This is a genomic window from Shewanella sp. 10N.286.51.B7 (assembly GCF_002873615.1).
Taxonomy (GTDB): domain Bacteria; phylum Pseudomonadota; class Gammaproteobacteria; order Enterobacterales; family Shewanellaceae; genus Shewanella; species Shewanella electrodiphila.
In genome coordinates this window covers 36,909-82,521 of record NZ_MCUF01000034.1, presented here as the reverse complement: position 1 = coordinate 82,521, position 45,613 = coordinate 36,909, and the positions used below count along the sequence as shown (strand labels likewise).

The window sequence follows — 45,613 nt, the reverse complement described above, 5'->3', positions numbered from 1 at the left end:
TAATTATACTGTTGTTTTTATTAGTTAATATTGTTTTTAGGTTTTGTTAGGTCTGAGGCGTTTTATGATGTGATCTAGCTCAACAAATCATTGGTTTTTATCTTTAAACTTAGTCTTGCTCAAATTAATTATATCGCTAGCTGAACTGCCAGGTTCGACTGCAACATATAAAATAATGATGATTAGGAGTGGGACAATGAAACAGGCTAAATACAAGATAGCAGCACTAAGTGTGCTAGTTTGTCTTGGCATTGTTGGCAATGCAACAGCTGCTGGTGGCAAGTATAATAGTTTTCCAGAAATGGGTAAGACAGCACAGAAAGTTATTTCAAATCCAAATGGAGATGAAGAATCAAAAGGCGTTAAAACGCTACAAGATTATATTGTTCAAGAAAAAGAACTTTTTGATTATTTATTCCAGAACCATCCAGTATTTAAATACCATGAAGAAGGTAACTTAGTGGGTGATTACCACATTAGTGATCGTGGTGAAGAGTATTTAGATACAGGTAATAGCCCTAAATATAGCAAACGTGTGGGTCGTCCAAGCGCTGTTCAATATCGTTTAGGTGCTAAATCAATTCTTGACTACCCAAACAAGTTTGTTGGACCTGAAAAATGTGGTGAATGTCATGCTGTTCAATACGAAGCATGGAATCGTTCTCGTCACTCTAAAACAATTCGTTTCCCTGGTGAACATCCAGAAGTGGATAACGATTTGAACAAGACCATGTATAACACCAAAGATACCTCTATTTTGGCTGATGGTATTACGCCTGACATGATCTACGCAACTGTGGGTACACCACGTACTAAATACGGCTTCATTGATGCATGGTTAGTCCGTGGTACTTACCATATTCGTGACGGCTTATTGAGAGATGGCAGCGGTAAAATGGTCGCTGGTGGTAATCAATTCTCACGTGGTTGGGCTGAATGGTTAACACCTGAAATGGCTGCCAAAATTAACGCAGTTATCCCAGAATTTCCTGAAACTAACGATGGTAAAGCATTTGGTCTAAGTGGTTCTCACCAAGTGGGCATGAGCTCATACGGTGCGAAGTATGAAAAAGAAATGTTGTTCCAACCTGCAAGCTCTTACTGTGAAGTGTGTCATAGCTTCAAGTTCGACTTCGAAACTAAAGATGAATACTTAGCTGCTTTAGGTGACCCTAAAAAACTACAAGAACATACCATTTCTAAAGGTATTGCTTGTGAAGAATGTCACGGAGCTGGTGGTCATCTCGATGGCGGTAATGGCGGCGGAATGCCTTCGAATTGTGAACGTTGTCACCAACGTTTTAACTTCGTTGATGAGCTAGCTGATACTGAAGAAGGCCAAGATAAACTTGAGTATGCTTTTGGTGTGAAAATGAAGTCTGCATGTCCATCATGTGGTACTGAAGGTTCGCAAATGTTCGCTTCTATGCATTATGAAAAAGGCATGCGTTGTGCGACTTGTCATGATCCACATGAAGTTACAAGCAACGATTGGAAGTCTGGTTATACCAAACCGAAAATGAAGAAAGAGTGTTCTGACTGTCACGCAGCGCAAGCTGAAATCGCAGCAAACACTAAGACTCATAGCGACCAAAGCTGTACAAGTTGTCACATGCCTAACATGGGCAGTTGTGAAAACTTCACCGCAATGCAGTTCCCTGATCAAGCTGGTTTCGACGCGGTTCGTAAGTCGCACATGTGGAAGATTGAAATCGACCCAACTCAGAAGACATTGAACCCACCAGAAGGCAAACCTCGTGAATCTACTGTGAAAGGTTGGACTGTTGCGAAGAATGCTAATGGTAATAACTACTTAGATTTAATGTGGTCTTGTGCTCGTACTGCTATCTCTGATGATAATGTCGTTAATGGTAAAGGTTGTCACAGTCAGTTCCAATCAGAACTTGACCCAAGCCTACATTACGAAGATCAACAAGAGATCTACGGCGAAGTGATGAAGTTCCAAACGCCTATCAAAGAAACTTACGCTCAAGTTGTCGGCGCTCTTGACACTATCGACCAATTATTAGAAGTGACTAAGTTATCTGTTGAAGATAAATCACAAGTTCTTCTATTGGCTGATAAAGCACAAGATGCAGTGACGCTGCTTGAAAAAGATGGTTCTTGGGGTGTCCATGGTGCGCGTTATACCCATAAACGTATTGATGCAGCACTCACTTACGTGACTCAAGCTCAAGCCATTATTAATGGTAAAAAAATGTAAAACCCTAATGGCTACTCACGTATGTGAGTAGCCATTTTTTAATAACTCGGCGTCAGCCGATGCCGAGATATTTTGAGAGAAAACCATGAAAAAACTACTTAGCAAGATTTTGATTTCAGTATCGTTGTTCGTCGCAGTGCAAGCACAAGTGTTTGCTGGTGCGGGTGGGGATCTCATTCCAATTCCTATTAATGACATTCAGCTTAATCCGATTTCAATGCGTGAAGCTGAGTCGTTAGTGGGCAATGAAGATGTTTATTTTTTTGATGTAAACACATTGGAGTTATGGGCTGAAGGGTTTATCCCTGGTGCGGTGTACTTCAACGTGAAGAACTGGAAAAAGTTACTTCCAAAAAATAAGGATGCGGTGATGGTGTTCTACTGTGCTAACACTTTATGTACTTCAAGTGCGATGGCTGCACGAGAAACAGTAAAACTAGGTTACACAGGGGTTAGACATATGGCCGATGGAATTTACGGCTGGCGATTGTCAGGAAGAGTAACAGAATTACCTTAACCATTTTATTACCTATTTAAGACCTGATGATGTGTTGTCGCTGGGTCAATCTATTTTCCAAGAGAGAGTGCCAAATGAAATTATTAAAGAAAAGTACCTTAGCCATTGCAACGTGTATGACATTGGTTTTATCAGTAGGCAGTTTTGCTGCTCAAAATGTAGAAAGCGATGTTGAAAAACAGTCTTACAGCATGGGCGCTTCTATTGGTAATTACCTATCAAGCCAAATTTATAACCAAACAGAGCTTGGCGCTCAAATTAATGTTCAATTGGTGATTGATGGTGTGATTGATGCGCTTAAGAATGAACAAAAAATGTCTGATGAAGATGTGCTGACTTACTTAAACGATCGAAGTGAACTACTTAATTTATTGAGTAGCCAAAAAATGCAACAAATTGCCCTTGAAAGTAAAAAAGCCAGTGATGCTTTCTTAGTTGAAAACAAAGCGAAAGATGGCGTTAAGGTGACGGGTTCTGGCTTGCAGTATGAAGTGATAAAAATGGGTGAAGGCAAAAAACCTAACCCTGAAGATGTGGTAACGGTGAAGTACAAAGGCACATTAGTTGATGGGACTGTATTTGATGAAATGACAGATCCAGTTCGTTTTGCATTACTGACAGCCATTGCTGGTTGGGAAGAGGGTTTACGCTTGATGCCTGAAGGCTCAACCTTTCGTTTTGCCATTCCATCTGAGCTAGCGTATGGCAAAGACGGTGCTGGTGATATTCCTGGTGATACCGCATTAATTTTTGAAGTGGAATTAGTTAAATCTGAAGCGCCGAGTGAAAACGCAAAAGGTATGGGCCTAACAGGTATGGGCATGAACGGCATGATGGGCTCTCACTAAGCTTTTACTAACAACAAGTTGTCATTGAACGTTTGGTGATAACTCATTAATTAAATTCAAGAAAGAAGAGACACTTATGAATATTCTGGCCTTAGGTATAGCAGTATGTCTGAGTATATTTATCGGACTCTTCTGGATTCATCACAGTGTATATAACCGTAATTTGAGCAGCACTGTGATGAAACAAGCCAATAAAGTGGCTGACGGTAACAATGGCGAGCATTGCCTTAAATATGATGAATTTAAGCTTGCTGGTTCTTATCAAAGTCCATTATGGATGTCAGTCGCTGTATTGATTTTTTCGTTATCTATATATGCCAGTGGAGGACATTTCCAAGGTTGGGATAAAGGTCAGGTAGATGAATCGGTGGATTACTTGATTGCAGCCAGTATTACTAAAGGGCGAGATCAAGTTCAGCAACAACCACAAAATGAATTAGCGCTTATTTCGTTAGCACAATCATATGCAGAAGGCGGTTTATATGCTGACTCTGTGACGACGCTAGATCAGTTAATTGAGCTAGTGGGTGCTGATGCTGAGTTATTAGGCATAAAAGCGACATCAATGTATTACCGAGATAGTCGTCAGTTTTTACCTGAGACCAAAATGGTCATTGATACAGCGTTGAGTTTTCAACGTGATGAGCTTAATACCAGATTGCTACTCGCAACAGATGCTTACCTTAAGGGTGAATATGTTGACGCGATAGATCACTGGCGCATCTTACTGACCAATCAAACTCAATCTTTTAATAGACAATCTATTAATAACGCAATTATGAAAGCCGAATTTAAATTAGATGAATTGAGTCGATGATTCGTCATTTGAATTTGCAGCGAACCAATAAATACCAGTCAGCGATAGCTGCACTAGGGAGGATGTTGTGAGTGAAAATATAGAAAGACGGAGGTTTCTAAAAGGTATTGGAGCTGCTTCTTTAATTCTGGGCCCTATGGGCTGTACTTCAGTTAAAGATGACAACGAAGATGCTAACAAACCTCATTACGTTATGGTGTTTGATCAAAATAAATGTGTCGGTTGTGGTGAGTGTAAAGAGGCATGTAATGTCGCGAATAACTTACCTGACGGCAAATCAAGAATGTTGATGGAACATCAATCTGGCGGTGTTGAAGGGCAAGCATGTCCACATTGTGGCAAAGAAGAGTGTAACTGCGAACGTAAGTTTGTACGTGTTTCTTGTCAGCAATGTAAAAACGCGCCATGTGTCAGTGTATGTCCTACAGGTGCGGCACATAAAGATCCTAAAACAGGGATCGTCACCATGGACGCAAGTAAATGTGCAGGTTGTAAATACTGTATTGGCGCCTGCCCATACAATGCACGTTTTATTAATGAAGAAACTGATGTGGCTGATAATTGCGATTTCTGTTTAAACAGCAAATTATCAAAAGGTGAGTTACCAGCTTGTGTACAACAGTGTAAATATGATGCGTTGATCTTTGGTGATGCAAACGATCCAACCTCATACGTTAATAAATTATTAGCGGTGAAAGACTCTGTGCGTATGAAGCCTCAATTTGGTACTGAACCAAGCCTTCGTTACATTCCAGTTGTTAAGTTGGGGGTATAAGATGGACGGTTCAATGGAGTTTACCATGGGGCTATCTGAAGGGGTTGCATGGCCTTGGCCAATTGCTGTTTACCTTTTCTTAGCCGGTATTTCAGGTGGTTCTTTAGTGGTTGCTTTAGCAATTCGCTTTTTTAAAGGCCAAACTGAAACTACCCCACTGTATAAAGCTGCCAGCTTAATCTCGTTTGTGACGATTGCACTGGGTATGTTATGTCTGGTTTTAGACTTAACCAACCCATTGTTCTTCTGGCGTATCTTGGTGTTCTACAACTTCACATCTGTGATGTCAGTAGGGGTTATCGCTTTATGTGTGTACATCCCACTTACGGCAGTGTTGTGTCTTTATGCCTTTGAAGATGAAATCAAATCGATTCCAGCATTAAGTTTCTTGCTACCTATTATTAATATGCTTAAACCAGTTCGCAAACCTTGTGAAGTGACTGTATTAATTTTAGCGGCATCTGTATGTGCTTATACCGGTTTCTTGATTTCAGCGTTGATCCGCTTCCCACTGATTAATACTGCAGTTTTACCAGCGCTATTTATAGCGTCAGGTGTCTCAGCAGGTGCGGCAGCATCAAAAATGTTGTCGGTATTCTTGTTCAAAGAAGACATGCACAGCAGTGAACTTAAAATCCTTCATGGGGCTGAATGGCCAATCATGATTGCTGAAATTTTGTTTATCTGCATGATCGCAATGTCGCTTGCAACGGGTAATGCTGGTGCGCAATCAGCTTTTGAAGCATTTACCGCTGGTGTATGGGCAAATCTATTCTGGATTGGTGTTGTAGGTGTTGGGTTCTTAGGGCCTATCTTGCTTAACTTCGCCACAGGTAAAACCTTTAGCCATTCAGCTAAAGCATTTTACTTATCAGGATTTTGTGCCATTAGCGGCATGATGTGTTTACGCATGTTTATCCTGTATGCAGGACAAACATACGCAATTTAGTGTTGCCAGAATCACCCTTAAGCGCATATGTCTTCCCTTAGTCATTTTTAAGGGTGATTCTTTTTACTTTGTAGAGCTCGTGTTGAGTTGGAAATTTAAATGAAAAAAATCCTATCGTTATTACTACTAGTGCCATTGTTATTTGCCTGTACTCCAGACAAGGTTGGCGCAGAGGCGAGTGGTCACAGCCATGCCATACATGAGCATGATCGTTGTCATATGTGCGGCATGATGATCACAAAGTACCCTGGTCCTAAGGGGCAATTGAGCTTAAAAAACGTTGAAGTAAACCCTTCTTTTTGTTCGACACGCGATCTGTTCAGCTTTTTATTACAACCAGAAAATACCCGTCAGGTGAACCAAGTTTGGGTGCATGATATGGCTAAAACAGACTGGGATAATCCCAAAGATGAATTCTTTATTGACGGTAAAACTGCGACATATGTTTATGGCACCAGTCGACAGGCGGTGATGGGCCCGGCTGTAGCCTCATTTAGTACTAAACAAGCAGCGCAAGATTTTGCCCGTGAGTTTGGTGGGGCTGTATTGAAGTTTGACGACATTACCATTGAATTATTAGGCGAGAATATGAGCCATCATTAAGCCTATAAAAACAAAGGTGTTAGCTTGGTAAAGTATTAATGTTTTTAATTTACTGAAAGTCATTAGCTAAGCAAATTCAGATAATTGGTTAGATGAAAGTGAGAAACTCCATGGGTAAATTTGTATTGATTTGGTGGTGGATTATTGGTGTATTTACTGCACCTATTACGCTTGCTGATTCAATGGAAATAGATGTTAATCCACTAGTCAAATCTGTTTTATTGCAAGAGATTATTGACGAAGCAAGTGCCCATGACAGCATTACTTTGAGTAATAAAACTTATCTTGGTAATGCGATTATTAATAAGCCCCTCACATTAATCGGTCATCCCAGGTCAATTATTGATGCTCAAGGTCAAGGTAGCGCCATCACGATTGCCAGTAATGACGTCAATATTAAGCAATTAAATATTCTCAACTGGGGAGACGATCAATATGAACTGAATGCAGGCATATTGATTAATGATGGCATGACTAACATTGTCATCACAGACAATGTACTCACAGGCGATGGTTTTGGCATACGCGCCGATAATACTCAGCATATTGAAATTTCTCACAACCTGATTAGCGGCGATGCTGAACGCTTTGTATTGGATAGAGGCGATGGTATTTATCTAAAACGTGTGGATCATGCTGTTATCAATGGCAATGTTATTAAAGATGTAAGAGATGGCGTGTATCTAGAATCAGGTAAACACAGTTTAGTCACCAATAATCAATTTTCTAAGCAGCAATACGGTATTCATTACATGTATACCGAAGATGACGAAGCCTTTAATAATGCAGCCACAAAAGTCGATGGTGGTTACGCATTAATGAACTCTAAGCGGATTAATCTACATCATAATCAAGTTAATGGTGCTGCGATATTTGGTGTGTTGCTAAACATGACCAATGACTCAGACGTTCATGCCAATCATGTGAATAATATCGTTAATGCAAACCCTAAAATGCCAACGGGCGATGAAGGTAAAAGCATGTTCATTTATGGCGCCCGTGATAACCGTGTTTATAACAATGAATTTGCTAATAGCGAAATTGGTATTTATATGGCGATGGGCGGCGAAGGCAATCAAATATATCGTAACCAGTTTATTAATAATCAAGCTCATGTGAAGTATGTCGGCGATACGATTGTTGAATGGAGTCATAAAGAACAAGGTAATTATTGGAGCGGTTTTATCGGTTGGGATCGAACAGGTGATGGGTTTAGCGAGCAAGCTTATCAGCCAAGCGATCATTTAGATCGTTTGTATTGGCTTTATCCTGAAGCGCATTTTTTATTGAAAAGTCCTGTGGCTTCTTTGCTGCGCTGGACTCAGCAGCAATTTCAAATTATGCCGGAAGCAGGTGTGATGGATAGTTTTCCAATGATGAGTCCGACTGCAAATTCCAGTATTGGTTATGCCGCTGAACTAGCAGATTATCCATATGTAAATTCAAAAATAGTTTCAACAACTCAGCCTTCTGAGCATTCGTTAAATAAGTAGGTTTTTATGCCAAGAAATTCAGTTATTCAGGTTCAGAACCTCATTAAACAGTACGGTGAATTTACTGCCGTCGATAAGATCAGTTTACAGGTACATGCGGGGGAAACGTTAGCATTGCTAGGGCACAATGGTGCAGGTAAATCTAGCCTGATAAAAATGCTGTTAGGCATAGTAAAACCCACATCGGGCCAAATTACCATGATGGGTAAAACGGTGACTCATGAGAAAGATCGCCGTCAGATCAATCTAGGTTACCTACCTGAAAATATCAGTTTATATGAAAAGCTCACCGGCAAAGAGGTGTTGAATTATTTTGCCGCGTTAAAGCGGATTGATAAATCAAAAGTTCTACAAGTACTGGAAGAGTTTGGCCTTGAGCATGCGCAAGATAATCCGGTTAAAAGCTATTCAAAAGGCATGAAGCAGCGTCTAGGTTTTGCCCAAGCAATATTGTCATCTCCTGATATTTTATTACTTGATGAACCTACAGTTGGACTTGATCCACAGGCCTCACTGTTTATGTATCAAAAGATTGATGAACTCAAACGCCAAGGTTGCGCCATTGTAGTGTGTACCCATGAGTTGGCAGTTGTTGAAGATAATATTGATCGTGCTTTTATTATGGCTAACGGCATGGAATTAGCCTCTGGCTGTGTAGAGACGTTGCGCCAATTAACAGACTTAAAAGTGTTGTTTAAAGGAGAGGAAATTAATCAAGCGATAGCAGAGGATGAGTTTTTAAATACATTGGCTGTGAATAATCAATTATTGATTCATCAGGTAGATAAGCCAAGAGTCATGCAGTATCTCACGCAGCATTGTGGCGTTTATAACTTCTCTATTGAAGAACCAGGTTTAAGTGATATTTATCATCACTGCATGAATAACCGTCAGCAAAACGTTGCTTGAGGAATTAAGATGTTTACACCTATTTTAACCATCGCCAGTAAAGAAATTAAAGACAACTTTCGTAATCGTTGGGTGGTGTTTATCGGTCTGATATTAACTAGTTTATCCTTAATAATTTCATTTTCAGGTTCAGTTGTCACGGGTGAGTTAGCTGTTCCAGAGCTGCCAATGTTAATGGCCAGTCTAAGTTCCATTGGAGTATTTATTTTACCATTAACGGCTATTTTGTTGAGTTATGACAGTTTTATTGGTGAAGAAGAGTCTGGTACCTTGCTGTTGCTATTGTCATACCCTTTAAGCCGCAGTCAGATATTATTAGGTAAGTTTGTTGGCCATATCACTGTGCTAGCTTGCACTATTGTATTTTCTTTTGGATTAACAGCTGCACTTATTCATGTGTTTACTGGCACTGAATTGTCATTATTGTTGCCGTTGTTCTGTCATTTAGTGTTTAGCAGTATTTTACTGAGTATGTGCTTTGTATTAGTGGGTTATGTGGTGAGTTTGCAGGTGGCTGAAAAAGCTAAAGCCATTGCTATTTTATTGTTTATTTGGGTAGCGGTTGTATTGGTTTACGACCTTATTTTACTCACACTTATGGTAGCGGAAACTGTGGAGCTTTCTAGTCAACTTTTACAGGTAATGATACTGCTTAATCCAAGTGACATTTTCCGCGCTCTGATGTTAGTTGCTGCCCCTCAACAAGATACTAGCAGTAGTTTATCGTCGTTAGTTCAATTTCCTCTGTCTAACTTGTATATCGCATTAACAATATGGGTTGGGGTAATGATGTTGATTTCACAAAGTTTATTTCATCGAAAAATATTTTAACTGCAATGCTTAATTTTAGAGAATGAAATGGTTATTCATTCACAATATTAATAGCAGTAATTAACAAAAATATATTTTGAGCTATGTCTATATAAGTGTTTGTATTATCTGATTTTAAAATATTTTAAGACTGAGTCGGCAATCACATATTTTTGATAAGATATGAATTATGATTCATGTGATTTCAATTGACTCAATAGTAAAACTTTAGGTGCAGGCAGTGCTAAAAATTACTTCATATTTAACACTCGATACTTCAGCCAAGCAGCTGATTAATCATCTTAATGATGAGAAAACCAGTCTGACTTTTTCTGAAAATGCAGTATTAATTAAACTATTAGATAATAGCGAAGAAATCTGGACAAAAGAGCACCTATTGGCGGAAGGATGGCCTGATAGGGTGGTTGCGCCTACCTCATTAACTCAATGTATTAGTACATTACGCCGTAAATTAGAGCCTTTTTCTGAAATTCATTTAAAAGCTGTCGCAAGACGTGGCTACCAGCTTCATATTGATGAACGCAGTCATGTGAAAATGGTTTCTTTAACTGACTCCGGTACGATTAGAGCTGCTTTTTTAGATGTCAGCGTGATGGTCAAAATTGCTGGAGCGTTATTTGTTATTGGATTAATCATTCTTGCTTGGTATCAATGTGAGTACCATAAAGTCCTAAAAAATACCGCATTTTGGAGCAGCGGCAAGCAAGTCGAACTCAATATTGGTGGTGTAAAAGAAAGCGCAACCTTATTATATAAAGATGATACAGATCAGTTGCATGAGTCGAAATGGCAAAAACATATTGCGCCTGAAAGTAATGTTGTGCTTGGACTCAAGGGCTTTAGCGCTTTCGCATTGACCAATGGAAACAATTACTCATTTGCTGCTTGTCCTGGTTATGCATTAGATGATTGTAATGGCGTTGGGATTATCAATATCAATGCGCTATCTCCAGAGCCTGCTGGCTTGAATATGCGTGAATTTGTACCGTTAACTAAAAAAATGGAAGAACGTATTCGATTTAATCGAGTGCTGATCCCAAAAGATAGCGTTGGCAATATTATCGAGCATCATTACCATGCTGACGTGTATTTTCCCGCAGCAGGTGAGAAGCTTATCCGTGGTGATTTTAGTCTCTCACTTGTCTATGACGGTGAAAAGAGTGGCCAAATCTATACTACGACCTGCATCACTGACGAAGATTGCAGCACGACGCCAATTAAATGGAAAACCCGTGGTACGTTTAATCAATATGAACAAACCATTGGCGATTATGAGGTTGACGTTTTCTATAGCAAAATAGCTCAAAAAGAGTTTATTAAGCCAGACTTCGTTACCCCGTCAGCAATGCGCTTTTACCGTGAAATCCGTCGAATGGATATTCAAGAAACCGAATTGATTTTCTTTAGAGTGCATTCCACTGAGAATACCGCTGTATGGATATTCCCTTTTATGGATGGACTTGTAGCTTGGTCTAAATATGAGAAAGTACAATTCTAGCCATTAGTTTAGCGTACTGAATAATTGAGTTTTAGTGCGAAGAAATAATGGGGGTAAACAAAAAGCCGACTAAAATAGTCGGCTTTTTAATGGGTAAATCAATTAGGCTTATTTGATAAATGCGAAGGCATCACCATAAAGGTGAGCTTCATCAACGCCCATTTCACGAAAGACTTCACGTGCTGCACCAACCATATCAAAACGGCCTGCAATGTAGATGTCGTAACCCACTAAGCTGACATAGTCTTGCTTAATTTGCTCAAGCAAATTGGCTTGTTTGCCATTCCAGTTAGCAGGTGCTTCTTCGACAACAGGCACAAACTCTAACCAGTTGTGATCAGCATGCCATTGACGGGCAATCGCTTGATAGTACATTGCATCTTCAGTGCGGCAGCCCCAATAGAATTGAGTTGCTACTGTTTGACCTAACGCGATTTGATTTTCAATGATGCTTTTGATGTAAGAGAAACCTGTACCACCAGCTACCATAATACGTGGACGTTGGCTTTCAACGCGTAAAAAAGCATTACCTGCTGGGGCTTCAATGTCTATGTATTCATCATTTTTTAGACGCTCTACCACTTGCATTGGGTAGCTTTCAGAAACAGCAGCGCCGATATGCAGCTCAAGCAGTTCTGCATTTGGTGCAGATGCTATTGAGAAAGGACGTTTGTCTTTTTCTCCCATCACGATCGATAAGTATTGCCCAGCTTGGAACTCAAAAGCCGCTTCAGGCTTAAGAAATACCTGAAAAACTGCGTCATTAAACGCGGTGACTTTTTCAACTTTACAGCGAATGGTGTTCATCTAACGTCCTTTGTGACCCTTTCTGAGAAGGGTTATTTTCTTTTTATATGTGGGTTCTAGGTCAAGCTAGTGTGATATAGATCACCATTATAGCGTTGGAGTGTCATCAATACCTAATTCTTCCCAAATATGATCAATCTTTTCTTTCACTTTGGTGTCCATCACTATCGGCGTACCCCATTCTCTGTCAGTTTCGCCAGGCCATTTGTTAGTGGCATCTAAGCCCATTTTTGAGCCTAATCCAGCCACTGGTGAAGCGAAATCTAAGTAGTCGATTGGGGTGTTATCTACCATCACAGTGTCACGGGTTGGATCCATACGGGTAGTAATAGCCCAAATGACATCTTGCCAATCGCGGCAGTTCACGTCTTCATCTACGATGATGATGAACTTAGTGTACATAAACTGACGTAAGAATGACCAAGCGCCCATCATCACGCGTTTAGCATGACCTGCATATTGCTTACGAATCGAAATCACTGCCATACGGTACGAGCAGCCCTCTGGCGGCAAGTAGAAATCGATTATTTCAGGGTATTGCTTACGCAAAATTGGCACGAATACTTCGTTCAGTGCAACCCCGAGCATTGCAGGTTCATCAGGTGGACGACCTGTGTAGGTGCTGTGATAAATAGCATCTTTACGTTGGGTCATATGGGTGACAGTAAAGACAGGGAACTTGTCTGTTTCGTTATAGTAGCCTGTGTGATCGCCGTAAGGACCTTCTTCAGCCATTTCTTCTGGGTCAATATAACCTTCTAAAATGATTTCGCTGGTAGCGGGGACTTCTAAGTCGCAACTTAATGCTTTACAGACTTCAGTGCGTTCACCGCGCAATAGGCCGGCAAAGGCGTACTCACTCATTGAATCTGGTACAGGAGTAACGGCGCCTAGAATGGTCACAGGATCTGCGCCTAGAGCTACAACAACAGGGTAGCGCTCACCTGGGTGTTTTTCTTTAAAATCTTTAAAGTCTAACGCGCCACCACGATGGTCAAGCCAGCGCATAATAAGCTTATTTTTACCGAGTAATTGCTGGCGATAAATACCTAGGTTTTGGCGTTTCTGACGTGGCCCTTTAGTGATGGTCAGGCCCCATGTTACTAATGGAGCGACATCCCCTGGCCAGCAGTGTTGAACTGGTAGTTTGGTTAAATCCACATCGTCATCGGTAATAACCACTTCCTGACATGGAGGGTTACGCACGGTTTTAGGCGGCATGTTCAAGGCTTGCTTGAATTTAGGGATTTTAGCAATCGCGTCTTTAAAGCCACTAGGTGGTTCTGGCTCTTTTAAAAACGCCAGCAATTCACCGACTTCACGCAGCGCTAATGGATCTTCTTTACCCAATGCCATGGCCACACGTTTAGGTGTACCAAACAGGTTAACTAGCACTGGCATGCTGTTATCTGTTGGGTTTTCAAAAAGCAGGGCTGGACCACCAGATCGTAATACACGATCGGCAATTTCTGTCATTTCTAGATTGGGATCAACAGGATAACTAATACGTTTCAGTTCACCGTTGGTTTCTAGGTGATCGATAAAGCTACGTAAATCCTTAAAACTCATGGCTTATTCACTCTATTGTTAATCGCTCTTTGGGGCGCACTATAGCATTTTTATAATATTGGGTTAAGCCAAGATTATTAGTAGGACGGAATTTTGAGGTAAACTGAAATGAGTAAAGTTTGCCCGTTTCTTCATGTGAGTTTTTGTTTGAACCCAATTGTCAGGTAAGTGGGAATGAACTGAAGAAACTAAGGAGTAATAGTATGACTGATAAACATGATGACCGAGAGCTTTTGCACCGTAGGCTTTACGGTTTAATAATACTCACGCCTCTTTTACTAACTGTGTATTCAAGTGCTACTAATGCTGAAGTATATACTCATCATCAGCTCTCTAAAGTGGCTGCAGATGAACATTCGCGGCACGCTACAAGTTATTCGACAGGTAAGCATGTAAACGATCGGTACTCTCGCCATTCAGGATCGTCAGTGAGATGGGGTGTAGGTTATAACAACTATTGGGGCCCAAGCGTTGGTATTGGTTGGAGTAGCGGTTGGAATAATCGATGGCATAACCGCTGGGGCTATAATGGTTGGCGTTCCCCATATCGATACGATTATTATGATCGTTATTACCGTGATCGATATATGAATAATAGACCGCGCAGCAATTACGTTCAAAAAGCGACGCCGATCGAAGCGCCTAAGCGTACTACGACTAGTATTGAATATGCCAAAGGACTGACTCAGCTACCAGAAAATGCGCGAGTAATTCAGCGCGATGGTCAGACTTTTTATCAATGGGATGGTAAAGAGTACTATTTTGATTGGTCTACAGAGCGTTATCTGGCAGTGAGTCAATAAACTCTTATTCCGCTAATTCTGAACAATATGATCACCAGTACCTGTGACAGTATGTTTTTAACTTAAAAATGGTGAGATGCAGATGTTATTCGAGCTGTCATTAAAAGTACCATTGAATAGAAAGGTAAAAGCCCTAATGAATCCATTTCATTAGGGCTTTTGTTGTTGCATTGTCTTACGACATTTTATCGTTACATATTATTATTTTTATTCCCTGTAACGTACTTCAAAATAGCCGCTGTTGTTTATGGGGGCACAACAGCAATTATTAAGAATGAACTGACAAACTTGCCTGTCATTATATTTTTATTATCCCTTCCCAATCGCTTTCGCTGATGAGAAGTCAAGCAAGTTTGTCGTAGCACTTTACGCTGTGAACCTAACCTTAATTACCACTAGATCCAGCATAATAAATTGACAAGATATGTTGCTAGTTTTAACTCTCGCTGGGGATCGAAAGCTAAACAACTTATCTTGCCGAAACTGCTAATGATTATTGAGTAACTCGCTTAACTTAGTTGTTCAATAAAACATTATAAAATTGACAAGAAGAGTGACTGTTATCAGCTAATCATAACTGCCTAATATTCGCTGGGGGACGAATATTAAAGCCACTTTTCTTGCCTGAACCGCTAATGACATTTTAAGACAAACCACTCACTCATTTGCTCAAATTCTCACTGTAAAATTGACAAGAGAAGTGACTGTTATTATCTAACTGCTTAACCTTCGATGGGGGACGAAAGCTAAAGCCACTTTTCTTGCCTGAACCGCTATTGAAATTTTAAGACAAACCACTCACTCATTTGCTCAAATTCTCACTGTAAAATTGACAAGAGAAGTGACTGTTATTATCTAACTGCTTAACCTTCGATGGGGGACGAAAGCTAAAGCCACTTTTCTTGCCTGAACCGCTAATGATCTTTTGAGGCAAACCACTTACTCATTTACTCAAATTCTCACTGTAAAATTGACAAGAGAAGTGACTGTTATTATCTAACTGCTTAACCTTCGCTGGGGGACGAAAACTAAAGCCACTTTTCTTGCCTGAACCGCTAATGATCTTTTGAGATAAACCACTCACTCATTTACTCAAATTCTCACTGTAAAATTGACAAGAAGAGTGACTGTTATTATCTAACTGCTTAATCTTCGTTGGGGGACGAAAGCTAAAGCCACTTTTCTTGCCTGAACCGCTAATGATCTTTTGAGACAAACCACTCACTCATTTACTCAAATTCTCACTTTAAAATTGACAAGAAGAGTGACTGTTATTATCTAACTGCTTAACCTTCGATGGGGGCGAAAGCTAAAGCCTCTATTCTTGCCGGAACTGCTAATGAACCAATATTTTTATTGTGTTCACTTATTTATATTCATTACTGGCTTCGAACTAATTACTATTGATTGCAACCAGTTGCTGGTTTAGTTGAGACAGCTTACGTTGTAAGTTCGCTATTTCAGCAGTGATGGCACTTTTGTTCATAGTGGCACTTTTGTTCATAGTAGCGCTAAGTCTCTGGTCTTTCTTTCTCACCCATTGATAAATGGTTTTAGCAGACACACTGTACTGTTTTGCAACATCCGAAATTAACCGGTTTTGCTGTTGAACTTCCATGATCACTTGCTGTTTAAGCTCGGTTGTATAAGTTCTGTTTATTGCTGTCATAACACTACCTACTACTTAACTTGATGCTGTTACTATTCGTATTCAATTTATTACTTAAGCCGATAACTCTATGACTTGATATTGTTATCCACATCCCAACAGCTAAAACCAAGATGATGAAAAAAGTTCCATTGGTATTGGCATTGCTCAAAGATGACTTTTAGATGCTCCATGTTTTTCTCCTTTATCATATTTTGTGTCTTCACTGTTGCTCCAAATGGGTCTTTTGGGGTGAAATTGGTCAAATATCAAACTACCCCTAAGGTGGTATATATCTATATGGAATACTTGTGCCAATTTTGTGATAAATATTTTTTCATTTAAAAACAGTGGTTTAATTTTTTAAAGTGATAACTCTAAAATATAAGGTTGCCCCTCATTGGTGCAAAATGTCTTATCTGGTGCAAAGTTGCGTGTAATTGGTAAAGAATAATAACCAGTGTTGTCAGCAAGGATTTTACCTTAAGTTTGTGTCAGAAATTTGATCGTCTAGCTAAGAAGGTAAATTAGCAATATAGGCGGGAACAGTGGTTCTAGATTTCATTGATAAATTATATAAAAGTTACAAAAATGACTGCTTTAATTTCTTATAAATCATAGGTGTAGCTAAGTAGGTTTGTATGAATAAATCTCTGAAGTTATTATTTGAAATCTGCGTTTGAGAGTTTGAACTTTAAGATAGCCAATATGTATAGAGTACAAGGCTCGAAAACTGCAGGGGTTTGGCTGTTTATGTTATCCATTAGCTTAAGATAGATATTCTAGCCTCGTATGATGAGGCTAGCGATGGCGGGATGTCTTACTTACCGTTTTAGATTACATGACTGATTACATTAGGAATATGGTCGCAAGCCCTAAGAATGCAAATAAGCCAATCACATCAGTGACGGTTGTCAGTACCATGCCACCAGCAAGTGCTGGATCGATGTTGAGTTTTTTAAGTATCAACGGGATACTTGCACCAGCTAAGCCTGCGACAGTCATATTGATTAGCATGGCCCCGCCAATTAAGCCGCCTAATGCCATGTCATCTTTCCAGAGCCATACCGCAAAAAATACCAGTACAGACCACATGATCCCGTTAAGGAAACCAATGGCTAATTCTTTACCGATAAGCCAACGGGAGTTACTTTGACCAATATGGCCTAGTGCAATACCACGTATAACCAGCGCTAATGTTTGGTTACCTGCAACACCGCCCATACTTGGCACAATGGTCATTAAAATAGCAATGGTGGCAAACTGCTCTAAGGTGCCTTCAAACATGTTACTTACTGATGCAGCAAGTAACGCAGCAAATAAGTTAATTGTGAGCCATAGAGAGCGTCTGAAGGTACTTTTCATGACGGGGCCGAAGGTGTCTTCGTCATCATCCATACCAGCCATCCCCATCATGGAGTGTTCGGCGTCTTCACGAATAACATCGACCACGTCATCAATGGTGATACGACCTAACAGCTTTTGTTCTTCATCTACGACAGGGGCTGAAATCCAGTCATGGCGTTCGAATAATTGCGCGACTTCATTATCAGGCATTGCCACAGGGATACTTTCAAGCTCAGGATCCATAATGGTTCGGATCGTTTCGCTCGGATTACAAGTGAGCAAGTCGGCTAAGCGAACTCCGCCCAATACATGATCGTTTCGATCAACGACATACAAGGTATCAGTCGTATCGGGTAAATTCCCGCGCTGGCGAAGGTAGCGTAATACTACATCAATATTAACGTCTGGTCTGAGGGTGACGGTATCGGTGTTCATGATACTGCCAGCGGTGTCGTCAGGGTATAACAATGCTTGCTCTACACGGTGACGATCTTGGCTGCTCATTGATTGCAGAACTTTTTTATATACTGCGTCAGGAAGGCTTCTTAAGATATAGGCTAAGTCATCGGTATCCATGCCAGAGGTAGCTTGCGCAACTTTTTCGGGTGTCATACCGCTGATGAGCGAATCTTTAAGTTCTTCACCAAGATCTTCTAAAATATCACCCGCTTGCTCCTGGTCAATGAGTTGCCATAGAACTTGACGAGTTTTAGGTGGAGAAGATTCAAGGATGAGGGCGACATCTGATGCTGCCATATCATGGAGCATGTTTCTAACATGGACAAACATACCGCTGCCCAAAGCTTGAGTCAGCTGATTTAGGCGCTGTTCGGTAAGCTCGCTGTCGATTACTTCGATACTCATTCGCCACTCCTCAAAAATTCGATTGCCAATATTAACTTAACAGGGTGGAAAGGGAGAAGCAGTTTCTAAGCGTCGTCAAGTTACTGCATAAAAATTAAGCGCTTTATTGATTTTTGTTGGACTTTAAACAGTATAGTGAACAAAACAAACTTGAAGGGAATTAACTGGAGAAAGGGTAGGAATAATTATAAATAGAGAGTTTGTATACCGTTGGGGTTGACTGAGGCAATTGAGATTACAACGGGTTTGATATCAACACTGGTGATTAATGTCGAGATTAGCTTTCTTCATCAAACTTGTCATTGATCAATTTACATACCGCATCTAAAGCGAGTTGAGCATCAGCGCCTTGTGCTTTGACGGTGATGACTTTACCTATGCCACTTTCTAGCATTAATAAGCCTAATACACTGGCAGCGCTAGCCTGCTTTTCACCTTGAATGAGGGTTATGCTTGCTTCAAACTCAGTGGCTAGTATGGCCAGTTTAGTGGCAGCTCTTGCATGGAGTCCAAGTTTGTTACTGATGGTGATATCTTTCGAGATACTCAATTCAGTTGTCACAGTTTGAGTTCTCTATGGCGGGCACTGACTTGATGCTTAGTATTAGAAAAGCGTTTTGTTAGTTGATCGGCAATATAAACTGAGCGGTGCTGACCACCAGTACAACCAATCGCGATCGTTAGGTAGCTACGGTTGTTACGCTCAAGGTGTGGCATCCAAGTTTCGAACAAGTTTTCAATTTGCCAAATGAATTTATTCACCAAAGGCTGTCTACCTAAGAATTCCTGCACGGGTAAATCGAGACCTGTTAGTGGTCGTAACTCAGTTTCCCAATGAGGATTTGGTAAAAAGCGTACATCAAACATAAAGTCAGCTTCAGTAGGCATACCATGTTTGAAACCAAAAGATTCAAAGTGGATCACTAATTCTTTATCAATGCTACCCATTAAGATTTGTCTGACTTGATCGCTTAAGTCATAAATCGTTAGCTGCGAAGTATCAATGTAGTGATCGACCATTTTAGCGATAGGCTCGAGTAAACGGCCTTCTAATTGAATCGCTTCTTGCAGTGAAATTTGGTTTTTTGACAGAGGGTGTAAACGGCGGGTTTCACTGTAGCGCTTTAACAGCACTTTATCATTAGAATTTAAAAATAAACTAATGATGGTCGTATCGTCAGAAAGCAAGGCTATCTGCTCTTCTAGCACTTTGCCTTGCTCTTCAATATTACGAACGTCGACGCTAATCGCGACAAGGTCGTTATTGCCTTTGAGCTGTTCAAGTAAACTACCAATAAGTGGTAAAGGTAGGTTATCAACACAGTAATAACCTAAATCTTCTAATACCCTTAGTGCTACTGATTTACCTGAGCCTGATCGTCCTGATACGATGACAAGTTTCATGCAGTTATAACCTGATAAAGTTCTGTAGCGTCATGACTCTTTCGAAGTCGCTTAAGGATTAATTTATCGCTCAGTTTTTCAGCCATACTCGACAGCGTACTTAAATGCTGTTGGCATTGATCAGAAGGAACTAACAGCGCAAATAATATATCCACGGGTTTCTTGTCGATAGCATCAAACTCAATGCCTTCTTCACACTTGATCAAAATTGCTATCGGTTCTTCGATATCAGTTAATCGACCATGAGGAATCGCAATGCCATTTCCTATACCTGTACTACCCATTTTTTCACGTGCTATTAAACTTTCAAAAATAGCCTGTGAAGATAGGGTTGGGTACTGGGCAGCCATTAAATCGCTGATAAGTTCCAGTACTTTTTTCTTACTGCCCGGCGTGGCGCAGGTAGTGCACGCCGGCTGCAGAATGGTGCGAAGTTCCATCGTTAGTGTTTAATTAACTTCTCTTTGTGTTTAATTACCTGACGATCTAATTTGTCGATCAGGGCGTCAATTGCAACATACATATCAGCGTTCTGTGATACCGCAAAAACTTCACCTCCTTTGAGGTGTAATTTTGCCTCTGCAATTTGTTGCAGCTTTTGAACATTGAGCACAACGTGAACATTATTGATCTGTTCGAAGTGTCGTTCAAGCTTTGAAAACTTAGTTTGTACATACTCACGTAAAGATTGAGTAATTTCCACATGGTGCCCAGTCAGGTTAATTTGCATATATCATCCTCCAATAACAAAGGCTTATAGGCTTTTGCGTTGGTTTGAGGGAGGGATGAGCATTGCTTCACGATATTTGGCGATCGTACGCCGAGCAACATTGATCCCTTGTTCTGCCAATAGCGTCGCCATTTTACTATCGCTAAGTGGCTTTTGCTGGTTTTCTGCCGCAACAAGCTTTTTAATAAATGCGCGAATTGCAGTAGAAGAACATTCTCCGCCATCATCAGTACTCACATGGCTTGAAAAGAAATATTTTAGTTCAAAAAGTCCCCTAGGGGTGTGCATATACTTTTGTGTCGTGACACGCGAAATGGTTGATTCATGCATTTCAACGGCTTCAGCAATGTCATTAAGTACCATTGGCTTCATTGCTTCTTCGCCAAACTCAAAAAAGCCTTGTTGAAATTGCACAATACAATTAGCCACTTTTAATAGTGTCTCATTACGGCTTTCAATACTTTTGATAAACCATTTTGCCTCTTGTAAATGGCCGCGAATAAACTGGCTGTCTGACTGATTAGCAGAGCCTTTCGCCATGGCTGCATATTGCTGATTCACACCAATTTTTGGCATGTTATCTGGATTTAATTCAACGACCCAACGGCCACTCTTTTTAAACACTGTCACATCAGGAATGACATATTCATCTTTAATAGGAGTGATCTGTAACCCTGGACGTGGGTTAAGCGTTTGAATAAATTGAATCGCTTCGCGTAAATCATCTTCTTTAAGCTTGGTTTTACGCATTAATAATCTAAAGTCACGGCCTGCAATTAAGTCTAGGTGTTCTGCAATCAGTAGCTTAACGTTATCGATACAAGGTATTTCATTAGGGTATTGGCCAAGCTGAATCATCAAGCATTCGCTTAAATCTCTTGCTGCAACGCCTACAGGATCAAAATGCTGTACTCGTTTGAGTACAGCTTCAACTTCATCGAGTTCAATATCTTCTAGGCCTAAAGCTTGCAATATGTCTTCAGTTGTTTGGGTTAAGTAACCACGTTCATCAACGGCATCGATAATCGCCGTAGCAATTACCAGATCGTTTTCAGAAAAAGGGGTGAGATTTTTTTGCCACTCTAAATGCTCATATAAGCCTTCTGTGGTTTCACCCTGAAAAGGCATATCGTCATCACGAGCCACTGCGCCAGAACCTGAACTTGGGGATGCTGTGTAAACTTCATCCCATGTGGTATCCATTGGTAATTCGTCAGGCATGGATTCTTTGGTTAACGATTCAGTGGTGTCTACGGTTGAGGTGTCTTTTTCAACAGTCACTTGGCTGTTATCACTAAAATCAGTATCGGTTTGCTGGGCGTTTTCTTTTACTGGTTCTTTTGCTTTAGCAAACTCATCTTCGAGCTCAAGGAGTGGATTTGAGTCAAGTGCTTGTTGAATTTCTTGCTGTAGCTCCAATGAGGAAAGTTGCAATAAGCGAATGGCTTGTTGCAACTGTGGGGTCATAGTCAGGTGTTGACCCATTTTAAGTTGGAGTGAGGCTTTCATTTACCGCTTATCCCTAATTGAGTTTCATCATCGCGACTAACAATTGTGTGGGTCTAGCACCTTTTTAAACTGCTTCTAGGCTTAAGCTGAACCTTGGCTTAAGTTCAGTCTAGAACATTGCACTAAAAAGTGGGACTGATACTGGTCGCGACATGCCATATTGTGCACTAAAGAATGCTAACTATAGCTTGAATTGCTCACCTAAGTATACTGACCTGACTTGCTGATTGTCTAAGATTTCAGCAGGCGTGCCTTCTGCAATTAAATCACCGTGGCTAACAATATACGCGCGCTCACATACATCAAGCGTTTCACGAACATTATGGTCGGTAATGAGTACTCCAAGTCCACGATTTTTTAATTGTTGAATAATTTTCTTGATATCTATCACAGAGATAGGGTCGACACCAGCAAAAGGCTCATCTAGCAGAATGAACTTAGGATTTGCCGCTAATGCGCGTGCGATTTCAACACGTCGACGTTCACCACCCGATAATGCCATACCTTGGCTATCGCGAATGTGAGTAATATTAAACTCTTCTAATAAGTGCTCTAACTCTTCGATGCGCTGCTCAGTCGTTAAACTCTTGCGGGTTTGCAACACCGCCATAATATTATCGTGTACGGTTAACTTGCGAAAAATACTGGCTTCTTGTGGTAAATAGCCAATACCTTTGCGTGCACGCAGGTGCATTGGATCTGCCGTGAGATCATCTGAATCAATTAATATGCGGCCTTTATCACTTTTAACTAAGCCAACGACCATATAAAAGGTGGTGGTTTTACCTGCACCATTTGGCCCTAATAGCCCAACAATTTGACCTGTTTTAACGGTAAGACTGACATTTTTGACCACTTGGCGACTTTTGTAGCTTTTAGCCAAGTTTTCAGCTGTTAAGGTAATTTGGGTCATTATTGAGTTTGCTCTAGCGCTGGTGTTTCAGGTAATGCATCTGAAGCTGGTTGCTCATCACTTGATGCAGGTTTAGCTATTGCAGGTGTTTCAGCTTCAGTTGCTGCTGCCGAATCTAAACCATTTTCAGTGTTTTCGATAACGGCATCAAATTGATTTTCAATTAACTTCTCAACTGTTTCTTCAGGTGCTTGCTCTGTGACTTCTTCTGTTGAAACAGCCTCAGATGAGGCGCTATCTGGTTGCTCTGAAGTGTCTTTCGATTCATTTAAATCAGGATAGTTTTCAGGCTGGAAAATTGTGATGACTCGGTCTTTTCCGTCGCCAGTACTTTCAGCGATCAATTGCTGTTTTTCAATATTATAACTGATGAGGTTACCGGTAACTTGGCTACCTGCTTGATCAAGTTTAGCGTTACCTTTTAAGGTTAAAATACTGCTGGCTAGCTCATATCTGATTTCATTGGCACTGGCTGTACCAATACGACCATCATCTAACTCTTGCGAGAATGTAGCCGGATTACCGGTGGCAACCATGGTTTTTTGACCGCCAGACTCTTCACTAAATGCGCGCAATTCATCTGCATTAATGTTAATCGTGCCTTGGGTGACGTTAACAGGGCCAAAGAAAATAACTTGGTTATTTTTAATGTCTGCTTTTTGGCTCACAGCTGCGACTTTTAGCTCTTGTTGTAGATCGCCTTCTTTAGCGTTAACGCCAGTCATTCCAATTAGGCTTATTCCAACTAGGCTCAACTTTACAAAATGTTGTAGTGAGACAGTAAGGTTATTACTTTGCTTCATACGTTCCTTCTACTTGACTTAAAAGCTCTAATTCTTCGGCATTTAAATCAGCGTAAAGGCCTAAGCCTTGTATATTAAAATCTTGACCTGTGACATATATTTGTCTGTCAGACGTCATGATCATAGTGTTCAAATCGAGAGCCAACATAGTGGTTGTCAAAGATTGTACTGGTTCATTGATGTTTATTGCATCAATAATAACATTATTTTGTAGCACTACTTTGCCAGTTTCTTTATTAAGCTTGCCTAAATCAGCAGTTAATTGCCACTCAGCTTCACCATTTTCTGGATAGACAAGATAAACAGGTTCAGTGAACAAGGTTTCATTTGTTTGCTGAAAATGTTCCATGTGTTTTGCTGATACACGACTTTGGACTAAGCCTTGCTCGTTAAATTCAGTACTACGTAAGTCATTAGCTATAAACTCAGGACGAGCAGGATCAGGCAGCTTTGATGCTTCCATCTGGCTGCGCTTGACTTGGACTTGCCAATATAAAATCAGTGCAGCGCCAAAGAAGGCTAAAATGGCCAATGTGGTGCGGCTCATATACTCATTCCATGGGCCGATTCAAATTTGTCTTGGCTAACCAATAGCAGATCAGTTAATTCGCGTAGTGCCCCATTGCCGCCATTTATACTAGTAATCATTTGGCAGTGACGTTTTACAAAAGGGTGACCGTCTGCAACACAAACCGCAAGACCCACTTCTTTCATGACGGGTAAGTCGACCATGTCATCACCGATATAGGCGACTTCATCAGGTTTGACATTATAAATGCTCAGCAAGTCTTTAAACGGGGTAAGTTTATCATCCACGCCTTGATAGATATGGCTGACGCCAAGAGCTGTCATTCTATTTTCTACAATGGCAGATTTACGGCCTGTGATCACAGCGACTTGAATACCGCTGGTTAAAATTGAGCGGACGCCATAACCATCTCGAGTATGAAATGCTTTGAGTTCTTCACCTGCATTACTTAAGTAGATGCGGCCATCGGAAAAAACGCCGTCAACATCACAGATAAGCAGTTTGATTTTTTTAGCGCGCTGCCAAATGTCATCACTGACAGGGCCATATAAGCCTTGATGAACTTGTGTTTCAGACATATTAAATGACTCCTGCTTTAACCATATCGAGCATGTTTAATGCGCCAACAGGCTGTTGATTGTTATCAACCACGATTAAGCCGTTAATGCTTTTTTCATCCATAATTTGCAATGCTTGTGCAGCCAAAATATCGGCACTGATGGTAATACAGTTTGGTGTCATGACATCGGCAATGGCTGTGGTACGTAAATTCTTTTCTGCATCAATCACGCGGCGTAAATCTCCGTCAGTAAATATACCCACAAGTTGACCGCCATCATCAGTCACTGCAGTCATGCCTAAACCTTTATTTGAAATTTCATATAAGGACTCAGTGATACAGACACTGCTGTTAACTATAGGTACATCAGCACCTTGATGCATAACATCTGACACTTTTAACAGTAATTTACGGCCTAAAGAGCCGCCTGGGTGAGATAAAGCGAAATCATCACGGGTAAAGCCCCTTGCTTGAAGCAAAGCGACAGCTAGTGCATCGCCCATGACCAATGTTGCCGTTGTGCTTGAAGTGGGGGCGAGTCCTAACGGACAAGCCTCTTCTGGTACTTCAATACAAAGATGCAATTTCGATAAGCGCGCCATATTCGAGTCAGGCTTCCCTGTAACCGCGATAACCGGTACGCCCATTCTTTGAATTACTGGTAGCAAAGTGAGAATTTCGCTTGATTCACCAGAATTTGAAATTGCTAAGACGATATCATTTTTAGCCAAAGCCCCTAAATCGCCATGGCTTGCTTCACCTGGGTGAACAAAAAACGCTGGTGTGCCTGTACTGGCGAGAGTGGCTGAAATCTTGTTACCAATATGGCCCGATTTTCCCATACCCATGACAATGACTTTGCCTTTACATTGCAAAATAAGTTCACAAGCTTGGCCAAACTCATCGGAATCAACATATTGATAGAGGTTATCTAATGCCGTTTTCTCGATATCAATGACCTGGCGGCCCCATTGGCGCAATTGTTTCTGATCTATCATAGGTCTCTCGCTCTGTTCTAACACTAATGAAACATTAGCATTAGTGAGATAAAAGTCTTTATGCCCCGTTATTGAGATTGAAATAAGACAATCTGGTACGCAATAAAGACGACTAATAAAATGACGCCATGCCAGCGAGTTAGCTGCTTTTTGGCGCCACTGGATAAAACGAGTACTGCTAATGCGGTACTGGTACCCAGCACCATATAAAAATCTCGGCTACTTGCTTGCGCATCAATCTCACCTGGAGCGATGAGCCCAGGAATAGCCAATACTGCTAAAATATTAAATAAGTTCGATCCGACAATGTTACCAATGGCGAGATCGTCTTCTTTCTTCAACACCCCAGCAATACATGCAGCAAGCTCAGGTAAACTGGTACCCACTGCAATAATGGTCAATCCGATGACTAAGTCGGAAAGCCCGAATGTCTTGGCAATGCCTACAGCACCAGTCACCATCCAATCGGCAGAAAGCGGCAGTAGGATCATGCCCACAATGATCCAGATAATAGCATGTAATGTGGGTACATTTTTAGGGATCTCTGCATCAGATTCGTCAGATAACGGATCTATTTGCTTATTTCTCATGGCTTGCCAAATGAAATAGCCCATTAATCCAAAAAATGCGACTAATAAAACACCGCCTTCAAAACGAGTTAGCATGCCGTCATGGATGAGGTAACCGGCTAAAACAGTTGCTGCTAGCATTAGCGGTATTTCTCTTTTGAGTGTTTGAGAACTCACTGAAATAGCACCAAGTAGGGCGGTAATACCAAGAATTAAGGTGATGTTAGCAACGTTTGAGCCCAGCACATTACCTACGGCTGTATTGCTCATGCCTTCCATTGATGCAGTGGCTGCGACAAACATTTCGGGTGCTGAACTTCCCATTGCAACAATGGTTAAACCAATCAGCATTGGCGGCAGTCCAAGGTTACGAGCGAAAGCGGCTGCGCCATATACGAAGCGATCTGCGCTCCAAACTAATACGCCTAGGCCAGCGATTAGCATCAAGATATTAAAAAGCATGTTTGTCCAAAAAAAGTGTTGATAGCTATATTTGTGCAGAATTTTAACAAAAATATGAGCAGATGCGATAATTGTTGTGGATTGTAACTCATGGTGATTGATTTGTTGTAGGTTCTTACACAATTTCGTACAATTCAGATCTACATCTTGCGGGCCAGGAAGGCTATTATTTCCTCTATGTCAGATTCAAGTTCATTACAAAATACATCCCCTTTGGTTGAAATTCGTCATATGAAATTCAATCGTGGTTCACGTGTCATCTTTGATGATATTTGTTTGAACATTCCTAAGGGAAAAGTTACCGCAATTATGGGCCCCAGCGGCATCGGTAAAACGACGCTCCTTAAATTAATTGGTGGTCAATTAACCCCAGACAGCGGTGAAGTATTATTCAGTGGTGAAAATATTCACCAACTCAAACGTCAGCAATTATTTGAGCTGCGTAAACGCATGAGCATGCTATTTCAAAGTGGTGCCTTATTCACCGACATGAATGTATTTGATAATGTGGCTTTTGCATTACGTGAGCATTCTGGTTTACCTGAAAGCATTATTCGTAAAGTGGTGATGATAAAGTTGCAAGCGGTGGGATTACGAGGCGCAGCTCAGATGAACCCTAATGAGTTATCGGGCGGTATGCAAAGGCGAGCAGCGTTAGCGAGAGCGATTGCCTTAGAGCCTGAAATGATCCTTTATGATGAGCCATTTGCTGGGCAAGATCCTATTTCAATGGGGATGCTGGTGAAATTAATCGGTGAGCTATCCAGTACCTTAAAACTCACTTCTGTCGTTGTTTCCCACGATGTTGACGCTGTTCTGAGCATTGCTGATTACGTGTACGTGATTGCTGAAAAGAAAGTGATTGCCTCAGGGACTCCCGACGAGCTTAGAGCATCAAATAACCCTCAAATTGAACAGTTTATTAATGGCCGACCAGACGGGCCTGTGCCTTTTCATTTCCCCGCTGAAGATTACCAACAGGAGATGCTAAATGGGCGTAGTTAGTCGTGTAGCGGACTTAGGCCGAGTTGCATTGGATGTTTTAGCAGGGCTAGGCCGTGCAGGCTTAATGCTTTGGGGCGCGATTATCAATGTGCCTAATATCAGTAAAGGTTTGCCATTAGTGGTTAAGCAAATTTATGTGCTTGGTGTGCGCTCAATGGTGATAATCATCGTATCAGGCTTATTTATTGGTATGGTTTTGGCGCTTCAAGGTTATACCGTTTTAGCTGATTTTGGCACTGTTGAAAGTTTAGGCCCGATGGTTGCGCTGAGTTTACTGCGTGAACTTGGCCCTGTCGTGACGGCATTATTATTTGCGGGACGTGCAGGTTCAGCATTAACCGCAGAAATAGGCTTAATGAAATCCACTGAGCAATTATCTAGCTTAGAGATGATGGCTATCGATCCATTAAGGCAAGTGATTGCGCCGCGTTTTTGGGCAGGGGTGATAAGTGTACCTTTATTAACAATGATGTTCTGCCTCGTTGGTATTTTAGGTGGTCATCTTGTTGGGGTTGAATGGAAAGGCATCGATAGCGGGTCTTTTTGGTCAATACTGCAAGCATCTATCGAATGGCGCCAAGATATTGTGAATTGTTTGATTAAAAGTGCTCTATTTGGCGTGGTAGTAACTTGGATTGCTTTGTACCGCGGGTATGAGGTCACGCCAAACCCAGAAGGGATAAGTAAGGCAACCACTTCGACAGTGGTGCAAGCAAGTTTAGCGGTACTCGCACTCGACTTTTTGCTTACAGCAATCATGTTTGGTCAGTAACAAATTTCGCATTCATTAATTAAGTGGTTGAAGCATATGTTGACAAGGAAAGTAGAATTATTCGTTGGGCTCTTTTTACTAACAGGGTTGTTGGCATTTTGTGTATTGGTGTTTAACGTTGCCAATGTGGAACTAAAGTCGAGTAAAGAGACCTATACTTTAAGAGCTGAGTTTAACAATATCGGCGGTTTAAAGGTGCGTTCACCTGTGAAGGTTGGCGGTGTTGTCGTTGGCCGAGTCTCGAAAATTACACTGGATAATAAGAAGCTGGTGCCCGTAGTTACCTTAACCATGGATAAAGAGTTTAATCAGTTCCCTGAAACGAGTAGCTTATCAATTTTAACGTCAGGGTTATTAGGTGAGCAATTTTTAGGGCTGACCCCAGGCTTTATGGACGATGACATAGAAATGTTAGCAGATGGGGATAGAGTGCATGACACTCGCTCTGCATTGATTTTAGAGGATTTAATTGGGCAGTTATTATATAGCGTTTCTTCAAAGGACAATTAGGAGAGAAGTATGAGCCAAGTCTTTAAACGTATTTTGCAAACTATGGTGTTGTTAGTTGGCAGTGCTGTGAGTCTCACAATGTCAGCGAGTGAAGTGACAAGTGAAGTTATAGATACTCATGATCCTTTTAAGTTAGTCCAGCAAGTATCGAATAAAACCTTTGATCGCTTTAATACTGATAAAGCGTTAATTGATGCTGATTTAAGTCATTTAAAGGTGATTGTGCGTGAAGAATTAATGCCATATGTCGATTACAAATATGCTGCTTATAAAGTCATGGGGCAGTATTTACGCGACACGACACCAGAACAACGTGAGCGTTTTGTCGAAGCGTTTGAAGGTTACTTGGTGGCGACTTACGCTCAAGCCTTTACCGAGTATACAGGTCAAAAAGTACAGTTTTCCCCTGCGAGTGATTTTGCCGATGAGAAATTCGTCGATGTAAATGTGCAAATTATTGAAGATGGCCGCCCACCGATTAAAGTGATGTTTAAAGCAAGACGCCTTAAAGATGATAGTTGGAAGGCATTTGATTTAGTCGCTGAAGGGGTGAGTCTACTTGCGTCAAAACAGTCTGAAATTTCAAACTTAATTCGCCAGAAAGGGGTGGATTCCGTAATTGAAATGCTAAAAGATCGCACCCAACAAGAAATCAATTACAAACAGGATAAGGAAAATGCTGCGTGATTGAGTTTTTACAACAAGGTGACACTTGTGAAATTAAAGGGCAATTAAGGCAAACAGAGGTCATTGATTTATGGCCAAAACGACAACAGTTGTTTACTGATAGCACGCAAGTGTTAGACTTGTCTGCTTTAGAGTATGCCGACAGCGCAGGCGTCGCATTTTTACTTGAGCTGATATGCTTAGGTAATTGCAGTAAAAGCACTACTCAGCCAAGAACATTGGCAAATCCGAGTCAACATCTAAAAAAACTCATTGAGTTATATGATTTAGAATCCTTTTTTCTAGAAAACTAGCATTGAATTTAAGGTAGCAAATTCCATGGATTGCAAAGTAATCGAACAAATTTTATCAGACGCACTCACTGTAGATGAAGTTCATGTCACGTCTGACGGTAGTCATTTTAAGGTCGTTGCCGTAGGCGAATGCTTTGATGGCATGAGTAAAGTAAAGCAACAACAGACGATTTACGCACCATTGAATGAATTCATAGCCAGTGGTGAGTTGCATGCGCTGACCATCAAAACTTTTACGCCGACACAGTGGAAGCGTGAAAAACTATTTAATATGTAATTTCAGAGAGTCAGTGTGGATAAACTAACAATTCAAGCCAGTCAGCCGCTTTCTGGAAATGTGACCATTTCTGGGGCGAAAAATGCCGCTTTGCCGATTTTGTTTGCAAGTGTGCTAGCAGAGACTGACTTTATCGTTTCTAACGTACCGAGTCTTCGAGACGTCAATACAACGTGTAAGTTATTGCGTTGTTTAGGCGCAGAAGTGAAAGAGTTAGGCGACAGCAAGTACTGTATTTCAACTCAAAACCTAAATGAGTTTTGTGCTCCTTACGATCTCGTTAAAACCATGCGAGCGTCTATTTTAATTTTAGGCCCATTACTCGCAAGGTTTGGTACTGCAGATGTATCATTACCTGGTGGTTGTGCCATTGGTGCCCGCCCTGTAAACCTTCACTTGCAAGGCTTAGAGCAAATGGGCGCTAAGATTGAAGTGAAAGAAGGTTACATCAAAGCGCGTGTTGATGGCCGTCTTAAGGGCGCGCATATCTTTATGGATATGGTCAGCGTCGGCGCGACTGAAAACTTACTTATGGCCGCCACACTTGCAGATGGTGAAACAATCATCGAAAACGCTGCGCGTGAACCTGAAATTAATGATTTAGCCCATTGCTTAATTAGCATGGGGGCCAAAATATCTGGTGTAGGCACTGCAACACTAAAAATTGAAGGTGTTGAACGCTTGTCTGGCTGTGAGCATCGAGTGATGCCAGATCGAATCGAAACCGGTTCGTTTTTGGTTGCAGCAGCAGTAACGCGCGGAAGTATTCGTTGTGTTGATGCTGACCCTTCATCACTTGAAGCTGTACTTGCCAAACTTGAAGATGCAGGTGCGAAAATTACCACAGGTGATGATTGGATCGAGCTTGATATGCAGGGTAAACGTCCTGTCGCTGTTAATATTAAAACAGCGCCATATCCTGCATTTCCAACCGATATGCAAGCTCAGTTTTGTGTACTTAATGCATTAGCTGAAGGCACCAGTCATGTGACTGAAACGATTTTTGAAAATCGTTTTATGCATGTACCTGAGCTAAGTCGTATGGGCGCCGAGATGGAACTTGAAGGTAATACTTGCATCATTAAAGGTATAGAGCGCATGAATGGTGCTCAAGTGATGGCGACGGATTTACGTGCATCAGCAAGTTTAGTGATTGCGGGCTTAATGGCTGATGGTGTCACAACTGTCGATCGGATTTATCATTTAGATCGCGGCTATGAACATATCGAAGATAAATTTGCAGGCTTAGGCGGCAAAGTGGTTCGCGTTAGCTAAGCTAATATCTGTATTGATAACTAAAGCCGCTTTTTGAGCGGCTTTTTTATGTCTTAATATTTAGTCATCATGAATTTGGAGTGATTAAAAAGCCTGCATAAGCAGGCTTTATTTGAGGATAAACCAGTTTAAATTAACTATCAGTAGGGAGCTTCTCTCCAATAACAACGGGTAGTTCTAGTGGTTTGCCTTCACGAATAATAGTGATATTCACTTGATTACCTGGTGTGGTTTCAGCAATTCTATCCATTAACATTTCAACGCCTGGTACGCTTTCTTCTTCGTATTGAATAATCACATCACGAGGACGCAGCGTTGCTTTTGATGCTGGGCCATTTGGATCAACACCTGTGACTAATACGCCTTTAAGGTCGGGTAAGTTGAGAATTTGCGCCATTACAGGACTCAAAGGTTCGCCTGAAATACCCAGTGCACCACGGATCACGCGGCCGTTAGTAATCAATTTCCCCATAATGCTATGGGCAAGCTTTATAGGAATAGCAAAGTTAATCCCGTGACCACCACCTTCAGCCCCAATTTGGAAAGCAGCAGTATTAATACCAATAAGCTCACCTCCGGTATCAATTAACGCGCCGCCAGAGTTACCAGCGTTAATTGCTGCGTCAGTTTGTAAAAAGTCGAGATAACCAGAGCTTAAGCCATTGCGACCTGTGGCACTGATGATGCCTTGTGTGATGGTTTGACCTAAATTATATGGATTACCAATGGCTAAAACCACATCACCCACTTGTGCGGGGTTATTAAGATTAATAGGCACAATAGGCACATTGTCGCCATCAATTTCAATTTTAAGGACCGCTAAATCAGTGATTTGATCTGAACCCACAACTTCAGACGTAAACTTACGACCATCTTGCAGCGCGATAACAATCTCATCGGCTTTTTTGATCACGTGGTAGTTAGTTAAAATGTAGCCTTCTTTGCTCATGATCACTCCGGAGCCAAGGCCTTGGAGTGAGCTTGAGTTCAGTGGACTATTTTGATCTAAACTTAAGCTGTATATGTTTACAACTGCTGGAGCAGCTCTACGTACAGCGCTAGCAAATGACAATTCATTATGATGTTGAGTCGTCGTTAAGCCGTTATTGAAGCTATTGTTGTTAGTAATGGAATTAACAAATAAGAATACAGCAGCCATGACCAAACCAAATACCACAGCCTTGCTTAAGTAAAGAATAGTGTCTTTGAAGTTCATTGGTCGACTACATATAGGAAAGATGAGCAAATATTATCATGACTAAAAAAATTAAGCATCGTAGCGACAAACTACAATGCTTAATTTATGTTTGATAATAAGATTTAATTTAAGGCTTTATCTCAGTACTAAGTACATTAATTTGTTATCGCGGAGCACCTTTAACGCAACAGCACCTTGTGGATTCTTTAGCTCTTCTTTTAACGCGTTCAGGTTTTTGACCTTACTGCGATTTAAGCCGACAATTAAGTCTCCTTCTTGAAGGCCATTTCGTGCTGCTGGAGAGCCCTGTGCAATACTCGTAATTTCGATACCTTTACGGCTATTACTCAGTTCTGCCCCTTCTAACATTGGGTGGAGGGCATTATCGGCAGAACCTGAACTCGAGGTTGATTCACCTAGAACTACGTTCGCGGTTTCTTCATCGCCATCACGAATAATGCCAATTTCAACTTTTGCACCAGCGCCCATCGTGGCTACTTTGGCTCTAAGCTCTTGGAAATTTTTAATCTTTTTACCATTAACGCTAACAATAATGTCGCCAGCTTCTATGCCTGCTTTATCAGCGGCGCTATCAGGCATGACTTCACTGATAAACCCGCCATGTTGGGTTTCAAGGCCAAACGCTTTTGCCAGCTCGTTATCTAAATCGCGCCCCGTGACACCAAGTACGCCACGCTTCACTTCACCATGTTCAATAATTTGATTAATGAGGTTGTTCACCATATTGGCGGGAATTGCAAAACCAATCCCGACGTTACCGCCACTTGGTGCAACGATTGCTGTATTGATACCGATAAGCTCACCATTTAAATTAACGAGTGCGCCGCCAGAATTACCGCTGTTAATCGCGGCGTCGGTTTGAATAAAGTTCTCAAGCATTTCAATGCCAAGGCCACTACGTCCTAGAGCACTAACAATCCCTGAAGTTACGGTTTGTCCAAGGCCAAATGGGTTACCAATAGCCACAGCAAAGTCACCCACTCGAATATCATCTGAGTTAGTCTGTTTAATTGCCGTTAGGTTTTTTGCTTCAATTTGCAGTAGCGCAATATCAGATTCTGGATCAGCGCCTATTAATTTAGCATCAATTTCTCGTCCATCATGTAGGCCAATTTTGATTTCATCCGCGCCGTTAATGACGTGGTTATTGGTGACGATATAGCCTTCTTTGGCATCAATAATAACCCCTGAACCTAAGCCTCTGAATGGTCGCTCTTGGACTTGCTCTTGCGGCGCATTAGGGCCAAAGAAATACTTAAATACATCTGGGATTTGTTGTTTCGATGTTTGGGTACCACTTACCGCAACCGATACAACAGCAGGTGTTGTTCTTTCAAGCATGGGCGCTAGGCTTGGTAATGCTTGACCATCAACAGTTTGGGGAATTGCCGCTTGTGATAAGGCCGGCATTAAAGATAGCGAGGCTGATAAAATTGCTGCTGAGAGTAAAGTTAATTTTGGTTTCATTAATTATTGCTCCTTGAAAAATTAAATCATGGCTCGGTAAAAGTTTACAGTTATCGCCTTTGATCAAATTTAATCTGATAATCGTACATGGTATATATAACCTCGGAGTCTATGCTGTTTCAATAAGTTCAGCCTATATTAACAAAGGTTAATTTTTTGTAGTTATAAACGTTACCTCAATTGTAGCTGCATGCTATGATTGTTTCGAATTTTCAGCAGTATAAGAGAGTCGTACTTGTGTCGCAGTTAAGCCCTTGGCAGCATTACCAGCAAGATTTAACCCGTGATGGTTTTTCTCACGATATAGCACAAGAGCAAGCGGTAAAATCGCTACAACGGGTTTATGAAGAAGTCATTGCAGCCGATGTCCAACCTTCAGGTATTGGCAAGTTGTTTAGTGCGATAGGATTGAAAAAATCTGACTCATCGATTCAAGGACTGTATTTATGGGGTGGAGTAGGGCGCGGTAAAACCTACTTGATGGATACCTTTTATGATGCACTGCCTACAGATAAAAAATTGCGTGCACATTTCCATCGTTTTATGCACCAGCTGCATCATGATCTCGGTGAAATGGAAGGGGTACAAGATCCGCTCATTAGCATTGCTAAGAAAATGGCGCAGCAATATAAGATAATCTGCTTTGATGAATTTTTTGTCTCAGACATTACCGACGCGATGTTACTGGGCACCTTATTCCAATATCTCTTCAAAGAAGGTGTTGCCTTAGTGGCGACCTCTAATATCATTCCTGACGACTTATATAAGAACGGGTTACAACGCGCACGCTTCTTACCTGCAATTAAACTGATTAATGAGCATTGTGAAATATTAAATGTCGATTCGGGAATTGATTACCGTTTACGTACTCTTGAACAAGCAGAGATTTATCATTTCCCCTTAGATCAGCAAGCGGATACCAATTTAATCACTTACTTTGGTCAACTCGCGCCAGAATCAGAAGTGCTTACAGGTTCTATTGAAATTGAAGGCCGTGAGATTGCTATTCGCCAACAATCTCAAGGTGTCTTATTAGCTAACTTTAGAGACTTATGTGATGGTCCTCGTTCGCAACGTGACTATATGGAAGTGGCGAGGCTGTATCACACTGTTTTAGTGAGTGGCCTCGAGCAAATGGGGTCTTCAACCACAGGTGACGATATCGCGAGGCGCTTTTTGGCCATGGTCGATGAATTTTACGAACGTAATGTAAAACTGATTATTTCTGCAGAAGTTTCATTAGAAGATATCTATACCGATGGCTTATTGAGCTTTGAGTTTAGGCGCTGCCGTTCAAGACTGATTGAAATGCAGTCTCATGACTATTTAACTTTAGAGCATCTTCCTTAAATAGGGCATATATCAAATTGCTGTTTAGGTTTACTTATATAGGTAACTTATTCGCTAGCTATATTTGAGTTGATAGGGTTGAGTGTTTATTGAACGACTCATGTCGATGAGATAGTGAATATTCAGCATAAAATCCAGAAATCACCTTCATAGGTGATTTTTTTATAATTATGAAAAAATTAGATGATTTTTAACTCAAGTTTGTCTATAATCCGCCACCTGCCCTCGTTACTCCACCGAATTTGGGTGGAAGATTTAAACCAATTTCAGCTCGAAGGGGCTTTGAAATGGTCATTGTGTTGATTGCATGTGCAGTCAGCATTGAGACAGAATTTTAATCATTGGGTTTTTGTAAAATGAAGACTACATTTACTGCTACACCAGAAACAGTCACACGTGACTGGTTCGTCGTTGATGCTGAAGGTAAAACTTTAGGTCGTATCGCTACTGAAATTGCTACTCGTTTACGCGGTAAGCATAAGCCAGAGTATACTCCTCATGTTGACACTGGTGACTACATCATCGTTATTAACGCTGAGAAAGTTACAGTGACTGGTAACAAAGCTAAAGGCAAAGTTTACTACTCACATTCAGGTTTCATCGGTGGTATCAAGCAGATTACTTTTGAAAAGCTGCAAGATCATAAGCCTGAGATGATTATCGAGAAAGCAGTTAAGGGTATGTTACCAAAAGGTCCTTTGGGCCGCGCTATGTTCCGTAAACTTAAAGTTTACTCTGGCGCTGAACATAACCACGCTGCACAACAACCACAAGTTCTTGATATCTAATCCGGGAGTAAGCTAATGTCTGCAACTCAGTACTACGGCACTGGCCGTCGTAAAACATCAACTGCTCGCGTATTCGCTAAAGCAGGTAGTGGTCAAATCGTTGTTAACCAACGTCCACTAGATGTATATTTTGGTCGTGAAACTGCTCGTATGGTTGTTCGTCAACCACTTGAGCTAGTTGAAATGACAGATAAACTTGACATCTATGTAACTGTTAAAGGCGGTGGAACCACTGGCCAAGCAGGTGCAATTCGTCACGGTATTACTCGTGCATTGCTTCAGTTAGACGAAGCTCTACGTCCTTCTTTACGCGGCGCTGGTTTCGTTACCCGTGATGCTCGTAAAGTTGAGCGTAAGAAGGTTGGTCTACGTAAAGCACGTCGTAAGCCACAATTCTCAAAACGTTAATTCGTTTTTGGAATTCAAAAAGCCCAGCTATATGCTGGGTTTTTTATTGCCTTTTTTTTATCAAATACAGCTATGATACAAAATGATAATGGTGTTTCATTTATTTGATGCTGCCACTGTTCTGTTGTTGAGTTAATAATAAATTGTGGGATGAATGATGGATTTTCAAGTGTGGATGTTTGCGATTGGTTTAGTTTTGGTTTTAGAAGGGATTGGACCGTTACTATTTCCACAGCAATGGAAAAAATATTTAGCTGAGATTTCGAGCCAAAACAAGAATGTTCTCAGGAGGTTAGGTGGATCATTGGTGTCTGCTGGCATAGTACTATTAATAATTTTCGCATAAAATACTTGCAATACACCCCCAGAAATCTGTTAAAATTCGCCTTTATACCGCAACCTTGCAGCAGACGATGGGCAAAAACGTAGTAGTACTCGGCACTCAATGGGGTGACGAAGGAAAAGGTAAGATTGTCGACCTTCTAACAGAACAGGCAAAATATGTAGTTCGTTACCAAGGCGGCCACAATGCTGGTCATACTCTTGTTATCGACGGCGATAAAACAGTACTTCATTTGATTCCGTCAGGGATCTTACGCGACAATGTGAAATGCATTATCGGTAATGGTGTAGTGCTCGCTCCCGATGCTTTGATGAAAGAGATCAACATGCTTAAAGAGCGTGGTGTTCCTGTCGAAGAGCGTCTTCTTATTTCAGAAGCATGTCCACTAATTCTACCTTTCCATTGTGCTCTTGATGTGGCTCGCGAAAAAGCGCGCGGCAATCAAGCTATCGGTACAACGGGTCGTGGTATTGGTCCAGCTTATGAAGATAAAATTTCTCGTCGTGGTCTTCGCGTAGGTGATTTGTTCAATGCTGAACTTTTCGCTGTTAAGCTAAAAGAAGTGATGAAATATCACAACTTCATGCTAACCGAATACTATGATTGTGAAGCTGTTGACTATCAAACAACGCTAGATGATGCATTAGCTATCGCTGATTATCTGAAAAGCATGTGTACTGATGTGACTGAATTACTAGATACTGCCCGTAAAGCGGGTGAGCCAATCTTGTTTGAAGGCGCACAAGGTACATTACTTGATATCGACCATGGTACATACCCATATGTGACTTCATCAAACACTACAGCAGGTGGCGTAGCTACTGGTTCTGGTTTTGGTCCTCGTCACTTAGATTATGTATTAGGTATCATGAAAGCTTACACCACTCGTGTAGGTGCTGGTCCATTCCCAACAGAGCTTGAGAATGAGATTGGTGACTACTTAGGCCATAAAGGTCAAGAGTTCGGTGCTACAACTGGTCGTAAACGTCGTCCAGGTTGGTTAGATGCTGTGGCAATGCGCCGTGCAGTTCAAATCAACAGTGTAAGCGGCTTCTGTCTAACCAAACTTGACGTTCTAGATGGCCTAGAAGAAGTTAAGATTTGTGTTGGTTACCAGTATCCAGATGGAACTGTTGAAACAGTGACTCCTTTAGCTGCTGAAGGTTACGAGCAGGTAACACCTGTTTTCGAAACTATGCCTGGCTGGAGCGAAACCACTTTCGGTGCGACATCAATTGAGCAACTGCCACAAGCAGCACTTAATTATATTGCGCGTATCGAAGAGTTACTTGAAGCGCCAGTTGATATCGTATCAACGGGTCCTGACAGAAACGAAACAATCGTATTAGTTAATCCATTTAACTAACACATTGAAGGCCGCTAATTAGCGGCCTTTTTATTGTGTAGTTGACCTAGTTTTATTGATTGAAAATTTACATCGAACATTCACTGTTATCCTCCAGTTACCTTCGTCATTTTCTCCTATCTAATACAAGCGATTCAGTTTTCTATTGTGTTGAATAATTGCGGTTTGTGCAGTTAATACTCAAGAATTGAGCTATAATGCCGATGCATTGAGTAACTAAAGTGTCATTGAGAATCGTTATGCTGCGTTTAAGTTTATTGTTGTTGTGTTTTATTCCATATATTACCGTTGCCGAAATGGCTTCAGTGGATATTTATAATGATGAGCAATTACTTAAATTGATCCGAACGAATCAATATTTACAGCAAGTTAAAGCCGATGATTGCCAGCTAGTACAAGACATCGAAGCGAGAGCCGAAGTGCTAAAGCAGCCCATGTATCAATTTTTGTGGGGTGAGATGCTTAATCATGGTGTTTGTGTGCCGCAGCATGCATCCAGAGGCATGAAACAATTACAAATTGCTGCAGAGCAAGGTAGCGCAGAGGCGATGCTAAAACTGGCCGAGTATTACTATCACGGTAAAATGGTAGTCAAAGATAAAAATCGTGCAGTGCAGTATGTGATGCCTGCTGCTGCTAATGGCGATGTGCCAGCACGATTAATGTTAGTTCGCCTTTTTGGCGAAGGTTATGGTAGCCCTGTAGATTACAAGTTAGGTTACCATTGGTTATATAACAGCGTATTTAATGATGAAGCGACACAGAAAAAAGCGTCTTCATTATTGCAGACATTAGCCGCTAAGATGCCCGCGAGTATAGTCGCGCGAGCACAGCAGCCGCAGCTGCACTAAACGCTAATACTCCAACATTGGAGTAAATTATTTGGAAATTGAATGATCAACGATCCTCATTTTGAGAGAGAGCAAGACAAGTACGAAAACCCAATCCCTAGCCGTGAATACATCTTAGAGTATTTACGCGCCCAGAAATCACCTGTGACTAGAGAGCACATTGCCGCAGCATTAAACATGGTCGATGAAGATCATCTTGAAGCGTTAAGAAGACGTTTGCGTGCAATGGAGCGTGATGGACAACTAGTGTACACCCGCGGACATAGCTATGGTTTACCTGAAAAGATGGATTTACTTTCAGGCAGCGTGATTGGTCACCGAGATGGATTTGGATTTTTTAAATCTGATGAAGGCGGAGATGACTTATTTATTAATAACCGCGATATGCAGATGTATTTTCACGGCGATAAAGTCCTAGCACAAAAAGCGGGCTCAGATCGTCGTGGACGTCGTGAAGCACGTATTGTACGTCTAGTTCAGCAACGAGCAGCACCATTAGTAGGCCGCTATCACGTTGATGCTGGCATGGCATTTGTGATTGCTGATGATAGACGTATTACCCAAGAAATCTTAATTGCTAAAGAAGACAGCAATGGCGCTCGCGCAGGCGACGTGGTTGTAGTTGAGTTAACCCGCAGACCTGGCCGCTTTGTTAAAGCCGCTGCGAAAGTCACTGAAGTACTTGGTAAAACGATGGCCCCCGGTATGGAAATTGAAATTGCTCTGCGCAATTATGATTTACCCCATAAATGGTCATCAGTGATTGAGAAAAAACTCAAGCGCATTCCTGATGAAGTACCAGAGTCTGATAAGCAAGGTCGAGTCGATTTACGTCACTTACCTTTAGTGACGATTGATGGTGAAGATGCCCGTGATTTTGATGATGCAGTTTATGCTGAGACAAAACCTAGTGGTGGCTGGCGTTTATGGGTAGCGATTGCAGATGTGAGTCATTATGTACGCACTGATTCTGCATTAGATGAAGAGGCGCGTGCCCGTGGTAACTCGGTGTACTTCCCATCGCAAGTTATTCCAATGTTGCCAGAGAAAATTTCCAACGGCTTATGTTCGCTTAATCCGCATGTTGACCGTTTATGTATGGTCGCAGAAATGACAATTTCAGCGGCGGGTAAGTTATCTGGCTATAAGTTTTATCCTGCAGTGATGCATTCACATGCTAGATTTACTTATACCCAAGTGGCAGCAATGCTCGAAGGCGGCGAAATCGCGCCTGAGCATGAAGCACTATTCCCGCATCTTCAATGTTTACAGTCTCTGTATTTAACTTTGAACGAGCGTAGAGCTGAACGCGGTGCAATTGCATTTGAAACCGTTGAAACCCAGTTCATCTTTAATGAACAACGTAAAATTGAAGCGATTGTGCCCCGTGGACGTAATCAAGCTCATAAGATTATTGAAGAGTGCATGATCCTCGCAAACGTCGCTTCTGCTAAGTTTGTGAAGAAACATAAAGGTGAAGTGCTATATCGTGTCCATGAAGCGCCATCTGAAACTAAGCTAGCAAACTTTAAAGAGTTTTTAGCTGAACGCGGATTATCAATGAATGGCGGTGATGAACCTACACCATCTGATTATCAAGATGTGATGTTGAAAATTGCTGATAGACCGGATGCAGAACTGATTCAAATCATGTTACTGCGTTCAATGCGCCAAGCGGTATATAGCCCTGATGATGATGGTCACTTTGGGTTAGCATTAACCGAATACTCGCATTTCACTTCGCCAATTCGACGCTATCCAGATCTGGTGTTGCACCGTGTGATCCGCTATTTATTAGCTGCACAAGATGGCAATGTTAAGGATAAATGGACTCCTGAAGGGGGTTATCATTATGACCTTGAAGAGTTGGATAAGTTAGGCGAAGAATGTTCAACGACTGAACGCCGTGCAGATGAAGCGACGCGTGATGTAGCTGATTGGCTTAAATGCGAATACATGCAAGATCATGTTGGTGATGATTTTGAAGCCGTTATCGCTTCAGTAACAAGCTTTGGTTTATTTGTGAGGCTGAAAGATCTCTACATCGATGGCTTGGTGCATATTTCAAGTTTAGTCAGTGATTACTACCAATTTGATCCAATGCGTCAACGTTTGATTGGTGAAAACACCAAGAACGTATATCAAGTGGGCGATGAAGTGAATGTAAAAGTGGCCGCAGTTAACTTGGATGATCGTCAAATAGACCTTATCATGCTTGGCGATCATGGGAAGAGCCGTAAAAAAGCTAATCGTAAACCGTTAACAGCACGTGAACGCGCTAACCTTGAAGGCGCTAAAGCTGGGGCTGGAAAATCTGGTTCAAGCAAGTCAGGAGCGGGTAAAGATAGTTCTGATGCTAAAGATGAGAAAAGTGGGGCAAAACGTAGTTCAAGTACTAAAAAGCCACGTTATAAATCTAGCGCTAAGAAAAAAAGTGCAGGAAAATCATCTAAAAAACCAGTAAACAGTTCAGCTACAACAGCTGCAAAAAAACCATCTAAAGCAAAGCGTAAGAGAAAATAAGTAAATGAAAAAACAAGATATCATTTTTGGCATACATGCTGTTGAAGCTTTGCTACGAAATGCACCAGAGCGTGTGATTGAATTATGGGTAGTACAGGGACGCGAAGATGAACGTGTTCTGCCATTAATTAACACTGCAAACCAATATGGTGTGTCAGTGCAGCGCTCTGGACGTAAGGTACTTGACGACAAATCAGCAAGTAGCCAACATCAAGGTATTGTCGCACGAGTGAAACCAGCCAAAATACTCACTGAAAATGATTTAGATGCCTTGCTTGAAAAAACAGAGCAGCCATTTCTACTTATTCTTGATGGTGTTACCGACCCTCATAACCTTGGTGCATGTTTGCGAAATGCGGATGCTACAGGGGTTCAAGGTATTATTGTACCAAAGGATAATTCAGTTGGTTTAACTGCAACCGTGAGTAAAGTGGCATGTGGCGCAGCTGAAACTGTTCCTTTGTTTCAAGTGACTAACCTTGCCCGCACTATGCGCCATATTCAGCAAAAAGGTGTGTGGATTATTGGTGCTGCAGGTGAAGCAGATTGTGAATTGTACCAAGCCGACTTAAAAGGTCCACTTGCTATCGCAATGGGCGCTGAAGATAAAGGCTTGCGCCGCCTAACACGTGAAAGCTGTGATTCAATCGTATCTATCCCAATGGCGGGTAGTGTTTCAAGTTTAAATGTATCTGTTGCAACGGGTATTTGTTTATTTGAAGCGGTGCGCCAGCGTAAAGGCTAACCTTGCTAAGATAAATTATCAGCATTAAAAAACGGGCTTATGCCCGTTTTTATTTGCTTTGAATTTGAATGCTACTGGAAAGTATAAAGCAGGTTAAACGTGGTAATGGTATCGGTTTTAAAACTGTCTTCAGGAACAACGGCGGTGTACTTAACATTAACGCCAATTTTAAATGCCCAATCCTGTAAAAAAGTATTTTTATAACTTAAATCTAAAGTCAGGGTATTGTTGTCTTCACCGACTTCTGAGGTGAGATCGGCATTTAAACTGGTATATTCCTGTAGCTTGACCGAATACTTTGCTGCAGTACGTAAAATGATGTCTTGGTTGGCTTCTGGATTTAAATCGGAATCGGTGGCTTTAGGCAAATCATAACGATAACCAGGTCCCACTTCTAAACTGAGTTTGGTTTGGTAATTGGAAATAATATCGAAACCGTAACCTGCAGATATCGTTGACAGTTTGGTATAACTACCAAAATCATCCCAAGTGAATTCCCCGCGTCCGAATACATAACCGCTATCCAGTTTATAACTAGATTGCGCGTAAAGATCATATTTTTCAGCTGTCGTCGATTCATCATCAGCTGCATAGTAGGCTTTTAAGGTTAATTCTTGTCGGGCTTTTTCAGTGTCGTAATTTAAGTAAGTACGGCCATTGAAGTTTTGCGACTGGTTGTTACCGGTGTTTAGTTGCATTCCCGCTTCAATTTCAGCGTTAAAGTCACTTGGTGGCTCTTTGTAATCTGGTGGTACTAATGCCCATGCAGAAGATGAGGCGAGCAAAGTAGAAGTAAAAATGATGACTTTATTCATTACGCTTATCTATGGGTTGTTATGAGGAACGCCTGGAATACGGATGAAGCGTCATAATACCTGTATTCGTGTAGGCTGCAAAGCAATCCGTTACTTAAACACTGTCTTGAAGGGTTAAGTTATTCATTTTTATATCGTATTTATGTGTTGTTAAGTTAAAAGACAGTCTCACTTTTAGTAGAGACTAAACGAATAGACTTGATGGCAAAGTATTACTTGAGTTTGCTGTTGTGTTTATGTACTATGTCGCGCTCAAATCAGTCATTTAATTTCGTTCCTTGCCTCCAACTTGGTCTGACTGAGCCACACGTGAGGCTAATTAACCGTAAGGAGCAATAAATGCGTCATTATGAAATCGTATTTATGGTTCACCCAGATCAAAGTGAACAAGTCCCAGGTATGATCGAGCGTTACAGCAGTGTAATTACTGATGCTAACGGTACTATCAGCCGTCTAGAAGATTGGGGTCGTCGTCAATTGGCTTACCCAATTCAAGACCTACATAAAGCTCACTATGTTCTTATGAACGTAGAAGCAACTGCAGAGTCTATCGAAGAGTTAGAAACAGCTTTCCGTTTCAATGACGCTGTTCTGCGTAACATGGTAATGCGCACTAAAACTGCTGTTACTGAAGCTTCTCCAATGGCTAAAGCAAAAGATGAGCGTGATTCACGTCGTGCTCCTACTGCTGCACCAGCTGCTGAAAAAGAAGTTGAAGCAAGCGCTGAAGAATCTGCTGAATAATTAATCTGTGGTTAATCACTTAGTATTGTCAGGAACGATAACTCGTTCTAAGCGGTTTGATAGCCCAAGCGGGATTCCACATAAGGTAATCACGTTAGAGCACAAAGCGCAGCGGTATGAAGGCCAGATGTTGAGAAACGTTTATTGCCTCATCCAAGTCATATTAAGTGGACAACGTTTTAATAGCGTTACAGAAGAATTAAAAGCAGGCGTGCAGGTCCAAGTTGAAGGGTTTATCTCTATGCAGCAAGGACGAAATGGCCAAAATAAATTGGTTATGCACGCCGAAAATGTCGAATTGAAAACTTAGGAGACTGTCAACATGGCACGTTATTTCCGTCGTCGCAAGTTCTGTCGTTTCACCTCTGAAGGTGTTGCAGAAATTGATTACAAAGATATCGTTACTTTAAAAAACTACGTAACAGAAAGCGGTAAGATTGTTCCTAGCCGTATCACTGGTACTAGTGCTAAATATCAACGCCAACTAGCTCGCGCGATTAAGCGTGCTCGTTATCTTTCTCTACTGCCTTACACTGATTTACATCAGTAATCGCAGTATTAATCAGAGGAATTAGATAATGAACGTTATTCTGCTTGATAAAATCGCTAACCTTGGAAACCTAGGTGACCAAGTTTCAGTTAAAGCCGGTTACGCACGTAACTTCCTTTTGCCACAAGGCAAAGCTGTTGTTGCTAATGACGAAAACGTTAAAGTTTTCGAAGCACGTCGCGCTGAATTAGAAGCTAAATTAGCTGCTGAATTAGGTGTTTGTGCTGCACGAGCTGAAAAGCTTGCTGCATTAGAAGCAGTTGTTATCGCTTCTAAAGCTGGTGACGAAGGTAAACTATTCGGTTCAGTTGGTACTCGCGACATCGCTGATGCAGTTACTGCTGCTGGCGTTGAGCTTGCTAAAGCTGAAGTACGTCTACCTCTAGGTGCTTTACGCACTTTAGGTGACTTCGAAGTTGAAGTTCAGCTTCACACTGAAGTTAAAGCTGTTGTTAAAGTTTCTGTTGTTGCAGAAGACTAATAGCAATTTGCTTTAAAGAAAACACCGCCAATTGGCGGTGTTTTTTTATGTCTGGAATATGTAAATTGCAATGAGATGGGCTGCATACTTTGACTTGAAATAATGCAATAAAAGTAATTTGGACGAAAGTAACCTGGACTTACTCTGGCAAAAAGTTCAGGCAAAA

Annotated in this window: 48 protein-coding genes and 1 pseudogene; 31 read left to right on the top strand and 18 right to left on the bottom strand. The window is 41.3% G+C overall.

All coding sequences use genetic code 11. From position 1 onward, the window contains the following. The first annotated feature begins 196 nt into the window (after positions 1-196). From BCU84_RS10505 to BCU84_RS10455, 11 genes are all read left to right on the top strand, one after another. Positions 197-2,224, top strand: coding sequence for a cytochrome C (locus BCU84_RS10505; protein ID WP_102528046.1), 2,028 nt, complete (start codon positions 197-199; stop codon positions 2,222-2,224). An 85-nt stretch (positions 2,225-2,309) separates the two neighbouring features. Then, on the top strand, positions 2,310-2,741 hold the full coding sequence (locus BCU84_RS10500) for a rhodanese-like domain-containing protein (RefSeq protein ID WP_102440243.1): 432 nt from the start codon (positions 2,310-2,312) through the stop codon (positions 2,739-2,741). Positions 2,742-2,815: 74 nt separating this feature from the next. Beyond that, on the top strand, positions 2,816-3,589 hold the full coding sequence (locus tag BCU84_RS10495) for an FKBP-type peptidyl-prolyl cis-trans isomerase (protein ID WP_102528045.1): 774 nt from the start codon (positions 2,816-2,818) through the stop codon (positions 3,587-3,589). Between the two features lie 76 nt (positions 3,590-3,665). Then, entirely contained in the window at positions 3,666-4,406 is a 741-nt protein-coding gene (locus tag BCU84_RS10490) for a nitrite reductase (RefSeq protein WP_133146636.1), read from the top strand. 67 nt (positions 4,407-4,473) lie between these two features. Beyond that, positions 4,474-5,181 carry a 4Fe-4S dicluster domain-containing protein gene (locus BCU84_RS10485; protein ID WP_102475886.1) on the top strand — a complete coding sequence of 236 codons (708 nt, stop codon included), beginning with the start codon at positions 4,474-4,476 and terminating at the stop codon, positions 5,179-5,181. 1 nt (position 5,182) lies between these two features. Next, entirely contained in the window at positions 5,183-6,130 is a 948-nt protein-coding gene (nrfD, locus tag BCU84_RS10480; protein ID WP_102528043.1) for an NrfD/PsrC family molybdoenzyme membrane anchor subunit, read from the top strand. A gap of 99 nt (positions 6,131-6,229) precedes the next feature. Beyond that, entirely contained in the window at positions 6,230-6,733 is a 504-nt protein-coding gene (locus tag BCU84_RS10475; RefSeq protein ID WP_102528042.1) for a nitrous oxide reductase accessory protein NosL, read from the top strand. A gap of 110 nt (positions 6,734-6,843) precedes the next feature. Then, positions 6,844-8,226 (top strand): nitrous oxide reductase family maturation protein NosD, encoded by a 1,383-nt coding sequence (gene nosD, locus BCU84_RS10470; protein ID WP_157936217.1) that lies wholly within the window; start codon positions 6,844-6,846, stop codon positions 8,224-8,226. Positions 8,227-8,232: 6 nt separating this feature from the next. Beyond that, positions 8,233-9,135: an ABC transporter ATP-binding protein gene (locus tag BCU84_RS10465; RefSeq protein ID WP_102528040.1), complete on the top strand. Its 903-nt coding sequence runs from the start codon at positions 8,233-8,235 to the stop codon at positions 9,133-9,135. Positions 9,136-9,144: 9 nt separating this feature from the next. Continuing rightward, entirely contained in the window at positions 9,145-9,966 is an 822-nt protein-coding gene (locus BCU84_RS10460) for an ABC transporter permease subunit (protein ID WP_102528039.1), read from the top strand. 220 nt (positions 9,967-10,186) lie between these two features. Next, positions 10,187-11,464: a winged helix-turn-helix domain-containing protein gene (locus BCU84_RS10455; RefSeq protein WP_102528038.1), complete on the top strand. Its 1,278-nt coding sequence runs from the start codon at positions 10,187-10,189 to the stop codon at positions 11,462-11,464. A gap of 108 nt (positions 11,465-11,572) precedes the next feature. Here BCU84_RS10455 and fre read toward each other — a convergent pair whose 3' ends face one another. Next, the gene (gene fre, locus BCU84_RS10450) at positions 11,573-12,271 is read right to left on the bottom strand and encodes an NAD(P)H-flavin reductase (protein ID WP_102528037.1); all 699 of its coding nucleotides are present in this window, start codon (positions 12,269-12,271) and stop codon (positions 11,573-11,575) included. A gap of 87 nt (positions 12,272-12,358) precedes the next feature. Then, on the bottom strand, positions 12,359-13,840 hold the full coding sequence (gene ubiD / locus BCU84_RS10445) for a 4-hydroxy-3-polyprenylbenzoate decarboxylase (protein WP_102528036.1): 1,482 nt from the start codon (positions 13,838-13,840) through the stop codon (positions 12,359-12,361). A 203-nt stretch (positions 13,841-14,043) separates the two neighbouring features. Here ubiD and BCU84_RS10440 point away from each other — a divergent pair, with 203 nt between their 5' ends. After that, positions 14,044-14,643, top strand: a complete 600-nt coding sequence (locus BCU84_RS10440) for a hypothetical protein (protein ID WP_102528035.1) — start codon at positions 14,044-14,046, stop codon at positions 14,641-14,643. A gap of 1,393 nt (positions 14,644-16,036) precedes the next feature. Here the strand turns inward: BCU84_RS10440 and BCU84_RS10435 are convergent. The 13 genes and pseudogenes from BCU84_RS10435 to BCU84_RS10375 all read right to left on the bottom strand — a co-directional run bounded on the left by BCU84_RS10435 (position 16,037) and on the right by BCU84_RS10375 (position 26,978). Beyond that, positions 16,037-16,312 (bottom strand): transposase, encoded by a 276-nt coding sequence (locus tag BCU84_RS10435; RefSeq protein WP_102528034.1) that lies wholly within the window; start codon positions 16,310-16,312, stop codon positions 16,037-16,039. A gap of 828 nt (positions 16,313-17,140) precedes the next feature. Next, positions 17,141-18,502, bottom strand: a complete 1,362-nt coding sequence (gene mgtE, locus BCU84_RS10430; protein ID WP_102528033.1) for a magnesium transporter — start codon at positions 18,500-18,502, stop codon at positions 17,141-17,143. 277 nt (positions 18,503-18,779) lie between these two features. Continuing rightward, positions 18,780-19,052 (bottom strand): HPr family phosphocarrier protein, encoded by a 273-nt coding sequence (locus BCU84_RS10425; protein ID WP_102528050.1) that lies wholly within the window; start codon positions 19,050-19,052, stop codon positions 18,780-18,782. Between the two features lie 8 nt (positions 19,053-19,060). Beyond that, the gene (gene rapZ / locus BCU84_RS10420) at positions 19,061-19,906 is read right to left on the bottom strand and encodes an RNase adapter RapZ (RefSeq protein ID WP_102528032.1); all 846 of its coding nucleotides are present in this window, start codon (positions 19,904-19,906) and stop codon (positions 19,061-19,063) included. Next, positions 19,903-20,346: a PTS IIA-like nitrogen regulatory protein PtsN gene (gene ptsN / locus BCU84_RS10415; protein WP_102528031.1), complete on the bottom strand. Its 444-nt coding sequence runs from the start codon at positions 20,344-20,346 to the stop codon at positions 19,903-19,905. The genes rapZ and ptsN overlap by 4 nt, the downstream gene beginning before the upstream one ends. 2 nt (positions 20,347-20,348) lie before the next feature. After that, complete coding sequence (hpf, locus tag BCU84_RS10410) at positions 20,349-20,636, bottom strand: ribosome hibernation promoting factor (protein WP_102528030.1); 288 nt, start codon at positions 20,634-20,636, stop codon at positions 20,349-20,351. Between the two features lie 24 nt (positions 20,637-20,660). Further along, entirely contained in the window at positions 20,661-22,145 is a 1,485-nt protein-coding gene (locus tag BCU84_RS10405; protein WP_102528029.1) for an RNA polymerase factor sigma-54, read from the bottom strand. A 181-nt stretch (positions 22,146-22,326) separates the two neighbouring features. Next, positions 22,327-23,058 carry an LPS export ABC transporter ATP-binding protein gene (gene lptB, locus BCU84_RS10400; RefSeq protein ID WP_102528028.1) on the bottom strand — a complete coding sequence of 244 codons (732 nt, stop codon included), beginning with the start codon at positions 23,056-23,058 and terminating at the stop codon, positions 22,327-22,329. Positions 23,059-23,330: 272 nt separating this feature from the next. Next, a pseudogene (gene lptA / locus BCU84_RS10395) lies at positions 23,331-23,861 on the bottom strand (lipopolysaccharide transport periplasmic protein LptA); the annotation flags it as partial. Next, a complete protein-coding gene (gene lptC / locus BCU84_RS10390) occupies positions 23,848-24,408 on the bottom strand; it encodes an LPS export ABC transporter periplasmic protein LptC (RefSeq protein ID WP_102528026.1) in 561 nt (186 codons plus the stop codon). The pseudogene lptA and the gene lptC, both read right to left, overlap by 14 nt. After that, positions 24,405-24,968: a 3-deoxy-manno-octulosonate-8-phosphatase KdsC gene (kdsC, locus tag BCU84_RS10385; RefSeq protein WP_102528025.1), complete on the bottom strand. Its 564-nt coding sequence runs from the start codon at positions 24,966-24,968 to the stop codon at positions 24,405-24,407. Before kdsC ends, lptC begins: the two co-directional genes overlap by 4 nt. A 1-nt stretch (position 24,969) precedes the next feature. Then, on the bottom strand, positions 24,970-25,947 hold the full coding sequence (locus BCU84_RS10380; protein WP_102528024.1) for a KpsF/GutQ family sugar-phosphate isomerase: 978 nt from the start codon (positions 25,945-25,947) through the stop codon (positions 24,970-24,972). Between the two features lie 68 nt (positions 25,948-26,015). Beyond that, positions 26,016-26,978: a calcium/sodium antiporter gene (locus BCU84_RS10375; protein ID WP_102528023.1), complete on the bottom strand. Its 963-nt coding sequence runs from the start codon at positions 26,976-26,978 to the stop codon at positions 26,016-26,018. A 177-nt stretch (positions 26,979-27,155) separates the two neighbouring features. Here BCU84_RS10375 and mlaF point away from each other — a divergent pair, with 177 nt between their 5' ends. The 7 genes from mlaF to murA are packed head-to-tail and all read left to right on the top strand — an operon-like array spanning position 27,156 to position 31,797. Beyond that, the gene (gene mlaF, locus BCU84_RS10370; protein WP_102528022.1) at positions 27,156-27,983 is read left to right on the top strand and encodes a phospholipid ABC transporter ATP-binding protein MlaF; all 828 of its coding nucleotides are present in this window, start codon (positions 27,156-27,158) and stop codon (positions 27,981-27,983) included. Further along, positions 27,970-28,755 (top strand): lipid asymmetry maintenance ABC transporter permease subunit MlaE, encoded by a 786-nt coding sequence (gene mlaE / locus BCU84_RS10365; RefSeq protein ID WP_102528021.1) that lies wholly within the window; start codon positions 27,970-27,972, stop codon positions 28,753-28,755. The genes mlaF and mlaE overlap by 14 nt, the downstream gene beginning before the upstream one ends. A gap of 36 nt (positions 28,756-28,791) precedes the next feature. Next, the gene (gene mlaD / locus BCU84_RS10360) at positions 28,792-29,265 is read left to right on the top strand and encodes an outer membrane lipid asymmetry maintenance protein MlaD (RefSeq protein WP_102528020.1); all 474 of its coding nucleotides are present in this window, start codon (positions 28,792-28,794) and stop codon (positions 29,263-29,265) included. A gap of 9 nt (positions 29,266-29,274) precedes the next feature. Next, positions 29,275-29,952: an ABC transporter substrate-binding protein gene (locus BCU84_RS10355; protein ID WP_102528019.1), complete on the top strand. Its 678-nt coding sequence runs from the start codon at positions 29,275-29,277 to the stop codon at positions 29,950-29,952. After that, a complete protein-coding gene (locus BCU84_RS10350) occupies positions 29,949-30,245 on the top strand; it encodes an STAS domain-containing protein (RefSeq protein ID WP_102528018.1) in 297 nt (98 codons plus the stop codon). Before BCU84_RS10355 ends, BCU84_RS10350 begins: the two co-directional genes overlap by 4 nt. Positions 30,246-30,270: 25 nt before the next feature. Next, complete coding sequence (locus tag BCU84_RS10345) at positions 30,271-30,522, top strand: BolA family protein (protein WP_102528017.1); 252 nt, start codon at positions 30,271-30,273, stop codon at positions 30,520-30,522. 15 nt (positions 30,523-30,537) lie between these two features. Continuing rightward, a complete protein-coding gene (gene murA / locus BCU84_RS10340; RefSeq protein WP_102528016.1) occupies positions 30,538-31,797 on the top strand; it encodes a UDP-N-acetylglucosamine 1-carboxyvinyltransferase in 1,260 nt (419 codons plus the stop codon). A 133-nt stretch (positions 31,798-31,930) separates the two neighbouring features. Here the strand turns inward: murA and degS are convergent, their stop codons facing one another. Then, the gene (degS, locus tag BCU84_RS10335) at positions 31,931-33,013 is read right to left on the bottom strand and encodes an outer membrane-stress sensor serine endopeptidase DegS (protein ID WP_102528015.1); all 1,083 of its coding nucleotides are present in this window, start codon (positions 33,011-33,013) and stop codon (positions 31,931-31,933) included. Between the two features lie 117 nt (positions 33,014-33,130). Next, positions 33,131-34,483 (bottom strand): DegQ family serine endoprotease, encoded by a 1,353-nt coding sequence (locus BCU84_RS10330; protein ID WP_102528014.1) that lies wholly within the window; start codon positions 34,481-34,483, stop codon positions 33,131-33,133. 237 nt (positions 34,484-34,720) lie between these two features. Between BCU84_RS10330 and zapE the strand changes: the two genes are divergently transcribed. From zapE to rlmB, 8 genes are all read left to right on the top strand, one after another. After that, the gene (zapE, locus tag BCU84_RS10325) at positions 34,721-35,833 is read left to right on the top strand and encodes a cell division protein ZapE (protein ID WP_102528013.1); all 1,113 of its coding nucleotides are present in this window, start codon (positions 34,721-34,723) and stop codon (positions 35,831-35,833) included. Between the two features lie 356 nt (positions 35,834-36,189). Next, positions 36,190-36,621 (top strand): 50S ribosomal protein L13, encoded by a 432-nt coding sequence (gene rplM, locus BCU84_RS10320; protein WP_102528012.1) that lies wholly within the window; start codon positions 36,190-36,192, stop codon positions 36,619-36,621. Positions 36,622-36,636: 15 nt separating this feature from the next. Continuing rightward, complete coding sequence (gene rpsI, locus BCU84_RS10315; RefSeq protein ID WP_102528011.1) at positions 36,637-37,029, top strand: 30S ribosomal protein S9; 393 nt, start codon at positions 36,637-36,639, stop codon at positions 37,027-37,029. 157 nt (positions 37,030-37,186) lie between these two features. Then, positions 37,187-37,375 (top strand): DUF2065 family protein, encoded by a 189-nt coding sequence (locus BCU84_RS10310; RefSeq protein ID WP_102528010.1) that lies wholly within the window; start codon positions 37,187-37,189, stop codon positions 37,373-37,375. 67 nt (positions 37,376-37,442) lie between these two features. Further along, a complete protein-coding gene (locus BCU84_RS10305) occupies positions 37,443-38,738 on the top strand; it encodes an adenylosuccinate synthase (protein ID WP_102528009.1) in 1,296 nt (431 codons plus the stop codon). A 239-nt stretch (positions 38,739-38,977) separates the two neighbouring features. Beyond that, complete coding sequence (locus tag BCU84_RS10300; protein ID WP_102528008.1) at positions 38,978-39,589, top strand: sel1 repeat family protein; 612 nt, start codon at positions 38,978-38,980, stop codon at positions 39,587-39,589. A gap of 42 nt (positions 39,590-39,631) precedes the next feature. Continuing rightward, positions 39,632-42,112, top strand: a complete 2,481-nt coding sequence (rnr, locus tag BCU84_RS10295; RefSeq protein ID WP_102528007.1) for a ribonuclease R — start codon at positions 39,632-39,634, stop codon at positions 42,110-42,112. A 4-nt stretch (positions 42,113-42,116) separates the two neighbouring features. Then, positions 42,117-42,857 (top strand): 23S rRNA (guanosine(2251)-2'-O)-methyltransferase RlmB, encoded by a 741-nt coding sequence (rlmB, locus tag BCU84_RS10290; protein WP_102528006.1) that lies wholly within the window; start codon positions 42,117-42,119, stop codon positions 42,855-42,857. A 71-nt stretch (positions 42,858-42,928) separates the two neighbouring features. Here rlmB and BCU84_RS10285 read toward each other — a convergent pair whose 3' ends face one another. Next, positions 42,929-43,672, bottom strand: a complete 744-nt coding sequence (locus BCU84_RS10285; RefSeq protein ID WP_102528005.1) for a DUF481 domain-containing protein — start codon at positions 43,670-43,672, stop codon at positions 42,929-42,931. Between the two features lie 339 nt (positions 43,673-44,011). Here BCU84_RS10285 and rpsF point away from each other — a divergent pair, with 339 nt between their 5' ends. From rpsF to rplI, 4 genes are read left to right on the top strand one after another with little or no spacing between them, the layout of a single operon-like run. Next, complete coding sequence (gene rpsF / locus BCU84_RS10280) at positions 44,012-44,416, top strand: 30S ribosomal protein S6 (RefSeq protein ID WP_055023456.1); 405 nt, start codon at positions 44,012-44,014, stop codon at positions 44,414-44,416. Positions 44,417-44,423: 7 nt separating this feature from the next. Beyond that, positions 44,424-44,726, top strand: a complete 303-nt coding sequence (gene priB / locus BCU84_RS10275) for a primosomal replication protein N (protein ID WP_102528004.1) — start codon at positions 44,424-44,426, stop codon at positions 44,724-44,726. Positions 44,727-44,738: 12 nt separating this feature from the next. After that, positions 44,739-44,966, top strand: a complete 228-nt coding sequence (gene rpsR, locus BCU84_RS10270) for a 30S ribosomal protein S18 (RefSeq protein WP_055023454.1) — start codon at positions 44,739-44,741, stop codon at positions 44,964-44,966. 28 nt (positions 44,967-44,994) lie between these two features. Beyond that, complete coding sequence (gene rplI / locus BCU84_RS10265; RefSeq protein ID WP_102528003.1) at positions 44,995-45,447, top strand: 50S ribosomal protein L9; 453 nt, start codon at positions 44,995-44,997, stop codon at positions 45,445-45,447. Positions 45,448-45,613: the final 166 nt, after the last annotated feature.

Excerpts from the sequence above, each read along its gene's own strand:
- BCU84_RS10405 (WP_102528029.1), bottom strand. The coding sequence starts at position 22,145 with ATGAAAGCCTCACTCCAACTTAAAATGGGTCAACACCTGACTATGACC.
- degS (WP_102528015.1), bottom strand. The coding sequence starts at position 33,013 with ATGAACTTCAAAGACACTATTCTTTACTTAAGCAAGGCTGTGGTATTT.
- BCU84_RS10345 (WP_102528017.1), top strand. The coding sequence starts at position 30,271 with ATGGATTGCAAAGTAATCGAACAAATTTTATCAGACGCACTCACTGTA.
- hpf (WP_102528030.1), bottom strand. The coding sequence starts at position 20,636 with ATGCAAATTAACCTGACTGGGCACCATGTGGAAATTACTCAATCTTTA.
- ptsN (WP_102528031.1), bottom strand. The coding sequence starts at position 20,346 with ATGGAACTTCGCACCATTCTGCAGCCGGCGTGCACTACCTGCGCCACG.
- BCU84_RS10435 (WP_102528034.1), bottom strand. The coding sequence starts at position 16,312 with ATGACAGCAATAAACAGAACTTATACAACCGAGCTTAAACAGCAAGTG.
- BCU84_RS10375 (WP_102528023.1), bottom strand. The coding sequence starts at position 26,978 with ATGCTTTTTAATATCTTGATGCTAATCGCTGGCCTAGGCGTATTAGTT.
- BCU84_RS10305 (WP_102528009.1), top strand. The coding sequence starts at position 37,443 with ATGGGCAAAAACGTAGTAGTACTCGGCACTCAATGGGGTGACGAAGGA.
- BCU84_RS10300 (WP_102528008.1), top strand. The coding sequence starts at position 38,978 with ATGCTGCGTTTAAGTTTATTGTTGTTGTGTTTTATTCCATATATTACC.
- BCU84_RS10285 (WP_102528005.1), bottom strand. The coding sequence starts at position 43,672 with ATGAATAAAGTCATCATTTTTACTTCTACTTTGCTCGCCTCATCTTCT.
- lptC (WP_102528026.1), bottom strand. The coding sequence starts at position 24,408 with ATGAGCCGCACCACATTGGCCATTTTAGCCTTCTTTGGCGCTGCACTG.
- lptB (WP_102528028.1), bottom strand. The coding sequence starts at position 23,058 with ATGACCCAAATTACCTTAACAGCTGAAAACTTGGCTAAAAGCTACAAA.
- kdsC (WP_102528025.1), bottom strand. The coding sequence starts at position 24,968 with ATGTCTGAAACACAAGTTCATCAAGGCTTATATGGCCCTGTCAGTGAT.
- BCU84_RS10330 (WP_102528014.1), bottom strand. The coding sequence starts at position 34,483 with ATGAAACCAAAATTAACTTTACTCTCAGCAGCAATTTTATCAGCCTCG.
- rlmB (WP_102528006.1), top strand. The coding sequence starts at position 42,117 with ATGAAAAAACAAGATATCATTTTTGGCATACATGCTGTTGAAGCTTTG.
- BCU84_RS10460 (WP_102528039.1), top strand. The coding sequence starts at position 9,145 with ATGTTTACACCTATTTTAACCATCGCCAGTAAAGAAATTAAAGACAAC.
- BCU84_RS10355 (WP_102528019.1), top strand. The coding sequence starts at position 29,275 with ATGAGCCAAGTCTTTAAACGTATTTTGCAAACTATGGTGTTGTTAGTT.
- BCU84_RS10495 (WP_102528045.1), top strand. The coding sequence starts at position 2,816 with ATGAAATTATTAAAGAAAAGTACCTTAGCCATTGCAACGTGTATGACA.
- fre (WP_102528037.1), bottom strand. The coding sequence starts at position 12,271 with ATGAACACCATTCGCTGTAAAGTTGAAAAAGTCACCGCGTTTAATGAC.
- BCU84_RS10440 (WP_102528035.1), top strand. The coding sequence starts at position 14,044 with ATGACTGATAAACATGATGACCGAGAGCTTTTGCACCGTAGGCTTTAC.
- rplI (WP_102528003.1), top strand. The coding sequence starts at position 44,995 with ATGAACGTTATTCTGCTTGATAAAATCGCTAACCTTGGAAACCTAGGT.
- BCU84_RS10475 (WP_102528042.1), top strand. The coding sequence starts at position 6,230 with ATGAAAAAAATCCTATCGTTATTACTACTAGTGCCATTGTTATTTGCC.
- ubiD (WP_102528036.1), bottom strand. The coding sequence starts at position 13,840 with ATGAGTTTTAAGGATTTACGTAGCTTTATCGATCACCTAGAAACCAAC.
- rpsR (WP_055023454.1), top strand. The coding sequence starts at position 44,739 with ATGGCACGTTATTTCCGTCGTCGCAAGTTCTGTCGTTTCACCTCTGAA.
- mlaE (WP_102528021.1), top strand. The coding sequence starts at position 27,970 with ATGGGCGTAGTTAGTCGTGTAGCGGACTTAGGCCGAGTTGCATTGGAT.
- BCU84_RS10505 (WP_102528046.1), top strand. The coding sequence starts at position 197 with ATGAAACAGGCTAAATACAAGATAGCAGCACTAAGTGTGCTAGTTTGT.
- BCU84_RS10500 (WP_102440243.1), top strand. The coding sequence starts at position 2,310 with ATGAAAAAACTACTTAGCAAGATTTTGATTTCAGTATCGTTGTTCGTC.
- mlaD (WP_102528020.1), top strand. The coding sequence starts at position 28,792 with ATGTTGACAAGGAAAGTAGAATTATTCGTTGGGCTCTTTTTACTAACA.
- rapZ (WP_102528032.1), bottom strand. The coding sequence starts at position 19,906 with ATGAAACTTGTCATCGTATCAGGACGATCAGGCTCAGGTAAATCAGTA.
- mgtE (WP_102528033.1), bottom strand. The coding sequence starts at position 18,502 with ATGAGTATCGAAGTAATCGACAGCGAGCTTACCGAACAGCGCCTAAAT.
- mlaF (WP_102528022.1), top strand. The coding sequence starts at position 27,156 with ATGTCAGATTCAAGTTCATTACAAAATACATCCCCTTTGGTTGAAATT.
- rpsF (WP_055023456.1), top strand. The coding sequence starts at position 44,012 with ATGCGTCATTATGAAATCGTATTTATGGTTCACCCAGATCAAAGTGAA.
- BCU84_RS10465 (WP_102528040.1), top strand. The coding sequence starts at position 8,233 with ATGCCAAGAAATTCAGTTATTCAGGTTCAGAACCTCATTAAACAGTAC.
- nosD (WP_157936217.1), top strand. The coding sequence starts at position 6,844 with ATGGGTAAATTTGTATTGATTTGGTGGTGGATTATTGGTGTATTTACT.
- BCU84_RS10310 (WP_102528010.1), top strand. The coding sequence starts at position 37,187 with ATGGATTTTCAAGTGTGGATGTTTGCGATTGGTTTAGTTTTGGTTTTA.
- nrfD (WP_102528043.1), top strand. The coding sequence starts at position 5,183 with ATGGACGGTTCAATGGAGTTTACCATGGGGCTATCTGAAGGGGTTGCA.
- rplM (WP_102528012.1), top strand. The coding sequence starts at position 36,190 with ATGAAGACTACATTTACTGCTACACCAGAAACAGTCACACGTGACTGG.
- rpsI (WP_102528011.1), top strand. The coding sequence starts at position 36,637 with ATGTCTGCAACTCAGTACTACGGCACTGGCCGTCGTAAAACATCAACT.
- rnr (WP_102528007.1), top strand. The coding sequence starts at position 39,632 with ATGATCAACGATCCTCATTTTGAGAGAGAGCAAGACAAGTACGAAAAC.
- BCU84_RS10490 (WP_133146636.1), top strand. The coding sequence starts at position 3,666 with ATGAATATTCTGGCCTTAGGTATAGCAGTATGTCTGAGTATATTTATC.
- BCU84_RS10380 (WP_102528024.1), bottom strand. The coding sequence starts at position 25,947 with ATGATAGATCAGAAACAATTGCGCCAATGGGGCCGCCAGGTCATTGAT.